The organism is Rhizobium sp. A22-96 (genome assembly GCF_053521805.1).
Genome location: NZ_JBNWDQ010000006.1, coordinates 1 through 55,526, shown reverse-complemented (window position 1 = coordinate 55,526; position 55,526 = coordinate 1). Strand labels below are relative to the sequence as shown.

Sequence of the window (55,526 nt, the reverse complement as noted above, 5' to 3'; positions counted from 1 at the left end):
CAACAAGAAGCTTGGCGACCATCCGCTGCAGGTAAAGTTCACCCAGAAGGAGACCGTGCTCGGCATCGGCATTCCGAAAGGTGAAACTGCTCTCAAGGGATGGCTTGACCAATGGGTAAAGACGAACTTCGACAACAAGGTGTTGCGCGATATCTATCGCAAGTACCACAATGCCGAACTGCCCGATGATCTGACATCGCGCTGAGCGCGAAATACAATGCCAGCCGGAGGTTATTCCGGCTGGTTTCCGTCCCGAGGCAGTTTTAGGTGCTTCATGCTTCCTCGGCGAAACACGCTGCTGTCGACGGACTGGTGTCTATCCTTGCTCGGGGAGACACTGAAGGCCTTCTTGTAGGTGCGCGAGAAGACCTCAAGCGAGGAGAAGCCGCAGGCAACCGCGATCTGCGTGATGGTCAGCTCGGTCTGCTGAACCAGCTGGTGAGCCCGCTCCATACGCAGCATGTGATAGATCTGCGTCATGCCAGAGCCGAGCTGCTGTTGGAATAGGCGCTGCAGATGTCTTTCCGAAACGCCGACCATCGCAGCAATTTTCGGACAGGGCAGGGGCTCGTCAATCGTCGAGGCCATGATGTGGCGTGCGCGGGTCACGGGATCGCGCGCCACGGTCCCCTGGTCGCGGTTGTCTGATGTCTGTTGACGGTCGTGGCCCTCTCGCTTCTGCAGCAACAGGTGTTGGGCGACCTCGTTTGCAAGTTCCTGACCGGCGGTGCGGGCAATGAGGGCGGTCATCATGTCGAGGGTCGCGCTCGCGCCCGCCGAAATGGGCCGGCGCGCGGAAAGGCTGTAGAGCGTATCGGTCACATTGACGTCGGGATAGCGCTCCCGCATGCCTTCGATGTTGTACCAGTGTACGGGCGCCCGATGGTCCTCCATCAGGCCGGCGGCGGCCAGTATTTCGCTTCCGGTCTCGATTGCGCCGACCTCGGCGCCCGCCCGCTCGACCCAGCGCAGCCACTTCTGCAGCCGATGGTCCGATGCCGCTTCGCGTGCGTCGAAGCTTGCCAGTACCAGCACAACATCGAAACGCTCGGTCGTGCCGAGGGGATAGTCGACGGCACTCTGGATCCCGTTGCTGGCCGCAACCGCGAAGCCATCGGTCGACAGTGTGTTCCAGCTAAAGATCCTACGACGGGCAAGCCAGTTGGCGATGAACAGCGGCTCGATCGCCATCGCCAGCGCAAGATAGGAAAACCCCGGAGCAAGTACGAGGCCGAAGCGATGACCTCTCGGATTTTCGAACGACGACATGGAGAGCCTTTTGATTTTTTCGGACGCATAATGTCCAAAATCGTCTGGTTGCTTCGGATGTGATAATCGATTGAGCTGGGCGGCCTATAACATACTAAAATTGCTATCGATTTCTGGCAAGGCCGAATGGCGTCGCTTTTTGGAATATGGCGGATAATGTCAATCGCAGAGCTCTTTTGGATCATAGCATCCTTCTGTGGCGGGTCCTTCCCGGGCCGCATCGTTGAACAGGAGGGTAGGCATGACCATAGCGCAATTGACCTGGGACTATAGCGATCCGCGGACGGGCACGTCGATGCCGGCTTCGTTCTTCTTCGATCAGGGTGTGTTTGACGAAGAGAAGGCGAAGATCTTCATGAACTGTTGGCACGTCGTTGGCCACATCAACGAATTCGCCAATCCCGGCGATTTCGTCGTGCAGGACATCTTCGAACAGAGCGTCGTTGTGATGGCCGGCAAGGGCGGTGAAATCAGTGCGTTTCACAATGTCTGTCGGCATCGCGGCAACCGGCTGATCGATGAGCGGCGCGGCAACAGGCCGGGCGTGATCCGCTGCATGTATCATTCGTGGTGCTATAATCAGGACGGTAGCCTGCGCGGCGCGCCGCGCACCGAGAATCTCGAGGACTTCAACAAGAAGGACTGGGGCCTCCGGCATGTACGGTTCGAAATCTTCGCGAACTTCGTCTTCATCACGCTCGACGAGAACGCTCCCGCCGTCGCTGAAATTGCCAGCGGAGCGGAGGCCGAGATGCGTCGGTTTCTTCCCGATCTCGACAATCTCGAACTAGCCTCGGAATCGGACGTCATTGTCGACGCGAACTGGAAGGTCATTCAGGAAAACTCGATCGAGGGCTATCATTTCGACCTCTCGGGACCGGTTCACAAGGATCTGGCGGCACTGATCAATTTCGAGGGTTATGCGTTGACGCCTTACGGGCAATGGTGGACCTATATCGGCCCTCCCAACAAGGGCGCCAAGGAAGCCTATGGCGTGCAGCTCGAAGGCTCGACCTGGCAGACGGACTGGTTCTTCAACATAGGGATCTTTCCCAACACGACCTTCTACAGTTTTCCGTACACGGATATGGTCGGCACCTTCATCATGATCCCGCTTGGGCCCGAAAAATCCCTGCTTCGCTTTGGCTATTACAAGCCGAAAGGTCGTCCAATGCCGCCGGTGACGGAAGCGGCGATCGAGTGGATGAACACACAGCTCGGCCCCGAAGATATCGAACTGAACATCACCAACCAGAAGGGGCTGCATTCCCTCGGCTTCGGTTCGGGCAAGTATCTGATCGATCCCGCACGCCCCAATCAGAGCGAGAACTTGGTACATCATTTCCATACGCTTTGCTACAAGGCGATCCGGGAATGAGCGGACGCGCCGACATGCCGTGGGACTATGTCATCGCCGGTGCCGGCTCCGCCGGTTGTGTGCTGGCGGCACGCCTGACGGAGGATCCGGCATGCCGGGTTCTCCTCCTCGAGGCCGGCCCCGAAGACCGGTCCGTATGGCTCAGAATGCCTGCGGGCATGTCGCGCGTGGTCTGGGGAGACCGCTATAGCTGGGCGTTTACCTCAGCACCCGAGCCGCATCTGGAAAACCGGCGGCTCGGGCATCCCCGTGGCAAGGTTCTGGGTGGCTCATCCTCGATCAACGGCATGGTCTGGTTGCGCGGTCATCCACGCGACTTTGATGGCTGGGCGCAGCTTGGTGCGCGCGGCTGGAGCTATGAGGACGTGCTTCCCTATTTCTGCAGGGCGGAAACCGCTCCTGGCGCGGATGATCGCATTCGCGGCAAGGGTGGCCCCATCAGGATCACGCGTGGCGACGTCGAGGGATCGCCGCTTGCCAGTGCCTTTATCGCAGCCGGCGTCGAGGCGGGCTATCCAAGGACCAGCGATTTCAACGGCCGCCAGCAGGAGGGCTTCGGCGCGGTCGAGCGCAGCACCTGGCGTGGCCGCCGCTGGAGCGCCGCGCATGCCTATCTCAATCCCGCACGCAGTCGGCCCAACCTGACGGTGATCACAGGCGCGCATGTGCTGGGGATCGACATCGAAGGGCAGCGTGCGAAGGGAATCCGCTATGCGAAGGCCGGGCGCGAGCATCTTGCCGCAGCGGGCGAAGTGATCCTCTGCGGCGGCGCCATCGGTTCGCCGCATATGCTGCAGCTATCGGGCATCGGCTCGCCCAAGCATCTGGAAAGCGCTGGCATCAAGGTGCGCCACGCCCTGCCCGGTGTCGGCGAGAACCTGAATGATCATCCCGATCTTGTCATCCAGCATACCTGCAAGCAGCCGGTTTCCCTCTATCCTGTCACGCGCGCGCCACGCAGCTGGCTTGCTGGCGCCGAATGGATGCTGAAAGGCTCAGGCCCGGCGGCGACCAACCATTTCGAGGCAGGCGGGTTCGTGACGAGCCGACGCGAGCTGGACCAGCCGGATATTCAGTTCACCTTCATGCCGCTGGCGGTGGTGCCCGGCGGAACAGACGTGCTAGCCAAACATGCCTTCCAGGTCCATATCGACCTGATGCGGCCGCGCAGTCGTGGACATGTGCGCGCGACCAGCAGCGACCCGTTTCAGGCACCGGAGATCCTGTTCAACTATCTGGACGACCCGCAGGATCTCACCGATCTTCGCGCCGGCGTTCATTTGTTGCGCGACGTGCTTTCACAGCCGGCGCTTGCTCCCTTCGCCGGTGAAGAGCTTTTTCCCGGCCCGGCTGTACGGACTGACGAGGAGATCGATTGCTGGATCCGGCAAACGCTGGAGACCTGCTATCATCCCGTCGGCACCTGCCGGATGGGAGCGGCGGACGATCCGGGCGCCGTCGTCGATCCGGAATGCCGCATTCGCGGGCTTGAAGGCCTGCGCGTCGTGGATGCCTCGATCATGCCGGCGATCGTCAGCGCCAACACCAATGCTTCGACCATCATGATCGCTGAAAAGGCTGCGGATATCATCCGTGGCCGCACGCCATTACGTTCCACTCCAAATGCAAATGAAAATCTCACACGGAGGACCAACGCATGAACGCCATAGAGACCCTTTCGACCCGTGCCTCGGGCGTGATGCCGGATGAGGACGCCATGAACACGATGCGGTGCGATCTTGCCGCAGCCTTCCGCTGGTTCGCCCGGTTGGGGATGCACGAAGCCGTCGCCAATCATTTCAGTGTCGCCGTCGAGCCAAGCGGGCGATACTTCCTGATGAACCCGCGCGGCCGGCATTTCTCACGGATACGGGCCTCCGACCTCATCCTGCTCGACACTGAGGACGCCTCGACGCTCGACCGGCCGGACGCGCCCGATCCCACCGCGTGGCATATCCATGGCCGGATCCATGCCCGCTGTCCTCATGCCCGCTGCGTGATGCACCTGCACCCGCGCTATGCGACGGCGCTTGCCTCGCTCGCCGACAGCCGCATGCCGCCGATCGACCAGAACACCATGCGCTTCTTCGGGCGGCTCGTCATCGACGAGGGCTTTGGCGGGATGGGTCTTTCGACCGACGAAGGCGATCGTTTGGCTGCCGCGCTCGGCAGCGGCAATGTGCTGCTGATGGGCAATCACGGCGTGCTGGTCGCCGCCGATACAGTCGCTGCGGCGCTGGACGAAATGTATTATTTCGAACGTGCCTGCGAGACACTGATGATCGCCTATGCGTCGGGTCGCCCATTGCGGATCGTATCCGACAATGTCGCGGCGGTCACACAGCAGCAATGGGCTGACTATGGTCAATTCGCGATCGACCATCTGTCCGAGGTACGGGCGATCCTTGATGCTGAGGAGCCGGAATATCGCAGCTGAAGGCGGGACCTGTTGCCCGTTCGTGAAGAAAGATCTCTTAGATGCCAAATACCGGAAGATTGGTCATCGTCGGCGCGGGCCAGGCGGCCTTTGCGGCTGCCGCAAAATTGCGGGCTTTGAAAGATGATCGTCCGATCACCATTATCGGTGCTGAGGACGTCTTGCCCTACCAGCGGCCGCCGCTGTCAAAGAAATATCTTCTCGGCGACATGAGCTTCGATCGGCTGCTGTTCCGTCCCGAGCAGTGGTATGCCGACAACAGGGTCGAATTTCACCTCTCGACCTGGGTAGAGGAGATCAGGCGCGAGCGAAAGCAGGTTCTGCTGCATGACGGGGCGGTTCTCGACTACGGAACTCTGCTGCTTGCAACCGGATCGACACCCCGGCAGCTCCCGGCGGCGATCGGCGGGACACTGAAGGGCGTCCATGTCATGCGCGACAAGCGCGATGCCGACCATCTGGCCGAGGCGATGCTGCCCGGTCGTCGCGTGCTGATTATCGGTGGCGGCTATATTGGGCTCGAAGCGGCTGCTGTTGCCCGTCATCGCGGAATGGAGGTCACCGTGATCGAGATGGCCGACCGTATTTTGCAACGGACGGCGGCAAAGGAAACGGCCGATATCATACGTGCCATTCATCAAGCGCATGACGTTGTCATCAGGGAGAAGACCGGCCTCGATCATCTGATCGGCAGGGACGGCCAGGTCACCGCCGCCAGGCTCTCCGATGGCACGGTGGTCGATATTGATTGCGTCATCGTTGGCATTGGCGTTGCTCCAAATGATCAACTCGCCGATGTTGCGGGTCTGGAGGTCAAGAACGGCATCGTCGTGGATGAGTTCGGCCGGACGTCCGATCCATCTATATTCGCGGCCGGCGATTGCTCCTCGTTTCCCTGGCAGGATGGACGCATTCGCTTCGAGTCGGTGCAGAATGCTGTCGACCAGGCCGAGGCCATAGCCTTGGTCATTGCTGGCGGCGATACTGCCTACAGGCCGAAACCGTGGTTCTGGTCAGATCAGTATGATGTGAAGCTGCAGATCGCCGGCTTCAATCTTGGCTATGATCAGACTCTTCTTCGGACGGACGGTCGCAAGGGCACGCATTCCGTCTGGTATTTCAAGTCAGGCGCATTCGTATCCGTCGACGCGATCAACGACGCGACCGCCTACATAGTCGGCCGGAAGATGCTCGAACTGGGGATCAATCCCGACAAGGGCGTGCTGGCCGACCCAGCCAGCGATCTGAAGCAGCTGCTAAGGACCTGAGAGACCGATGACAGACAATCCAGTAAGGCGGTTGGCTGATATTGGGTAGGTACATCTTGATTTGATTTCACCACGCGTCGAATCTTGGCAGCGTGGGGAAGCGAGTTCCTAGATCCCTGATCCGTCGAGCTGCTCTGCGTCTTCACCTTCCCACGGTGAGGGCATTGCGGTGCGGTTGAGATTGGCCGAAGGCATCGGCATCCAACACTTCAATTCCGGCTCGGCGTATTCGAAGAGGCGGCCGGGCGAGGAATCAGAGGCGCGCCAGCCTTCTGCGCCGAACTGATCGCCATTCGACCAGTAGGCGAGATCAACTGCGGCCGGCCCCTGTTCGGTCGAGCGGATCGTGACGAGGATCCTGCTGCCGTCTTTCGGTGCACTCGCCATATGGCGCCAACGGTCTGGTTCATCCATCATGTTTCCTCCTGCCTTGCTACAGGCTGCGAGTGTTGCCTCGCCATTGAAAGCGGTCAACTCAAACTTTGCACAACTCATCCGCTTTCGTGCGGCGGTCCGGCGGCCCGCCCTTCGGTGGACGGCCGGCATGTCCGCGCTCGCTATTTCACTGTGGCAGCGCTCGCGTCATGCATCCCTGTTGGGCTCGACCCTGACCACCAGCAAGGCAAATAGAAGTCCGCCGCACAGGATGACAAGCGACCAGCCGAAGGCATCGCCATTGCGCGCGTAGAAAGTATCCCCGGACCCTAGCGACACTGCGTCGACAAGGTTGCCCTGGCCTTTTGTGGAGGCGGTCTCGGCTATGATCCTGCCTTTGCTATCGCTTAACGTCAGCAAACCGTGACTGGCCGCACGCGCGATCGCGAAGCCGTTTTCCACACCCCGTACGATCGCCATCTTGCCATGCAGTTTTCCATCTGCGTTGAAATCCCACGCCGGCACCAGCAATAGGCCAATGTGCCGGCTGCCATAGGTTCGAAGGAACTGGGGGAAATCCATGTCCTTGCAAATCGCGATGCCGACGCGATCGACGCTCACCAACTCCTCGCCGGGGATATATTCACCTTCCAATCCTGGAATAAGGTAGTGCTTGTCATAGGCCAACGGTGACAGAGCGGGCCGGGTCAACTCCGCGGTATTGGAACGTTGCCCATTGCCAAGCGGCCGGTCTATTCCGGCGACGATTTTCGTGTTCAATTTCACGGAAAGCTGCGCAAATTCCGGCGTCGGCAGGAACATCTTTTCCGGCGTGACGATGTAGGCCGGCCTTTTGCTCGCGACCTGTTCGATATTCTGGCGGAAATCCGCGACAATCGCGTCGTTGCGATCCGGCTGATCGCTTGCGACGCCGGCGAATTCGTCGTTGCTCAGGAGCGCGATGCGAATGGTTTCGCCGCCCGGCTGAGCCAGCCGCCAGAATCCAAACAGAAGAGCGGCAAGAACCGGCAGAATCCATGCCGAAGCAGCAAAATAATCAGTCGGCCGCCGGATCTGCGTTGCAATGCCGGCGGGTATGATAGCCGCGAGAAAGCTGAGGCTGCTCACGCCCGCAAGCGATGCGACCTGCAGCAAAGGCAGGACATCCACCAACGTATAGCCAAGCGCGCCGAAGCTGCCGTTCGGCGAGATGTAGGAGTACAAAAGTTCAATAGCCCCCGTCATGGCTGCATAGGCAAAAACGGCAACGGTCGGACTTCGTGGATACAAGGCCCACATGAAAAGGACCGACAGTGCGAAAAACAGGGCCTGTAGCGCTATAATCCAATAAATCATGGGGATGACGCCGCCATAGAAATACAGCGGGCCAGCCTCGGCCATCAGCCCGACCAGATAAGACAGCGCGAACGTATTCAGAGCTCGCTTTTCACCCAGGACATGGACGAAAAGCGGTATCGGACCTAGCAAAACGAGAAAGCCCAGATGGCCTGTATCGCGGCTCACCGCAAGGACAGCGCCGGAAATCAGTGCAGCAACCACACCTCTCATTTTCATCGGTTAGTCCTTGTTGATGAGCCTGGCGACGGCCCGCAGGCACATGTCGGTGAAGTCTTCACGAGAAAGATTGAAGCGGCCGGAGCGATGCATCCCGATCAGCCCTTGCAACAGGCCCCAGGAGAATATGGCGATCTCAAGCGCATCGCCCGGGCGTACCAGGCCGCGCTGCTGACCGTCTGCCAGACGAGTCGAAAAGGCTCCAACCACTGGAGAGCGTCCCCCGACGAAGTCCTGAGGATAGACACGCTCGGCGCGTGTCTTGAGCACGAAAGCGGCATCGAAGAGCGCCGGTGAATCGAGAGCGAGGTCTATGAATGCGCGGGTGACGGCGTCAATCCAGCCGCGGAAATCCACATCCTGAATTTGCTCGACGCGTGCTTGCCACTGGGAAAGAGCGTGGTCGCCAAGCGCATGCAGCAGGTCTGCCTTATCCTGAAAATGCCGGTAGACCGCCATGGGCGTTATTCCCGCCCGTTTACCCACGGCACGCAAACTGAGCTTGTCCAGGCCGACGGCCTGCAATTCATCGAGTGCGCAATTCAGGATGACGATGCGAGTGCTCATGTATACGGTGTATACATGATGCAACTCATCGTCAAGAATCGAAACTGGTCGTTTGGTTGGAGGCGAACAGTGTCGTTGATTTCTGTAGGTTAGGGATGGAATTGCGAATTCTGCGGTCCCTTCAGGAGGCAGCTCCCATCGACTGGAAACGCCCCGATTCCGTCGGAGCGACTAGGTATGCGCGACCAAGAGCTCCTCGGCGTTATTAGGTGGCCTGAGCCCATCTTTTCGGTGTGCAAAATAACGATTGGCGAGCTCGTCGCCTGACACATGCTGAGCGCGCCGGAAACCCGCCTTGTGTGCAAGGGCAAGAATGTCTTCGGGCGTGTAGAACGATCGAAAGGGGGTGTCGCTCGCCGTTGCGGCGCGGACTGCCATTTCGAGGCCTGGCCGAACGGCCGGATCGGCCAGCTCCGTGGGGACGAGAAACGTCATCGCGAAGGTAGAGCCGGGCGGCAATCCGGCTGCCTGCCGGAGGGTCAACTCATTCGCTGCGTGGGTCAGGTACATGCTCACACCTGTGGATACGACAAGCGTCGCCTTCGTCGGGTCGAATCCTGCAGTCATCAGACTATCCCACCACGACCGTCCCTGCTCGAAATCGACAGGCACAAAATGCAGCCAGTCGGGAACGGGAAACCCAAGTTCGGTCAAGCGGTTTTGTTTCCATTGCTGTGTTCCGGGCTGGTCGATCTCGAAGACATTAAGCAAAGCGCCGATTTCGGGGTTGCGCTGAGCAAAGCTATCAAGACCGGCGCCGAGAATGATATATTGGCTCACGCCTTGCTTTGCCTGGTCGATTGCCAGTTCCTCTATGAACCGTGCCCGCGCCACGATCGATGCTCGAAACGGACGCGTAAAACCAGGGTCCATATCTCCGCGCTTGAGCCAGTCCGGTCCCGGGTTCAGCAGCTTCAATCCCAGCTCATCCTCCAGCACATGTGGTGGCGGATCGATTGCCATGTGCAAGGCGCGCCAAAGCGCGGTGCGGGCGGCGGTCTCGTCAGGTCGGACATCTCTGGAAAACGGCATCAAGAACTCCAAGATAGGCGGACGGCACACGGGATTTGCCGCATGCAATTCCGCAGTCATCGGTACGAGGCTTCACCAAAGGTCTGCAAAAGGGCTTGGAGCAGGCCGGCGAGTTGATCCAGCTTGTCTCGATCCAGGCCCTGCAGCAGTCGGACCTCATTGGCGATATGAGGTGCGAACAGTGCTTCGACCGTCGCAAGGCCTTGCTGGGTCAATCGAACCTGCACGATCCGGCGATCTAGTGCGTCGGGAATGCGTTCGACTAAATTCCTTCTTTCCAGCCGATTGATGCGTTTGGTGATGGCGCCAGAGGTGACCATCAAGGATTTGACAAGCTGCGTCGGTGTCAGCCCATAGGGTGCGCCAGACCGGCGCAGCGTGAACAGCACGTCCACTTCGCTCGTATCCAGATTGTACTGGCGGAAGAAGCTCTGAAGTTCGTTCTCGAGCAGATCGGAAAGCCGTTGCACCCGGCCGATCACCCCCACGGGCCAATTATCAACGTCCGACCGTTCTCGGCTCCACGCCAATTGCACGGCATGTATGGTGTCACTCATCAAGGTCTCGCTGGGCTGTTTGCTAGATTTAATATACTGGTATCTTACCAGGAAGATATATTTGTGTAAACCAGCACCTTCTCTCTACCCAGCAATGTCTTGTGCATCGGCGGCATGTTGGCGTCAGACGGGTCGGTTCAGGTGAACATCATCAAGGGCAATTGTCGATCGTGTTCGGCGTACCTGCGCGCTCTGCCAGGTCACCAAAGATTGCTGGCATTCTTGCCTAGCCTATAGGCTCGGCGTCGCTTTGGCCGGGCACAATATCCATTGACCAGACTTCGCGCGTCAAAGTCGATTGCGCTTCCGGAATTGTCATGCCCTCCAACACGGAAACCATCATCTCGGCCAGCCGGACACCGTATTGCTTTAAGTCGATGCGGAAGCTTGTCAGCGGCGGGGTCAGGTAGCGGCAGACCGGATTTTCGCGAAACCCGATGACGGCGAGATCCCTGCCGGGTTGCAGGCCTGCTTCCCCCAGGCGCTGATAGAGGCCCATCGCCATGGTTTCCTGAATCAGCACCACCGCGGTGGGGCGGACGTCCATCGCCAGAAGAGCGGATCCCAATTCGTAGCCGCCGGAAATCCGGTCGTGCAGGCGCAAGACCAAGGCGTCCTCGAAATCGATCCCTGCCTCGTCAAGACCGCGCCGGAAACCTTCGAGGAAAACATAGTTGTTGTTGGTTTCCTGCGCCGTCAGTCCAAGCGCTATCCGCCGATGGCCATGATCAATCAGCCGCCTTACAGCCCTCAGGGCGACACCGGCAAAGTCCAGATCCAGAGCTGCGTAATCCCCCGGCGTCTCGCTGCTTCCGAGCGCGACGAAAGGCACATGCCATTTTTTCATATAGTCGATGCGTGGGTCGAAGCGCTGAACGTTGGAAATGATGAAGCCGTCGGCAAGTTTCCGATCCACCGCGCGATAGAGAAACTGGTTTTCGTCCTGGTCGGAGGCGCAGGGCAGAATGATCAGGTCCAGTCCGGCATCGGCAAGAGCGCTTTGCAGGCCCTCGCTGAGCGCCATGAAAAACGTCTCGCCGGCAGTCGAACGGCCAATGTCGGTGCGCATCGTCAGGGCAATGGCTTTCGTCGATCCGCTGCGCAGGCTTCGCCCGGACTGATTTGGCCGATAGCCCAACTGTTCGGCGGCATCGAGGATCTTTTTCCGGGTCTTGGCGCTCACTTCACTGCGGTCGTTCATCGCCCGTGAGACCGTGCTGATGGCCATGCCAAGATGGGCTGCAAGTTCCCGAATGCCGACGTTGGTTGGTTTCTTCATGAGGCTCAATTCGTCGATAGCAAAGTGTCCCTTACTTGACAGCGACCTTGAGGCATGGCAATGCCGGAAACGTTTCCGGGAATCATTTGAAGGGATCAACCGGAAGCTCGGAGAGGTGAAGGCATCCTTCGGTGTTGGAGCGAATGGATCTCTAGGAGGAGAGAATGGCTGTTTCCGAACAGGTTGTTATCGGCAAGCTGACGCGGCGTTTGCTGCCGATTTTGATTTTTGCTTATTTTATTGCAATTCTTGACCGCGCGAATGTCGGCGTGGCGGCGCTGACGATGAACCAGGATCTTGGTCTGTCGACCGCCGCATTCGGCTTTGCCGCCGGCGTGTTCTTCGTGCCCTACGTCTTGCTGGAAATTCCGTCCAATCTGGCACTGGAGCGCTTTGGTGCCCGCTGGTGGATCGCCAGGATCATGTTGACCTGGGGATTGCTTTCCAGCGCTCATGCCTTGGTCTGGAGCGCGGGCAGCCTTTACGTGTTGCGGGCCTTGCTTGGCGCTGCCGAAGCCGGTTTCTTTCCGGGCGTTGTCTTCTATCTGACGCTTTGGTATCCCTCGGCCTATCGCGGCCGTATCATCAGCCTGTTCATGGCTGGGATTCCAATTGCCTTGGTGATCGGCACGCCGGTATCGACCTTGCTTTTGCAGATGGACGGAATTTTGGGACTGCATGGCTGGCAATGGATGTATCTTCTTGAGGGTGTTCCAGCCGTGTTGTTGGCCGTGTGCATCCCGTTCATTCTTCCGAGCAACCCTTCGGAAGCAAAGTTCCTCGATGCTGCTGAACGGACATGGCTGGTGGAGCGGCTGACCAAGGAGGAACGGGAGCGGTCTGCGCTGAGTGCAAGCGGTCATGGCAAGCAGCTCCTGAAAGCCTTGCTCAGCCCGCAGGTCTTGCTTTTCTGCCTGATGTACTACGGCCTCACAAACCTCAACGGCGCGGTCAGCACCTTTCTGCCGTTGATCCTCAAGGGATTCGGTCTCAGCCAGTTGCAGACCGGCTTCGTCGCGGCCATTCCCTATTTGTTTGGCCTTGCAGGAATGCTGTTGCTCGGCCGCCTTGCCGACCTGCCGGGCAAGCGCCGCATGGCGAACTATTGTGCCTTGACCATTTCCATTATCGGCCTGGTCGGGGCCGGGAGTGCCGGTGATCCGACGGTGAAACTCATTTTTCTCTGCGTTGCCGCTTTCGGTGTCTTCGGCGCCATGCCGGTTTTCTGGGGCCTGCCCACAGCGATCCTCAGCGGTGCGGCGGCGGCCGGTGGCATTGCACTCATCAATGCGCTTGGCAATTTGTCGAGCGTCGTCAACCCCTGGGTCATTGGAACCATCCGCGACTCGACGGGCGATTTCAACGGCGGCCTTTATTGGTTGGCGCTGATGGCCGCCATGTCGATCGTTGTTCTTACCATCATCACCGTCCTGTTTGGGCGGAACAGGTCCAACTCCGCAGTCGAGGTCCGATAATGCTGATAACGGAAATCCGTCTTAGAAAATTGGCCGGCACCTTGCCGACACAGGCCGATCTTTGGGAGGAACGCCTTGTTCGTCCCGTCGATATCTATCCCGAATACCGGACGAGGAATGACTTCGAAGGTGGAGTGCAGACCGCCGACGGATTCAAAATCGTCACCTATTTCGTCGAAGTCCATACGGACGAAGGCGTTACCGGCCTGGCCGGCCCTATTCCTGAAGGGGTGGCATTCATTATTGCCAAGAGCCTGCGGCGATTGCTGGTCGGTCAAGATGCGATCGCCGGCGAACGCCTTTGGGACCAGATGCACCGCTTCATGGTGCAGGGCCGACAGGGCGACGCCATGCTGGCGATTTCAGCCATCGACTGCGCGCTTTGGGACTTGCGCGGAAAATGGCTGAACCAGCCGGTCTATCGTCTGCTCGGCGGACCGACGCAGACGAAGATTCCAGCCTATGCCTCGATGCTCGGCTTTGCGGTTCTCGATCCGGGCCGGGTTCGCGAGCGTGCGATTGAATACAAGGAAATGGGCTATCGGGCTCAGAAATGGTTCTTTCGCCATGGGCCGATGAGCGGCGCCGAAGGCTTGAAGAAAAACGTCGAGCTGGTGCGGACACTCCGCGAAGCGGTCGGCGAGGACTATGATCTGATGTTCGACTGCTGGCAGGCCATGGATGTCGGCTATGTCGTCGATCTTGCCGATCGGATCGAACAATATAGGCCTCGTTGGCTTGAAGAATGCGTCATGCCCGATCGGATCGACAGCTATCGCAAGATTCGGGAGCGCATTCGTATCCCGCTGTCCGGCGCCGAACATGAATATACGCGCTGGGGGTTCAAACGCTTCATCGACTCGGAAGCGCTCGACGTTATTCAGCCGGATATTTATTGGTGCGGTGGATTGACGGAAACACTGAAGATCGCGGCCTACGCGTCGGTCCACGATCTCGTGACCATTCCGCACGGCCATTCAAGTTTTGCCACAGCGCATTTTTCGGCGGTGCAATCGCCGATCCACACGCCCTATCAGGAGTATCTGGTCAAGTGGAATGCCGTGCACCAGCATTTCCTCGTTGATCCCCTCGATGTCATTGACGGCATGATCGAAGTGCCGGATCGACCCGGGCTGGCGATGGAAATCGACACGAGCAAGATCGAAATGGAAGAAGTCGTTTTCGCGTAATTGGGAAGCAATCAGTATCCTTCCGACGCCACTAAGTCTCTCCGCGGCTCGTGCAGCATTCTGTTGCTGCACGAGCCGGGCAATATGCGATGCCGGGAAGCGCGTGCTTCGTCTTTGAATTGATACTATGTGCAGAGTACGCGGCGGCAGTCGTCATCCGCGCGATGGCTGCGACGGGGGGCGAAAACCCAACCAGATTATTCGAGACCGTAGGCAGGCTCCAGAGCCCAGGCATAAGACGGATTTGAGCAGAAAAACATCAAACATGTCAGGCATTGCCGGCGCTCCTTGCAACAGCCCGCCGAAGCCAGACGGAGATCTGGCGCTCGGCTTGAACCTCGCCATGCCGGCGAGCGGCGTCGCGACCTCGACTCCAGGCCTCGATGGCGGCGTCTTCGGCACCAAGAGCAAGTTCGCAGCGGCCGAGTTGCGCCCATGCGGCAGCGTAGTCTGAATTCTGACGGACAGCCTCGCGCAGGTGCGGAAGCGCGCCGTTTGCATCACTGGCATCGAGCAGACTTTTACCCAGAGCAAAGCGCAGGAGCGGGCCGTCATCGCCGCTTTCGAGCCGCGCCAGAAGCGTTTGGATTATCGCGGTCATGGAATCAGGCCACCGCCCTATCGGAATGCCTGGAGAGATGAGAACTCTGGATATTAATGGCGTTTAAAGGGGAAACGAGCGGCGACGACATATCGAGTTCCCGTATTGTCGGGTTCATTCAGATGGTTTATTTAGCAAGTTCTTGCTTGGAAAATATCTTTGGAAAGTAATATGTCAAGCCAAAGCTTGGAAAAACAAAGGGGTGCTGCTGGAGAGCGCGTGCTGCTGGAGATCAAGATGCGCGGCCCTCAGACGTCGGCGCAGCTGGGACAGCGTCTCGGCACTACCGGCGAGAACGCGCGCCAGCTGCTGCTCAAGCTCGGTGATGATGGCCTCGTGACGGCCGAAACCATCTCGGCCGGCGTCGGGCGGCCAAAGCAGCTCTGGCATCTTACCGAAGCCGCCAGATCCCGCTTTCCCGACACCCATGCGGAGCTCACCCTCGGATTGATCAAAGGCATTCGTGCTGCCTTCGGCGAAGCCGGGCTGGAAAAGCTGATTACGGCGCGCGAGCTGGAAACGGAAAAAGCCTATGTCGACGCTTTGGCCACAGCGGGGAGTATCGAAGACCGCCTTGCCGGACTGACCGATATCAGGTCTCGCGAAGGATACATGGCAGAGTGGTCTATAGCGCCTGACGGCGATGGTTGGCTGCTGGTGGAGAACCATTGTCCCATATGCGCCGCAGCGCAGGTGTGCCAGGGGTTTTGCCGAACCGAACTGGCCATCTTCCAAAAAGTCATGGGCGAAGATGTATCGATCCAGCGCGACGAACATATTCTGGCGGGAGCTCGCCGCTGCGCCTACCGCATCCGTCGCATTTTGCAGTGACGCGGATTGCCGCGGCGCCAATGCGCCGCGGCAATCTGAAATCAGCGAGGCATGATGCCCGGCTGATCGGCGGGGAACTTCGCAATGTCGGCTAGGCTGACATTGAGGTGCTGCGCCACAAGCGCCGGTGGCGTGTGGGTGAGCCAGGATGACAGACCCACTTCCTGATATTCAGCCACCTTGAAGACGGCGACGAATTGCAGGTCCGTCTTGCCGGTATTCTCGATGATGTGGCCCTGACTCTTCTTCACATATCCGATGTCGCCCGGCCGGAAGTCGGCGGTCTGGCTGCGCGGGCCGGCATCGAACACGGTCATGCGTCCTTCACCCTTGATCCAGTATTGCCATTCGTCCGCATTCGGATGCCAGTGCATCTCGCGTACGGCTCCGGGCTTGATCGTCTCGATCGCTGCGGCAATGGTCTTGGAGACCTTGAATGTATTGCTGTCGGCAAGCTGGATGGTGCCTGATGCATTCTGTTTCAACGGTGCCGAAGCGGTCAGCTTGTAGGTGAAGGGGTAGGGCGGCAGGCCGGCGGAAGCAACGGCCTCCTGATCGGCCGAAAGCGGGCCCGGTTCCTTGCCCTGGAAGATCCACAGATCCTGCAGCGGAATGTTCTTGAATGCGTCCTGCGGGACGCCGAAATTCTTGGCAAGCAGTTCCGGCGGCGTGTGAGCCAGCCAATCGGTCAGAAGCAGCGTGCCGTATTCGGATTGGTCGCCCTGGTCGAAGACGATCACGAATTCGCAGCCATCCGGTCCGAGCCCCTGCAGCGAATGCGGGAAGCCGGCCGGGAAATACCAGAGATCGCCTTCTTCCACATCCTGCACATAAGCACGCCCCTGGGTGTCGAGGACGGTGATGCGGCAGCGCCCGTTGGTCATGATCGCCCATTCGGCGGCGCGGTGCCAATGCATCTCACGGACACCGCCCGGGCCGAGGCGCATGTTGACGCCGGAGACGGCTTCGGAGATCGCGAAATCCGACTTTGTGACCTGGCGCGCCCAGCCACCGTTCTGGATACGCTTGGCGGCGTTGTTGAAGGATGCCCAGAAGAGCTGCATGTCGCCGATATCTGTTGCCGGCGGGCTCTGGAAAGAGGGGAACTGCTCGGCGAGCGCCGGGTTCTTCGGACCGGGGTCGGAAAGGCCGGCGGGATTGGCATTGATAGCCCCTTCAGCCGGCTGATCGGGATTGCCGAAACTGGCCGCCTGGGCAGCACCAGCCGCCAGCGCGGCACCCCCCATGGCTCCGAGGGCAAGAACCGAGCGTCTCGATAGAGAATCCATTGCTGTTACTCCTTTCATGTGGATGGGTGTGCTGGGCCGCTGAAGCCTGGGCCAAGGTCTCTGAGGACGAGCGGCCGATGGCGGTTAGGACTTCACTCGTCGATGACCCGGACGCCAATGCAAATGCGAGAGGGCGCCCTGCAATCCAGGCGAATGAGGTCGTGTCTCAACGGTGTTTGCGAGGTGGATAGACGTCGAGCCAACGATACCGGCCACAAGAAGAGCTACGACGGCATGCGTCGCTTCAAGTCTGGACATCGTCTCCTCCTGTCGCTGAATCTGATGACTGGAGGCTACAACCGCAGAGGCAATCGCACATCTATACCTAGGTCTAGTAGTATTCGGCAAAAGGTATATGTCTATCCGCGAATGCACTGTATCGACCGTCCCGGCTCCGCCCTCGGGCTAGCCCCGAGGCCGCGGAGTGCGATCGGCAGACGAGTGATTGCAAGGGCTGGATGAGCCGAAGAGGGCAGATGGCCTAGGGTTATCTTTCGGCCGTCAATGACCGAGCGCGGACTCAAGGCAATCGATGAGCCTTGCGATATCGACAGGCTTGCCGAGGAAGGCGAGGGCGCCGCCGTTCATGGCTTTCTTTCGCGTCCGTTCATCCTTGTAGGAGGTAACGAAGATCATCGGCGGCCGGTCCGAATGCCTGTTCAATTCCGTCTGCAGCTCGATCCCGCTAAGGCCGGGCATCTTCACATCGACGAGCATGCAGTCGATTGCCGAGCGCGGTTCGAAGGCGAGAAACTCCTCGGCCGACGCAAACAGGCGGCTGTCGTAACCACAGGATTTCACCAGATCATCCATGGCTTCCCGGATGGCGTGGTCGTCATCGACGATGGCTATGGTCGGTGTCGGAGGCAACGAAGCGACCCTTTCTGGCTGCTTTTCGGCGCTTATAGTGATCTTTATGCTCTGAAGCTCACTTGAAAGATATCATACTAAGAGACAGGTGGGCTTATGCTTTCGCCCAGCACTTCGGCCTTGCGGACCAGCTCGGCGACCGAGCGTGCCTCCATCTTGCGCATGACATTGCCGCGGTGCAGTTTCACCGTGACCTCGCTGATGCCGAGCTCGTAGGCGATCTGCTTGTTCATCAGCCCCATCACAACGGCCTTCATGACCTCGCGCTCGCGCGGGGTGAGGTGATCCGCAAGCGAAACAATGGCTTCGTTCTGCGCATGCTGGCGCCGGCGCTGCGTGTCGCGTTCCATCGCCGCCGCCACGGCATCCAGAATATCCTGGTCCTTGAACGGCTTGGTTAGAAAGTCGACGGCGCCGGCCTTCATCGCCCGCACGGTCATCGGTATGTCCCCAAACCCGGTCATGAACACGATCGGCATCTTGCTGCCAAGGCGCTCCAGCTGTGCCTGAAAATCCAGCCCGTTGAGGCCGGGCAGGCGGACATCGAGAACGATGCAGCCCGGGCGGTCGAAGTTCGTCACGTCCATCAGCGCCGCGGCACTCTCGAATGCCTGCGCCTCGAACTTCATCGAGCGAAAGAGATCCAAGAGGGCCTCGCGCATCGACAGATCGTCGTCGACGATGAAGACCACTGGCTTGGGCGGCTCCTTTTGCATTTTGCGCTGATCAGGCATGCTCCGCCTCCGGCTTTATCGGCAGGTGCATTTCGAAGAGCGCACCGCCTTCGGAATGATTGGTTCCATCGAGCCTTCCGCCGCGGCCCTCCAGCGTGCTGCGGCAAATCGAAAGGCCCATGCCCATGCCGGTCGCCTTGGTGGTGAAGAACGGCGCGAACAACCTGTCCTTCGCATCGGCGCCAATGCCGGGGCCTGTATCGCGCACCGCGATGCAGACATGCTCGATATCAGGCTGATCCATCTTTATCCTGATACTCCGCTCGGAGCACCCGGCCTCATCCATTGCCTGAATGGCATTCGTCATGAGATTGATCAGCACCTGCTGCAATTCGATTTTCACGGTCGATACGGTGGGGATATGCGGGCTGTAGTCGACCAGCACGGCCGTCTTGCTCTGCTGAAGCTCGTGCTCCATCAAGGCGACCGTCTCATCGATCAGACTGCCGAGATCAACACTCTCCAGATCGTTGTTCGGCGAAGAAAGTACACGGCGCGCATTGTGGATCAGCTCGCTTGCCCGCTGGCTGTCGCGGATCATTCTTTCGGCCGACCGCCGCACGGCGGGGAGATCCGGCGGTTCGCGATCGAGCCATCGCAGCAATGTCTGCGCGTTGATGACAATCGCGCCGAGCGGCTGATTGAGTTCGTGGGCAAGTGACGCCGACATCGCGCCGGCCATTGCGGCTCTCGAAGCCTTCGTCAGCTCCGCCTGGGCCTCGGCCCGGGCCTTCAGAGCCAATTCACGCTGGGTGATATCGACCATGCTGACGACGACGCGGCCGAAGGCGGCAGGATCCTCCGGGAGGCTGACGCTGAGCAGCACGAGCTTTTCTTCGCCGTCGTCGGTTTGCACCTCGACCTTGTCTTCGAAAGTTCGGTCGCCATCCATGATCGCCTGCAGCATATCAAGGAACTTTTCCTGGCCGGCAATAAGAGCCCGCTGTGGGATGCCCATGCCGGAGGAATTTGGACCCAGCAATTCGCGGGCGGCTTGGTTTGCCGCTACCGCCTTGATGAGGCTGCCACAGTGGTCGACCAGGGCCGGGTTAACACGCGCATAAGCCTTGATGTCGATAACGCCCTGCGCCCTGACATCCATCAGATAACTTCGCAGCTTTGAATAATCGCGCTCCCAGAGCGCGACGCGCGTGCGATCGAAAATCGAGCGATATCTTGCCTCGCTTTCCGACAGGGCGGAATGGGTTGAAAGCAAGTTGAGCCGTGCGGTTTCCGTTTTGAGGAGTAGCAGGGTCGTCACGGACAATGCGGCCAGCGCGCCGAACAGACGGAGTGTCTCCTGAAGGTTTGCTTCCTGGCCATGCGTCATGGCGTAAGAGAGAAAAGTCAGGGCGGCACATCCTGCCGCGATGACAAGCAGACCGATGCGGGTCATCGATTGAGCGGCAAGGAGCATGCTGACAACGTAGAGAACCGCGATAGCACCCTCGATATCGGTATAGGTATCGATGCAGAAGATAACGGCCGCAAGCGTGACGGCAACCACGCCGAAGGCAAGGTTATGGCCCTGGCCTGGATCGCGGGCACGAAGCAATATCGACGCTATGGACATTCTTCCCTCAGCCTGTTCGACCGCAAGCTTATCCTCTTATGAACACCACTTAACCTGTACATAGGTGTGGTGCGGCTAGGTGGGGGCGACGATGACGTTGAGGGCAGGTTATCGCCTAGCCGGATAGCTTTCAATCCACGGCCTGAGGCTTATACCGTCGAGCCGGCCGGTTTGGGGTGCTCATTTCCGGTTTCCCTTGGCGGCGATCTCAGGCCGGATGGCTGCGGGAGCTGGTGCGAACGAAACATGGCCGCTGCTTTGGAACTGGACCCAGTAGCCCAAGGCCATGAAGACGGCGCCGCCGATCAGATTGCCGAGCGTGACCCAGATCAGGTTGTGAGCAGCGCCGGCAAGGGTGATGTTGGCCGGATGGTCGCCCATCAGGGCCATGGCGAAGGTGAACATGTTTGCGACGGAGTGCTCGTATCCGGCGGCGACGAAAATCGTGATCGGCCAGAAGATCAGCATGATCTTTGCGGCCGCATTGTCGGTTCGCCCCGCCATCCAGATCGCCAGGCAGACCAGCCAGTTGCACAGAATGCCGCGCGCGAGAAGCGCAAGCGAACCCGCCGACATCTTTGCGGAGACGACGGAAAAGAATTCCTGGCTCCCGTCGCCCAGCAGCACGCCGCCGCCCGCCATATGAAACAGTCCGGCAAGGACCACCGCGCCGATCAGATTACCGATCCAGGCGGCACACCAGACGAGCAGCATGTCCGAGAGATGCGCGCGCCGCGTCAGAACAGCAAGCGGCATGTACATGGCCGTTCCGGTAAAGAGTTCGGAACCGGCGAACACGACGATCGTCAGGGCGGATGAGAAGACCGCACCCATGATGAGATGCGCCCAGGCCGCATCCGCGTGCGCGCCGGCGGTAAACATAAGGATATCGCCAAAGCCGATATAGGCACCCGCCATTGCTGCTCCGATTAGGAAAGCGAATAGCTGCGTGCGCACGATGACGGCCTTGTGTTCGCCGGACTCGGCGAAGTTGATGATGGAATCCTGGTACATACGAGATCCTCGCTTAATCACCAGATCGAACCCGGACCGGCGCTGGCTGATGACGAAATGCTAGTCGCATGCGTGACCGCGCTGAATGATACTTTGGTCTAGGTGGTTCTCTTGGCCGCGGTACTGTAGGACGGTAGCGGATGCGCACTTTGCGTTTGTTTACATGATGATCAAATAAGGATATTATTTATCCTTGATCAATGTATGCCAACCGCAGGCCTTTGGTGTGTATTTATGATTTTGAAAAGCCAAGTCGAATGGGCGCTTCATTGCTGCGCCATTCTTGCAGGCCTGCCAGAGGGCCGTTATCTCTCCACCAAGGCGCTGGCAGAATTTCACGGGCTCCCCAAGGAATATCTTTCGAAGGCACTGCAGGGTCTGTCGCAGGCCGGGCTTGTCGATACCGCCCTTGGTCCTTCCGGCGGTTACAGGCTGGCGAAACCGCCTGCAGATCTCACCTTTCTTGATATTGTAGAGGCTGTCGAAGGCCGGCAAAGAACCTTCGTCTGCACCAATATTCGTGCCAATAACCCCTGTCGCCCGAAGGATTATTGCGAAAGCAGCCCCTGCGCGGTCGCGCGCATCATGTGGGCGGCCGACGAAGCCTGGCGCGAGAAATTACGCGGCGTCAAATTGTCCGACCTTGTCGGCATCCTGTCGCAGGAAATCCCGCCGGAGCTCTGGAAAAGCTCCTTTGAATGGGTGCTAGAGCGCGCCGGATGAAATCGTCGTGAAAGCAGCCTGCTCCTTGGGTTCACCCATGGGAACACAGACGAGGCTTTGCGCCGGCATTGCCAATGATACGCCGTCCGTCCGGCAATGCTCGTAGATGAGGTCGATGATCTCGTTTTGGGCCGACATGCGGCTTGCCGCGCTCGCGACGCGGAATAGCAGCTCGACCTCGATGGCAATCGCGTCTATGGTCTTGAGCGCGACGGCCGGCGGCGGGTTCATGACGATCCTTTCACTGTGCTGCAAAACGGCGATCATGAGCTCTTCGACGAGCCGCGGCTTGTGAGCGGCGGAAACTCGCATCGTCAGCGATATCTGGTGCGATTCATCCGGGCGGCTGCGGTTGGTAACACCCTGTTTCGCCAGGACGCCGTTCGGCAGTACGACGACGTTATTTCCGCCCGAGAGCAGGTTGGTGGAGCGCCAGTTGGTTTCAACGACGCGCCCTTCGGTGCCATCGGCAAGCTGGATCCAGTCGCCGATCACATAGGCGCGGCCCAGTGCAAGCGCGATCCCGGAAAAGACATCGGCCAGCGTGTTCTGCAGCGCAAGGCCGATAAGGACGACGACCACGCCCGAGGTGGCAATCAGCGGCCCCACGGGTGCGCCGAAGACGAAACCGATGACCGATAATGTGGCGCCGAGATAGACGATGCCGACGATCAGGTCCTGCAGGAGATGGGCTTCATGCGGACGGCGATTGAGAGTGAGATAGATGTGGACGAAGCCGATCACCGTCCAGGCAAGATGCAGCCACCAGAGCACCCTGGCAGATTTGGCAAGCAGGATGCCTGCACCCTGGAGTTCACCGTCGTCGAGATGATAGGGCGAAATGCCGGCAAGCCAGAGCACGAGTGTCATGCCGGCGAAAAACAGGATCTGCGCGACAAGGCGCGCGGTCGGGTGCCGGCGCCCCTGAATATGCCAAATGAGAATGCCGGCGAGCCCGAGAAGATTGATGAGGACGAGCGGCAGGGAATGATCTTCACCAAACATGATGGGGCTCACCGACGATGATTTCCAAAAGGCTGGGAGGGACGGGTGCCTCAGGCACCCATCTCGCAGCCGGTTATTTCTTGATCGGGAAGGTCAGTTCCTTCTGGCTGCTGTCGACGACGAAGACGGCCAGCAGTTTCGCCGGCTTGGTCTTGCTGGCATTTTCGCTGACGCCATGGCGATCGCCGGGCATTTCGGAGAAATTCTCACCGGCCTTGTAGACTTTCACCGGACCATCATTGACTTGGCTGCGGATCGCCCCTTCGAGGACGGTTGCATAGATGAAGGCGGAGCTTGGATGCGTATGGCCTTCGGAAAAGCCACCCGGGCCGTATTCGACGAGAATGCCCTTGATGCTCTTGCCGGGAACGTTCGGCAGCTCGTGCTGGTAAACCAGCGTGACTTTCGCGTCCTTCTCCCCGGCATCATGGGCAACGGCGGTGGTGGACAGAAGAGCGGCCAGGGTGAGGCCGAGAATTGACTTCAGCATATCGAATTCCTTTCCTGAGAGTGTGAGGCGGCACGGCGCCTGACGATTTATCGGCAGGGGTCATTTACGGGCAGAAGTTGCGAACCATTGCTCGAAGGTGATGCGGCCGAGGCGCGGATTGTTGTCGGAAACAAGCGAGCCGTCTTCCAGCCTGGCGCCGAAATAACGGGCTTCCGGATCGGCCTCGACCTTGCTTGTATCGCCCATCGCCTTGAGATAGCGGGCAACGAGCTCATTCAGCCGCACACGTTCCGGACCCGAGATTTCAACAATGCCGTTGATGGCAGCCGAGTTCGCAACGACGGTCATGTTGTCGGCGACATCGTCGGACGCGATCGGCTGCACAAAGGCCGGCGACAGACGTACCGTATCCCCGATTGTGCCAGACTGAGCGATGCCGCTGAGGAATTCCATGAACTGCGTCGAATGGACGATCGTATAGGGAATGCCGGATTCCCGGATGATCTTCTCCTGGGCGACCTTGGCGCGCATATAGCCGCTTTCGGGCAGGCGATCGACGCCGATGATGGAAAGGGCGATGTGATGCTTCACACCCGCCGCCTTTTCCGCTGCCGCCAGATTGCGGCCAGACGTCTCGAAGAATTCGAGCACCGCCTTGTCCTCGAAGGATGGCGAGTTTGCCAGGTCCATGACGACGGAGGCGCCACTCAATGCCTCGGTTAGGCCCTCACCGGTGATAGTGTTGACGCCGGTGTTGGGGGCTGCGGCGATGACTTCATGGCCTTGCTTGCGAAGGCGTTCGGCCGTCTTTGAGCCGATCAGGCCCGTTCCGCCGATGATGACGATTTTCATGAGCTTCTCCATTCGCGGCACCTTGGGTGCCGCATTGTTCATTTATTTCGGGTGGTTGTGGTTTGCGGCGGCCCCATGGGAGCCGCGTCGTATGAGCCGCGCCGACCGCGAAGGCTTCGCGCCCGGCTCGGCCCCGGCCATCAAGGTCTTAGTAGTCCCAGAAGACCGGCACCCAACGAAAGTGGTCGCCATCGACCGCCACATGGCCGACGGAGGGGAACGGCATGTGGGTGGCCACCAAAAGCTCGCCGGTCTCCGCCAATTCCCGCAGGAGGCGAACGCGGACGCGCGCTGCTTCTTCCGGATCGTGTTCGAAGCCATTGTGCCAGTCGGGATGCTCGAATCCGACCGCGAACACGGCGTCGCCGGCGAACATCAGCCGGTCTTTGCCTGATGCGACGCGGACCACGCTATGCCCGGGTGTGTGGCCGCCGGTCCGGGAGACGATGACACCAGGCGCTACCTCGTGCTTGTCGTCGAACAATCGCAGCTGGTTCTGATACTCTTCCCGGAACCGCTTGGCGGTCGCTCGAAGCGCATCCGGGAAACCGGGTGGCATCGACACATGCGTGAAATCGGGCGCCTCCCAGAACTTGATCTCGGCGGCGGCCACATGGATGCGCAGATCCGGGCGCAGCCGCTGCTTCACGCCGTCGACGAGCAAGCCGCCGACGTGATCCATATGCATGTGGGTCAGCACCACATCGGTCACGGATCCAAGGTCTATGCCGGCGGCTTCCAGTCGCTTGATCAATTGCCCGGCGCGCGGCAGGTTCAACTCCGGGTCCAAACCCAAGCCTGCGTCGATGAGGATGGTCTGCTTGCCGGTGCGCACCACGACCACATTCAGCGCCCAGTCGAAAGCGTCCGGCGGCAGAAACATGTCGTTCAGCCAGCCTGCGTGTTCGGCCGGATCGGCATTGTAGCCCAGCATCTTTGTCGGCAATGGCAGTACGCCGTCGCTTACCACAAGCACGTCGATTTCGCCGACCTTCACCGCGTAGCGCGAGGGAACCAGCTCTTCGGGGGCTGATTTAATGGGATGGGAAGTGTTTTGTACGGTCATGACTGTCTCCTGTTGATTATGGTCTTTGAACCGGTCAGGCCGGTTCTGCCGTTGATGACGATGTTTACTGGGCGTTCCGCAGCCGGTCGTGCCGTTGCGTGTCGGTCAAGGAGCCTTTCGGGCGAAAGGCTCAGTTGAGGCCGGCCCTATCGAGGCCGTATGCCTTGTCGGCGGAGCCGGGCACGGATTTGAAAGCAATGCTGGAGCGGTTCCACGCGTTGATGACCATGATTGCGAAGGTGAGGTCGGAGATTTCCTTCTCGGAAAGCTGACCGCGCACGCGCTCGTAGAGTTCATCGGGAATGCCGCCCTCATGCAGTTTCGTGACGGCTTCCGTCCAGGCGAGAGCAGCCCGTTCCCGGGGCACGAAGAGATTGGATTCCCGCCAGATGGCGATGTGGTAGAGCCGGAGCTCGCTCTCGCCATGGATCTTGGCTTCCTTGACATGCATGTCGAGACAGAAGGCGCAGCCATTGATCTGCGATGCGCGGATCTGCACGAGATCATGGATCTTCTGCTCGATGGCGCTGTCTTTCAGGGCCATGCTGAGTTCAGAGAGTTTCCGAAAGAGTTCCGGGGATTGCTGTGCGTAGTTCAAGCGCTGTGTCATCGTCACCTCCGTTATTAAGGATATTTTCTGTCCTTATGGATAAAATATATCCTTAATAGCTGGACAGTAAACCCCTGCCGGACTAAGCTCCGGACATAAGGCTTATGCTGAAAAGTATGGGACGGTCGGAAATGGATATCGTATGCGCGCTGCAGACCTTCATGAGAGTGGTCGAAACCGGCTCGTTTTCCGCAGCCGCCGCCGACCTCAGGCGGACGCAGCCGGCGGTCTCCCGTCAGGTCTCGGCACTGGAGGCGCACCTCAACACGCGTCTCCTGCATCGCACGACGACTGCGCTTGCGTTGACGGCCGAGGGCGAGCAGATCATCCCGATGGCGCAGAAGATCATAGAGGCCGTTGAGGCACTCACCGAGACGACCTGTCGTGAGGGCACAGCCGCCGCAGGCAAGGTGCGGCTCGCTCTGCCCACGCCGCTAGGGCTTTATGTCAGCGACCGCCTGGGGATTTTGCTTGAACGCCATCGCGGACTATCCGTCGAATTGATCTTTCGCGACGAACCGTCCGATTTGGTGGGGGAGGGCATTGATCTGGAGGTTCGCCTCGGGCTGGTGGCCGACTGTAGTCTCATGTGCCGCAGGATCGGCTGGACCACCGCCTTTCTCGTCGCATCGCCCGCATATCTGCGGGGACGAAGGGCGCCTGAAACGCCTGAGGAAGTCAGCACCCACGACTGCATCTGTTACAGCCGCGCAGGCGATGCCCGGTCCTGGTCTTTCTCCAATGGAGCAGAGGATGTGGCGGTTCGCATCGCGCCACGTCTGGTCGCCAGCAATTCGATAGCGGTCCATCGTGCCGTGCTTGCCGGAAACGGGCTTGCCGTGCTCTCCCACATTCTGGTCGGACCTGACATCGCGGAAGGTAGGCTGGTGAACGTCATGCCCGATTTTCCGCCGAGCCGTTTTGCGATCAGTGTCGTCTATCCGTCGCGCCGAAACCTGCCGATGCGGATCAGGACGGTTCTCGATTTTCTGATCGAGATCGTCGGCGAGGATCCGTTGATGACGCCGATATCGTCTCATTGATTACGCTGAAGGCGCTGCAGGAAACGACATCCTCAGGCAGGCGCCCTTGGTGGCGACATCGACCACGGCGATGGAGCCATCATGGAGCTGCATGATTTCCCGAACCAGATTGAGCCCCAGTCCGGCCCCCCGGCCCTCGGAGCCCAGGCGATTGAAAGGTTCGAAGATTTGCTCGCGTTCGCTCCAGGGAATGCCCTTGCCCTCGTCACATACCTCAACGAAGCCGCTCTTGCCGACGCGAACCGTGATCGTTCCCTGACGTCCTCCATGATCGATGGCGTTTTGAACCAGATTGGTCAGCGCCCGTTCCAGCGACGTCTGGTCGCCCGTTACCAGCACCTCGTCGCATTCCGGTTCGAAGGCCACATCGTAACCGGCATCCAGCGCCAAGGGGCCAAGGTCGAACAGCACCTGCTTGGCCATGGCGGTCAGGTTCACCGGCAGGAAATCGTTTCGCTTCTGATCCAGACGCTGGAGATCCAGCAGCTGTCCGGCAAGTGTTGTCAGCCGCGCCGCATCTTCCAGCAGGTCGCGCTTGTCCTGACCGGCGGGGAGGGCTGCAACGCGTGCGTTCAGGATAGCGATCGGCGTGCGCAGTTCATGGGCCGCCTGGGCCAGAAAATGCTGATGTCGTTCATATCCCGCATCGAGGCGGGACAGTGTGTCATTGACCGCGCTGACGAGCGGACCGATCTCAGCGGGAACATCGTTCACCTCCAGTTGGGCGCCACGTTTGTCGAACTCGATGTGGGCCGCCTGCGCTACGGTCCGGCCAAGACCAGCCAGCGCCCGGCGAACCACCAGCGGAGTGGCAAGCGAGGTCGCCAGTGCCATCAGCACGATAATGGGCAGCATCACCAGGACAAAGCCGCCTGAAATACCCTTTGCAAGTCTTTGCACGGACATCTGCCCTTTCGTACCCGTCAGGATCTGGACCCTGCCGGCAGGGCTTTCCACCCATTTGATCACCGCATCGGGTTTTCCGGCCAATTCCGGCCGGTCGCTCAGCCGGGCATCGCTGAATTGGTCAAGCACGGCGAGCACGGGCAAATAGGCCTTGGGAATGTTGCCCTCTTGCAGGCGATGCCCCTGAGTGTCGCGGACCGTGAACCACAAATCTGGCGCCTTGGCGCGCAGATGAGCGAGCTCCGGCGTCTCTCGCAGCGCCAATCCTCCCGTCGGGTCTCGCTCCGTAGCATCAGCCAGAACATCGAGGCTGCCGCCTTCATACTCGTCGAGAAGATAACCGGTGCTCCAGATCGCCGCTATAACCAACAGCAGGACGACGGCGATCATGCCTGCCTGTAGCGTCACCAGCCTGCTGACGAGCAGCCATTTCAGCGAGCGTGGCCGCATCATGCAGTCTCGCGCAGGAGATAGCCGACGCCGCGAATGCCGCTGATGGTGATACCGGCCTTCGCGTCGGCAAGTTTGCGACGAACGCGAGAGATATGCGTATCGAGAGCGTTTGACTCGATTTCGTCGTTCATGCCGAAAACGGCCTCCATCAGCGTCTCGCGTAGCACCATGCGCCCCATGCGCCGCATCAGTGCTTCAAGCACCAGCAGTTCGCGGCGCGGCATGCGCAGATGGACACCTTCGACATGGGCCTCGCGATGGGCGAAATCGAACGACATGCGGCCAAGGTTGACGATGTCGGGTTGCAAATGAACCGGTCGACGCAAGATTGCCCGCAAGCGTGCCAGAAGCTCTTCGAACGCAAAGGGTTTGCCGAGGTAATCGTCCGCGCCGCTGTTAAGGCCAGCGATCCGGTCGATCAGGTCGCCCTTCGCCGTGAGGACCAAAACGGGCACTACATCGCCTTCGGCGCGCAGCAGCTTGACCAGCGAAAGGCCATCCCCGTCAGGCAGCCGGCGGTCCAGCACCACGACATCGTAAATATCGTTGTGGAGCGCGGCTTCCGCCTCCGATAGGCTTGCCACGTCGTCCACGACCATGCCGTGTCGTACAAATCCGTTGCGCAGGACCAGGGCCATGGGCCGCTCGTCCTCGACCAAAAGCACGCGCATTCGATAAACTCCATCCCCCGCCCATATCGATAGGGCGCGCGGAACTTAGTATCGCTACATTGCGATAACCTTGCAAAGACCGTTGCGGACCTGGGCTGCTCGTCCTCGAGCCACGTAAGCCGCTATCTTCCGAGGTACTCCGGCATGACAGGTTTTCTCAATCTGGGTGTGTGAGACCTCGCTTCCTCATCTTGGAAGGAAGCACCAATGCCCAGTAACCTCAACGGCTTCGCCGCTGATCGATATTTCGCAATTGAGAGTGGCTGTCATGCTGCTCACTGACGCCGCCTCGTTCTTTCTTGCCTGGCTTCGCAATCCCCGTGCCATCTCAGCCGTAGCCCCTTCGGGTTCTCGCGTATCAGCCTTGATGACGCAAGGCATTGGACCCGCCACAGGTGCGGTCATGGAACTAGGCCCGGGTACGGGAGCCTTCACCTATTCACTTCTCGAACGCGGCGTTCGCGAAGATGACCTCACGCTGGTCGAGCTGAGTGCTGATTTCGCGAGGCTCCTGCAAAAACGCTTTCCCAGGGCGCGCGTGCTCTGTCTGGACGCGACGCGGATTGGCGAGATGGAACTGTTGGAAGGCGCTCCCTTCGGTGCGGTGGTCAGCGGGCTGGGCTTTCGTGCCATGCGGGTACGGGAGATCCGCGCCATTCTCGGCGGCGCTTTCAAGAATCTCAGACCGGGCGGAGCATTTCATCAGATCACCTATGGCCCTCGCTGTCCGGTGCCGGACCAGGTGCTGGATCATTTAAACCTTAGAGACGTGCGGATCGGCCGAACTGTCTGGAACCTGCCGCCAGCCTCCGTCTACCGGATCTCCAGGGCCGGCGATTGCAAAGTCCTGAACGGTTCCGGATCGGTGGGATCGAAGCTCGCATGACGGCGCAGGAACTTGTGGCGCAAGCGCCTGGTACGATCACAGTATTCATCAACTTCGGGCTTGGGGGAATTTTCTGTCTCGCCGTCGTGGAAAAGTTTGTCCCGCTTTTCCCATCCTACATCCTTTTGATGCTCCTCGGCTTGATGGCGCCCGATCCCCTCACGCTTGCCTTCTCCATTGCGGCAATGACAGCCGGTTCGGTCACAGGTGGGCTTGGCTGGTATACAGTCGGCTGGATGTTCGGACCGCAGAGGGTTCGTCGTACAGTCGCCAACTATGGTGGATACATACTGCTGCGGCTCTCGTTCTATGACGGGTTGACGGACAGCTATCGCCGCAACCATTTCTGGGTGACGTTGTCTGGCCAGATCATCCCTGCAGTCAGGATCTATATGGCCTTGCCGGCCGGTGCCCTGCGGCTCGATCCCAAAACTTTCCTGGCGGCGACATCGCTTGGCTGTTTGATCTGGAACGGGTCCTTTCTGTGCCTCGGCTATGGCCTGCGCTACAGCGGAAGAGACGTTGTCCAGAGCGGCTTCTGGGTCCTCATAACGATTATTGCTGCCGAAGGAGCACTGCTAATCGCCGTACGGCTGCGCAAGAGAGTGACGAAAGGTTAAGCAGCGCGGCTTCTCCAAGTCATGAAGCCGAAAATAGATTTCGATTTTTGAGCTGGTGCGCTAGAGACGGGTATTGTCGACTCGATCTACGACATATGCGTAAGTCGTGCACCTCGCGAGCGGGGGTCGGTTGCCCTAGAACTCTGCGAGACCGCGATGTCCAAGAGAATTTCAGTCCGGTTCTGGCGTTGGATGATCGCACTGCTGGCGCTATCAGGCATCGTCATCTCATACGCGGCCATCATACCGGCAGCCCATGTCTCACGATTACGATTGACGACCAATTTCCTGAGCTATTTTACGATCCAAGCGAATATTCTGCTCGTTATTGCACTGCTGTCGGCTGAAATCACGCCGTCATCGGGGATCGGACGATGGGCCAAACGTTCAGCCACGAAAACCGCACTCCTCATTTATGTCGGCGTCGCGGGCTGCGTCTATGTATGGGTGCTGCAGGACGTTTGGCATCCACGCGGGTGGCAATTGTGGGGGGACCAGATACTTCATTATTGGATCCCGTTACTCACCGCGCTGGATTGGATTTTCCTTGTTGAACGCGGCAGGCTTTCCTGGCGCGATGCGATCTGGTGGCTGCTGTTTCCCGCGCTCTACTCAATATACTCGCTGATCCATGGTCATCTCTCGGGATTTTATCCCTACCCCTTTTTGGAGGTGAGCGACATTGGCCTAAACGCCGTTCTGATCAACATGACGATCTTGGGCGTAATATTCCTGGCTCTTGGCGGGATTTTCATCGCCCTTGATCGCGTGGCTGCCAGGTTTTACTCGCGACAAACTTGATAGCAGTCGTGTGCGGGGCAGGAACGGCTCATTTTCCGGTTCCTTGATATGAAACCCGCTTCAAGCTGCCTGCCTGCGAATTCTCAGTTCGCATGCCAGGGCGAAGGCGGCGGTCAGGATCGACAGGCTTTCTCCGCTGGCGAGCCGGTTGTTCGAGTTGCTGAGAATGGTCAAGCTGAAAAAGAAGAGAATCAGAAAATAGGCATACATGGCGTGCCTTGGGATGATCCCCCTGTTTGCCACCCGCCAGACGCTGGCGCAAAAGCAGGCCAGCATCGCGGCCAAAACCACCGCGCCGAATATCCCATGCCGGATGAGGATTTCGAGGTAGCCATTGTGCATGAAAGTATATCCGACATTTGGATAGCGAGTATGCGGCCAGCGTGTGAGCCATTCTGTTCCCCAGCCGAAAATCGGCGCGGCGGAGAACAATTCCCACGCGTTTGACCAGAGCTGCAGGCGCTCGCTCATGGCAAGCGGCGTACTGCCGCTCTCGATGGAGCGCGAGACGGCCTGGCCAATTGGCTCGGTCGTGCCGGCATCCTTGAACATGGCGAGAGCGGCGGAGACTGTCGCTCCGGCTGTGTGGTCGATATTGTCCCGGACCGCATAGGCACCTGCGGCGAGCAAAGCGAGCGAGGCAAGGACGAGCGGCACAGCCAGTCGCTGTTTCAGGCTGCGAAGTGCCAGAAATGCCAGGATCGGCAATACCGGAAGGAGCGAAAGCCAGACCCCTTTCGATTTTGCCCCATAGATGCCAATCAGGCAGAGTAGGCAGATGAGCGGGGACAGAACGGAAGCATAGAGGCGCATCGTGCGCCTGTCGGCTCCCTCGGTCAGGTAATAGAGCAGCCAGAACACGGCGCCTATAAAAATCATACCGCAGCAAACCGCGCCGTGTATTTGATTGTGCTGGATCAACGGAATGACCGTCTTGCCCGCGGCGACCTCAGTAATCCGCGCACCCCATAAGAGGACGATGAGCGCGAAACCGAAGTAGACAGCGATGAGCCTCTCGAGGTGAGGCCAGCATAGAAACAGCGCATAAGCGAGAGACGGGAAAACGAGCGGCATCAGGAACAGCAGATCGCGATCGCCGACCGGATGATCGCTTTCCAGCGCGAACTGAAGAGAAAATCGCAGCAGCGCATAGGTGCCCCAGGCCAGGCAGAGCCACCCTCGCCAGTCGATTGATGGCCTTGATGAGGAGCGCAGATAGGAAATGAGCGACAAAATCAGGAGCAAGACGCCAGCATAACGATAGGCGTAACTTTCAATCAGCGAGGCAGACATGACGACGAGCCAGAGTCCACCAATGATGAAGGCCCATTGCCGATCCAAAATCGGGGCTGCACCGAAAGAATGGGTTTGGTCGTTCATCTTTGTCTCTGCCCCGCACGAATTATTCGCTACATTGCATCGTGCCATCAATCTTTCAGCACCGATTCCGGCCTTGTTAGCTGACGATCTTGAAGTGACGCTGAATTTCATTGTGTTTTCAAATCGGTAATTGTGCTCATTTCCTGCGAACCGAGAGACTGATTTTTCATCGTCTTCGGCAAGCCGCGAATGTGCCATGCGGGAAACGCTGAAAAAGTTGCGCTGCCGAAGCCTCGGTCACACCGCACGATACCGACAAGGCTAAGATCTCCGAACTCGAAGAAAAGGATGTCGAGCGTTGTGATGCTGACATCTTTCTTGGCCATCCTGGCGGTGCCGCCCACACACCATTGCTATCTTTGATGCAGCAGGGGCCATTTATTCCATGGTGCACTGGACAAATACTAAATAAGACTTACTATAAGACATCTACCGATTCCGTATATATACCAAAAGTTTGTTTTCTAATGTTTCTATCATGTATACTTAAGTAAATCAGTTTAAGTTTATTTGATATATGTTGTAATTATACATCTGCCGCACCTTCCCCTGCCTGATTTAGCGGCTGCGACCGAAGTATTGGATTCCGTCGCGAGATTTTCCGTCCCTATCCTGTGCGTGGGGGCCCATGGGCTTCCAATCATAGGGAACAGCCAAATCAACGAATGCAGCGGGTCAACGCTGGTGTCGCTCTGATTTGGCAAAGCGATTGGAGAAAAAATGAATATCAAGAGCCTTCTTCTCGGCTCCGCTGCTGCGTTGGCAGTAGTATCCGGTGCGCACGCAGCTGATGCCGTTGTCGCTGCTGAGCCGGAGCCGTTGGAATATGTTCGCATCTGCGACGCTTACGGTGCCGGCTACTTTTTCATCCCGGGCACTGAAACCTGCCTCAAGATCGGCGGCAAGGTTCGTACCGAAGGTCAGTGGTACACTCCTTACAACCCCAATGCACGCCTGGGCACGCTTTGGCACACCCGTGCTGAACTGCGTCTCGAAACGGCTACGGACACCGAATACGGTGCTCTGAAGACCAATACCGAACTGCGTTGGGACTGGAACGACGGCGGTTCGACCTCTACCAACCTGCTGCATGCCAGCATCAGCCTCGGTGGCTTCACCGTTGGTAAGGAAGACTCGCAGTTCAACGTATTCACCGGTTACGCCGGCGACGTCATCAACGACGACGTGGTCTATGACGGCCCGTATGAACTGAACCAGATCACCTACAACTACGATGCAGGCAATGGCTTCACGGCTGTGATCTCGCTTGAAGATACCAACTCCGGTTCGGGCGCTACCGGCTCGAATGGCGAAGACAGCTCTGACCACTATGCTCCTGACGTTGTCGCCGGTGCCGGCTTCAAGTCTGGTGCATGGGGCTTCAAGGTGGTCGGCGGTTACGACTCGATCGTCGAAGAAGGTGCTATCAAGGCTCGTGTTGACGCTGACTTCGGTGTCTTCTCGGCCTTCCTGATGGGCGGCTACAACACCGATGGCAGCAAGCTGAACAAGTATGCCGGCGCAAACGGTGCTGGCGATGCAGCTGACATCGGCTGGGGTGACTGGGCAGTTTGGGGTGGCGCAAGCGTTCCGATCAACGACAAGCTGAAGTGGAACTTCCAGCTTGCCTACACCGACTCCAAGATCTTTGCCGCGACCACGAACGTCAAGTGGAACCCGGTCAAGAACCTGCTCATCGAACCGGAAGTCTCCTACACCAATTGGGATTCGATCAACGAAAGCCAATGGGCCGGTATCCTTCGCTTCGAACGCAGCTTCTAATCTGATCTGAAATTGACCTCCGATCAGAAAAGAGAAGAAGGCCTGGTTTCCCTCCAGGCCTTCTTTTCATGTCGGCCTGAATCATACCTGCAAAGATCGTGCATCATATGCGGAGCAGCACAGGCTAAAGAGAGGCAATGGGCAGCAAGCTTCACCTATCCAGCCAGCGCTGCCGATATAACACCTTGGGGTTATATCAAGCGGCCACCCCCTCGGTCATGTTTTCTTCATAAATAAGAAAAAGCAGCGGGCGGAGACCTGCGCGGGAATGGCTGATTTATCTGCACTGCGCAGTTTCCGAGAAGATAAACAAGAACTCTTCGCGGAGGCGGAACATGAACAACACTGTGAAACTTGACCGGACGCTCGGGCTTTGGTCCGTCGTGCTCTTTGGCCTGGCCTACATGACGCCGATGATCGTCTTCGGCACCTTCGGGGCGCTTGCAACGGCAAGCCAGGGAACGACGGCAATGGCCTATCTCGTGGCCGCCGGAGCAATCCTTCTGACAGCCATCAGCTATGGCGTCATGGCACGCGTCTATCCCGTCGCCGGGTCGGCTTATACCTATGCCCGCCGGTCGATCAATCCGAACATCGGATTCCTTGTCGGCTGGGCCGTCCTGCTCGATTATTTCTTTCTGCCGATGGTCATATGGCTCATCGGCGCCGCCTATCTGACATCCGCGTTTCCGAGCATTCCAGGCTGGATCTGGATCGTCGGCTTCATCGCGGTAACGACAATCGTCAATGTCGTCGGCATCGCCTTTGCCAACCGCGTCAATTTCATCCTGATGGTGGTGCAGCTCGCGGTTCTCGCGGCGTTCGTTTTCCTGGCGGCGCGATATGTTATTGCCTTGAACGGTCCCGGCGGTCTTGCTTCCGTCACGCCCTTCTTCAAGCCGGATGTGCCTTTCTCGGCATCTGTCGCCGGCGCTGCGATCGCTGCTTATTCCTTCCTCGGTTTTGATGCAGTCTCGACGCTGACGGAGGAAACAAAGGATGCCAAGCGCACGATGCCGAGGGCGATCCTGATCACGGCGCTTGCCGGCGGCCTGATCTTCATTGCCTCGGCCTATGTCACGCAGCTTGCCCATCCCGGTTTCGATTTTGTTTCCGCCGATGCAGCGGCCAATGAAATCGCAAAGACGATCGGCGGCGATCTGTTCGTCACGATCTTCCTCGCCACGCTGGTTGTCGCGCAGTTCACCTCCGGTCTTGCCGCCCAGGCGAGCGTCGGTCGTCTGCTCTATGCCATGGGGCGCGACAAGGTGCTGCCATCGGCCTTCTTCGGCAGCCTGCATCCGAAGTGGCATACGCCGCTGCTCAACCTTATCCTTGTCGGCATTGTCGGCCTGCTCGCATTGACCATGGACGTCACCACGTCCACCTCCTTCATCAATTTCGGCGCATTCCTGGCCTTTACGGCGGTCAACATCTCGGTCATCGCTCTCTATCTGAAGAACAATGCCGAGGTTAAGCCGCTCGGAGCCCTGATTGGCCTCGTCATCCCGGCGGTAGCGGCTGTCTGCGATCTCTTCCTTCTCTGGAACCTCGACAAGGATGCCAAGATTCTCGGTCTCGTCTGGCTGGTGATCGGTATCGCCTATCTTGCCTATCTCACTCGTGCCTTCCAGACGGCTCCTCCGGAAATGGATTTTGCGGAGTAGGGTGCTGGACGAAAAGGAGGCTCGGCCTGTGGCCGGGCCTCACGCCAGAAACAGGCGGAACAACTCGGCCTGGCTTGAGATATTCAGCTTTGCGTAAACCTGCCGGCGATGCACCTTGACCGTATTCGGGGAGAGGGAAAGAACCGCCGCAAGCGAGAGGGTGGAATGTCCTTTGAGGATCAGCGTGACGATCTCCAATTCGCGCTTGGTGAGAGCAGGGTGCTCGATCTTCGAGGCCGCCGGTGCGGTCTTGCTGTCGAGGGAGAGGCTGGGAACGTGAAACCAATGCCGTTCTCCCAGCGCACAAATAACCGGTGCGGCGGCTCTCAGCCGGACCAGATCCTCGCCGGAAAACAACGGCGCGATACCGGTTCTGGACAAGGAGAGCACGCCGACAAAATTGCTCTCGAGCTTGAGCACGAAACCGATCTCATCGACGATCTCGGTTGTCGCGTAGTGCAGCCGGAAATACTCGGTCTGCCTGAAGTCGTCGGGAGCAAGGTCACGCATCACGATCATGCGTTCGCTGTTATCGTTGCAGATGGCATCGTAGAACGGGTCGAGCACGAACGCCCCGGCCAGATAACGATCGACAATGACAGATCGTTTGGCGACGATCTTTTCATTGTAGAGATCGAAGGCGTGTCCGTCCGGAGAGTAGAGAAAGCCGTTCATCATCTGGAACGGCGCCAGAAGCCGCAATGTGACGGCCAGGGCATCGGGAAACACGTGCGAGCCGATGGAACTTGCTGCAGTACCAAGACTGGTGTTCCAAACGTCGAAAGGTGGCGTCTGGGTGTTCGATGTCGCAGCCGAACTCATCAAAAAGCAGACCTTTCCTTGCATTCTCTTTGTCGGACATCGCAACCACATCAGTAGCACGCGCGCTTTACCCGCGAAATGCAATAGGCCCGAAAGAACGGAAACCGATCTCGTGAACAAGCCTCAGGGAAATCTTTCCACTACTCATCCACTCGACCTTCCCGCGACCGAAATCGCAAGCGGTATCCGCTCGGGGCAGTTCACTTCGGAAGCCGTCGTCGCGGAGTCAATTCGCCGGGCAAAATCTGCCAACGCGACGCTGAATGCATTCACCGTGATCCGCGAGGAGCAAGCACTTGCTTCGGCTCGCAAGGCGGACCGGATTCTATCCGAAGGCGGGACGGTTGGCTCTCTTCACGGCGTACCCTTCGCGGCAAAGGACCTGACGCCGACGAAAGGGGATTTGACCACACTGGGGTCCTGGACATCGGGTGATTGGATACCGGAGAAAAGCGCGCTTTGCATCCGCCGGCTCGAAGACGCCGGAGCAATCCTGATCGGCAAGACGGCAACCCCGGAATTCGCCTATGCAAGCTTCACGCATAGTCCGCGATGGGGTGCCACCCGCAATCCCTGGGATCTCGAAAGAACGCCCGGCGGTTCCTCCGGCGGTTCGGCGGCGGCGGTGGCAACCGGCGCCGTGCCATTTGCCGAGGGCACCGATATGGGTGGATCGGTTCGCATTCCCGCCGCCTTCTGCGGCGTCGTCGGGCTGAAGCCAAGCCTTGGCCGCATTCCGATGACGATCCTGCCGAGCGTTTTCGACAATATCTCGCATTTTGGACCCTTGGCACGAACGGTCGGTGATGCCGTTGCCTTCATGGAGGCTGCGAGCGGCCCCAGCGATGAAGACATCATGTCGCTGCCCCTGAGTTTCTCGGGGGAAGCCGCGCGAAAGGGGAGTTTGGAAGGCAGGCGTTTCGCCTTCTCGATCGATCTTGGATATTACGAGATCCAACCCGAAGTCGCGGCCGTGATGCGCGAGGCGATCGGGAGAATTCGTGAGCTGGGCGCTGTCGTCGATGAGGTACCGATGCATTGGACCCGCGCCGTCAACGACCAATGGTTCGACGTGTGGTGCGTGTTCATGTCTTCATTCTTCGGCGAACGCCTGATCCAATACAGACACCAGATGGATCCCGTCGTCGTTTCGATAATCGAGCGTGGCCTTGCCGCCAATGCGACGGACTACAAGCGCGTGGAACTGCTCCGCACCTCCATGTGGCGAGACATGGCAACGATTTTCGAGACCTATGACGCCTTGCTGTGCCCGACCTGCGCGATCACCGCTCCATCAGTGCGGGAGAACGACGACGATTATGTCGCGACATTGCCGAACGGCAAGTTTGCGGGCCTCGATATGACCTGTCCCTTCAACCTGCTGCCGCAGCTCCCCGCTCTGTCGCTGCCGGCCGGACATGCGTCGAACGGCTTGCCGGTGGGGCTTCAGATCATCGGCCGGCGTTTTGCCGACGAACAGGTCTTGTCATTTGCTGCGGCAATGGAATCCTCGTTGTTGCTGGCATGATCATCTCATGTAGGAGCGAAGTGTCGGGGATTTCAGGAGATAGCTCAGGCCGTCTTGCGTGATAGCTCTTCGCGATCCCGAATATATGGCATTGTTTCGGGGAAGGGCATGGCCTTCCCGAAAAGATAGCCCTGTCCGATGTCACATCCCTCACGCAGGAAGTACATCAATTGCCCATGTTCTTCGATGCCTTCCACGGTGGTTTTCACATCCAGGCCGCGACTCATGATCAGCAGCGCCTGCACGATCTTTTCATGCCGGTCATCATGTTCCCGTGCTGATCTGACAAAGCTCTTGTCGATCTTTATCTTGTCGAACTGGTAGCGCGCCAACTGCGCGAGGCTCGAATAGCCTGTGCCGAAGTCATCCAGCGCGATCTGAATGCCCGCACTGTGAAGATCGTCGATAATCGATGCCGCAAGATCCGGATCCCTGATCAAGGCATTTTCGGTGATCTCAACCTCGAGCCGGGATGATGGCAGGCCCGTATCCTCGAGGATCTTGAGAATCCGGGATGCGAGAAGCCGATCATCCATCTGAATGGCGGAGACATTGAAGGAAAGCGATATGTGCTGGGGCCACGACTTGGCATCATTGCACGCGGTGTGGAGAAGCTGCTGAAACAAGGGCGTCATCAAGCCGGTTTCTTCGGCAATGGGAATGAACAGCGCCGGCGAGATGCTCGTGCCATCATCTACAATCCATCGGGCAAGCGCCTCGAACCCGCAGACCTGTCCTGACCGCAGGTCGATCAAAGGCTGATAATATGGTTTGATGCGGCATTCCGTGACGGCCTGCCGAAGTTCTCCTTCAAGCTTTGCCCGTGCGGTGACCTTGAGCTGCATATCCTCTGAAAATCGAAGGGCAATGTTGGTGCCGACGCTTTTGGCCTCATAGAGCGCGATGTCTGAGCGATGGCAGACTTCCTGCAGCAAATCCCCTTGCTGCGGCCAGCGAGCATAGCCGACGCTCGCTCCGACCTGGCACGATATCGCCCCCACCTGGATGGGGTGGCTAATGGCGTGAATGAGGAGCTTTGCGAATTTTTCGTCCTTCTCTGAGATCAGCCCTCTGGTCACAACGATGAATTCATCACCGCCGAGACGGAAGACGCTCGATTCATCGGCGAGCGCAGACAGCCTTTTCGACACTTCCTGCAGAAGCTTGTCGCCTCCCTGGTGACCGACCAGATCGTTGACTTTCTTGAACCCGTCCAGGTCGATGGAAAAAATCGTTGCGGTTGGTTCCTGATCGTCTTCCTCTGCATTCACCGCCTTCACGATCTCGAATTTCTCGAACGCATATCTGTTCGGCAGGCGCGTGAGATGATCGTGCGTGGCAATCCAGTGCGCCCGCTTTCCACGCTCTTCCTGCCGCAGCATTTCCTTGCGGAGGTCAAGAATTCGCAGGCACGAATAGATAAAACTCGCTCCGCCCACAATCGTAAATGACAGAAACAGGACGTCAGTGGCGTTGTCACCGAGTGCCCTGAGGCCGCCGAAGATGTTTCGATGCCAAAAGAAACCGATGATCCACAACAATGTCGAGCCGGAAACGAGGGCAACAAGTTGCCTCCCAGCTTTACTCCTCAAGAATTCCGGCATGCTCTCCCCCAAGCATATCTCCCTTGACGATATCTTTATGTGCCGATCTATGCGGCCTTTGTTTCCATAACGGATCGATCTATTTCAGAGAGGATTGATGTCTCAACAATTGCCCGCGATTGAAGTTGCAAAACAAGGGGCCTGTTGCGCTAGCGTAAAGCGGGGGCTTCCTAAGTTCAGCCATACTCATTTCACCTTGACGTATGTCTGATTAAATTTTTGCAAATCACCCCGAATTACTTGCTTGGAGTGAGCAATAGGTGCGTTTGATTTGTCGCTCTATGGGGCAGTGATAAATGCGAACTGGAAAGCGAGGGCGCTACATGTTCAGCCGGTCGCTTAGGAAGTCGATGAACGCTCTGAGTTGCTTCGGCATCTGTCTTGCGCTGGCATGATACAGGTAGAAACCGCCGAACGAGGGCGTCCAATCGGGAAGAAGCTGCACCAATCGACCAGCTTCAATCTGCTCTCTTGCCTCAAGGTCCAGCAAGTAGGCAAGGCCCAGCCCTTGCTCTGCTGCCTTCAGCATCATCGCGGTATCATTGGCGATTAACGGGCCGTCAACATCGATCTCGAGAACATCGCTGCCCTTCTCGAATTCCCAGCGATAGATGTTCATCGCACCGGGCCAGCGGAAGCGGATGCAAGGGAACCGGTGCAGGTCCTGAGGACTTTCTGGTCTTCCCATCCGGTCGATAAGCTCCGGGCTTGCGACCACCACGGAAGCCCTTCGTCCGCCCATCCGTACCGCCACCATGTCCTTTTCAAGGGTTTCGCCAAGGCGAATACCGGCGTCGAACCGCCCGGCAACAATGTCCGAGAAGGTGTCCTGGATGGTGATGTCGAGTGTCACGGCGGGATGGGCCTGGTGAAACGCCTCCAGATGAGGCCCCAGCAGATACATGGCGGCGACGCGTGAGAGATTGAGCCGCAGTGAGCCGGCCACCTCGGCGTTTTCGGCCATCAGTTCGGCGACTGCCTGGTCAAAGCCGGCAAAGAGCGGCACGATTTTGTCCAGCAGCGCTTGTCCCTGCTCGGTCAGGCCAACACTCCGGGTCGTGCGATTGAACAGCCGCACACCCAGCCGGGCCTCGAACTCACGAATCCGCTGGCTCAAGGCGGATGGCGAAATAGCCAGTGTTCTTGCCGCGGCCGAGAAATTGCCGCGTTCTGCGATGGCGACGAACGCCTTGAGGTCGGCAAACTCGCTGCCCCGCATTATGCATTATTCCCTTCAAAGTAATATCACATAATAGAGTATTCTCTTCTCAAATCCAGTGAGCGATCTTCCTCTTCAGTTGATGTCATGGACAGCATAGGGAGAGTGGAATGCAAATTCTTGTCGTCGGAGGGGCGGGGACCATTGGGCGTCCACTCTGCGCGGAGCTGGCGGTGCGGCATCGGGTGATGATCGCCGGCCGCTCAGGTGGGGACGTAGCGGTCGATATCACGTCGGCTGACAGCATTGAGCGGATGTATCGGACGATGGGGCCCATAGACGCCTGCATCTGCGTTGCGGCATCGGGCACGTTGGATCGTTTCTCCGACCTGACTGAACAAGCCTTGCTTGAGAACATGCGCGGGAAGTTCTTCGGCCAGATTAATCTGGTGCTGATCGGCCAGCGCTACCTCGCGGACAATGGCTCGTTTACGTTGACCAGCGGCATATTCGCCGATCAGGCTTGGCCAGGCGTTACCGGTGGCGCGGTTATCAGTGGCGGGCTGCATAGTTTCGTCCTGTCGGCGGCAATCGAGTTGCCGCGCGGCCTGCGCATCAATGCCGTCAGTCCGACGATGGTTGCCGACTCGATCGAAAATTTCGGTCATCTGTTTCCGGGAATGAAATTGGTGCCGATGGATCGGCTGATGCGGGCCTATGTCCATTGCGTGGAGGGTAGCGGCACGGGTGGAATCGTCAAGGCATATGGATGATGCGCGGGCATCTGCGCCGACATGATCTCTGCCCAGTGTGATGGTTCAAGCCTGTCTATCGGGAAGCGACCCTGGTCGCTTTGTGTCTCGTTCGATGCCGCTCCGGTGCAGACTGCCGCCGAGATGGGCGACGCCGAGTGTGGCGAAGGGAATGACCAAATCGGCATTGGCGATGGTGGCGGGCCGATGCGCAACGATCACGCGGGTCATCTGCAGGTCGCGCAAGGCTGCCACGATGGCCGCCTCGGTGGTCTCGTCGAGATGGCTCGTCGCTTCATCCAGAAACAGGATTCGTGGCCGACGATAGAGCGCCCGAGCCAGGACGACGCGTTGCATCTGGCCGCCCGATAGGCTGCTGCCCATATCGCCGACAAGGCTCTCGAGGCCCATGGGCATTCGCTGGATATCCTGCAGGATCGCAGCGCGTGACGCACACTCATCGATCCAGCCCCGATCGGGATTGGGATCGAAGCCGCAGATATTATCGGCGATCGAGCCTGCGAACAGGCCATCATGCTGGAGTACACCAGCGATCTGATGCCGATATGCGGTGCCCCCTATCGCGCGGATATCGATGCCGTCGATAGACACGCGCCCCTCCGTGGGCGCCAGCAAACCCATCAGCACTTTCAGCAGGGTTGTCTTGCCGCAACCGGAGGGGCCGGTTATCGCCACGCTCTGGCCCGATGGTATATCCAGATCGGCGCCACGCAGGATCCACGGCTCGTTTTCGCCATAACGAGTGGACAGATCCTCGGCCCGAAGCGCTGCACCCCAAAGGTCGGGCTTGTCGTGGATCGCCGGCGCGGCGAAACCGCTGCCTTCTTCCTCCTGCTCCGCCAGCACGATATCGGCCAGCCGATCGGTCTGCACGTTGAGCATCCGGAGCTGGAACCATGACGCGATCAGGCTTCCGACGCGGGTGGCGAACTGATCCTTGTAGGACAGGAATGCCACCAGCATGCCGACAGTCATCTTGTTGGTCATGACCATTTGCGCCGCCAGGATGATCATGACCAGCCGATCAGCGCCGAAGAGCAGTTCATTGGCCCGGCCGAAGATCAGATCCAGACGCTGCAGGCGCAGCTTGGCATTGATGCTGTCCACCAGATAATTCAGCCAGACAGAGCGGCGGCGATCGCGCAAGCCAAGTAGCTTAACGCTGGCCATTCCACGCACGGTCTCGATGAAATGCGTCTGCTGCTTGGCATCATAGACGATCGCCTGTTCCGTGCTTTGACGATATGGCTGGTAGCGAAGCAGCCGCAGACAAGCGTTCAGGGCGGTGGCGATCATCGCTACCCAGCCAAGCCATCCGCCATAGATGAACATCATCGCCACCATGCCGATGGACATGAGCCCATCCAGCACCGCCTGAACCAGATCGGTGGTCAGCGCCTTCTGGATCGTGGCGAGCGAGCCGAAGCGCGAGATGATATCGCCGATATGCCGTTTCTCGAAGAAATCCAGCGGCAAGCGGGTCAGATGATCGAACAACCCGGTATTCCATTGCAGATTGATCGTGGTGCTCACGAGCATGATCGCCCAGGTGCGCGCCGCGCTGATGACCAGCTGCAGGACGAGGAACACGGCAAGGCCGACCCCCACGGTCAGCAGCAGGTCATAATCGGCCGACACGATGACTTCATCGATGATGATTTGCGAGCCGATCGGCATCAAAAGAGCGATAAGCTCAATTCCCAGCGAGAGGAGCAGGATGCTGACGAGAGACGAACCGGCGCCCGTGATATTGCGGAACAGATGCCGCAGCTTCAGATCGTGTCGTTCATCCGCGCGAACGAAGCGTTCGTTCGGCAAGGCTTCGAGCGCCACGCCGGTAAACTCGCGCGAAGCCTCCTCCATCGAAATCACCCGGCGCCCGACCGCCGGGTCATGGATCGTGATCTTGCCATGTCCGACACTTTGCAGCACCACGAAATGATTGAGGCCCCAATGGAGAATGGAGGGCCGGCGCAGCTTGCGAAGGTCTGCCAACTCCAGCCGCAGGGGCCGCGTCGAGAGCCCCATTGCGTCTGCCAGCTTGATCAGATCGCGCAGCGTTGCACCCTTCAAGGACACGGCATTGCGCCGCCGCATGGTTCCGAGGTCAATCGCATGGCCATGGAAACCCAGGATCATGGCCAGGCAGGCCACGCCGCACTCGGCCGCCTCGGCCTGCAGGATGATGGGTAGGCGGCGGCTGAAACCGAATTGCAGCACACGGTCGAGCTTCATGGCGCTGCCTGCTTGGGTACGCCGGTGACCACACCAATGCTGCTGCGAGCGCGATAAAGTGGATCGAGCGCCCATTCGTAAATGCGACGGCTATCAAGTGCGATGTCTGCTCCCACTTCCATGCCGACCTCCAGCGGCTTTTGATTCCCGTCGACGATGACATATGGCAAGTCGGGTTCGACCACGACGCGGTATTGGCCGCCCTGACCGGAAGAGCTGCCGGGCGAGGGCGCTTGTCCTCCGGCTGCCAAGGACGATCCGGTTTCGGCTACGGAAATGGCTTGAACGGGCGCGCGTGTGATTTCCTTGACGCGGCCTTCGTAGAGACCGAAGCGCTGGAAAGGGAAGGCCGCAAAACGCAGAAGGACCGGGGCTCCCTCCTTGATGAAACCTATCGAGGAACTGTCGACATAGAGATCCGCCTGCAGCGCCTGGCCATTGGGCAGGAGCGTGACCAGCACAGCGCCGGCACCGACCGGCTGCCCCACATGCGCGCGCACGGCCGTCAGCACGCCGTCGGCAGGTGCCAGAACCTGGATCGCCTGCTTGGCCTGGACCTCGGCGATTTGCTGATCGAGCTGCGAGATCGCGCGATCGAGCCCGCTTACATCCTTTTCCAGATTGTCGTCGAACAAAGACAGCTGCGCGGTGACATCAGCGATTTTGCCTTCCAGCGTCAGATATGTCTGTTCGAACTGCGCATGCTGGCCAAGGGCCTCGGCATAGATGAATGCCTGGGACTGGAAGGAGGCGTCGGTAACGATACGGCGGTTGGCTGCATCGCTCAATCGATCCATGGACGCCTTCATCAGCGGCAAGGATTGCTCATCGGCGGCCAATTGCGCCGCAAGATTCTTATGCTGCAAATTAAGATTGGCAAGCTGGTCCTTCAGTCCCTGTTTCTGCACCGTCGCCATCGATTTTCGCAACGACAGTTCTCGCTGCAACGCCACCTTCTGGTCCGTCAGGGCGGCAATGACACGCTCCTGTGTCGGGCCAGCGGTTGAGGTTGCCTCCAGATTGATTGCATAAAGGAACTGGCCAGCGCGCACCTTCTGCCCTTCCGTCGCGGCCATTCCATCGATCACGCCCGCTGCCGGACTTGCGATCGTAATCAAGCCCGCGCGAGGCATCACTACCCCGCTGGCATAGACGCGGCGCGTGTAGCTGCCCATGATCGAAAATGTCAGGCAAGCCGCCAGCAACACCAGGCTGGTGATCGCAACGAGGCGAACGGACAGAGGGTAAACGACCTGCACCTGGCCAAGCCAGGCATCCTGTTTGGCTTGCAGCACTTCGCGACGAAACAATGTGGACATGGGGCTGGTCCTGCTAAGTCGTCTGTTAAACCACTCACGTCGTTGGCGATGTCCTCGATCCCGGTGGTCACCCATTATTTTGGGGCCTAATCCGTGAGAGGCACATCACACTGACAAGCCGGCATCAGAATTTGCGCGCCAGCTTGCATGTCAGAGACAAAATTCCGGGATGATGTGGTGCCTGCTTAGACTCCGACGCCCTTGTACTGATCGGATCAGTGCAAGGGCGCCATCTTCCGTGCCATGGGCCGTTTGGGTCCATGGTTATTCGTTATTCCCGCAAGGTCGACCAATCGACCAAGCCTTTCGCGTCAGAGAAGGCCGCCGAGCAGACCGCCCACGACCGGGAGGGATCCAACGATGCCGCCAACCGTACCAACGATGCCATTCACAGCGCCTTCGGCACTCCCAAGCACGGTGCCAAGAACGCCACCAGGGTTACCAAGAAGGCCGTTCACATCCTTTTCTATTGAACCGAGGAGTCCATCGAGCAAGCCGCCGCCCGCCACATGATCGAGTTCACCGTCCAGGAGCTCACGGATACCGGCATTGTCCAAGCTGCTATCAAGTACAGACATGACTAACTCCATTTTCCTGTTTTGAAGGGGTGCGCCACCCCTCAACGCTGGCACGATGCCTCATCAAAAACACGGAATCAACGACATTTTCGAACATGATAATGTTATCATGTAAGATTCATATCAGGCTATGAAACCGCGTAGCAACTGAAGTTATATCGTTTTTCAAATGTGTTATAATTTGAATTTTCTGCAATGAAAACAGATATATAAACAAATACTTCGCAAGTATTGCGCGCAGGAACATCTCTGGCAGACAGATTCGTTTGAAAAAGTTGCCATGGTTCCGGCAAGCCCTTACGGCCGATATTCGGCGCGGTCCGTTCGTCGGTTGCTGGCTGCGTTCAAGGACGGTGCCGGGGAACATGTCAGAGAGAGAATGGTACGACGAAAATCACTGCGCCAAGACGAGGCTGGCTGCAAGTTCGAGCTGACTATCGGTGCCGCTCGTCAACTCCTCGCGCGTGACCGGGATAAGTCTGTCGGGCGTTATTCCAACACCTTCGAATTGACGCCCGTCAGGAAAATATTCGCGTTTCGTCGATACTCTGAACGACATTCCAAATTCCGGGAAGCGCACGAAATAAGGCTGCCCGGTCGATCCATATGTCGACTCTCCAAGCACAAGGCCTCGTCCGCCATCCTGGAAGCGCAAGACGAAATCCTCACATGCGGAAGCACATCCGCCGTCAACAAGCAGGGCTATATTTCCGCTCCAGGCATTTGCGAGTGGCGCAGTTACATTTGGACCGTATCGCATCATCAGGGTGGGCAACGCCGGAATGGTGCCGTTAAAGGAGTGCGAAGCGTCGTTCATGGCGATCGTCATGGGGGTGGCGACTTGAGTGCCCCGGTAGGGCTTCGTCATGATGGCCGAAAGCAGGTTTCCGGGTGTGCTGCCTCCACCATTATCACGCAGATCGAGGAGTATAGCATGGGTATCCCCTGCATTGTGAATGGCAGAAATCGCGTCCTGCTCATACCTTGGATTTGCAAAGCTGGGGATGCGGATCACCACCAAGCCGTCTGTGCGTCGGATTGTTTCGACTTCCGTCGAAGGCATCAGCCCTCGTTCCGGTCCTGCAAGCGGCGCGGTCAAATCGACAGGCACTTGCCGGCCGTCGTCCATGCCGATCGTGAAATGCCTCGGAAACAGAAATGGCCGGCGCCAGGTTGCCCGATCAAGCGCAGCTTGGCTGGATTGGCCAATATGGTCATGGATCGGCTTGAGCCACTCATCGACAGCTTTGTGGTCAATCGTAGCAACCGCGTCGCCAGGCGCTAACTCAGGCATTCTTGATCGCATGATGGTCCACCGACTGTCGATCCGCTTTATGCTGAACGGTGCTGACTCTTGTTGGGATAGCACTTTGTCTTCGAAGAATGTGTGGCCGTTTTGCAGGCTTGCGAAGAAGCGCATGGTAGCCAGGGAAAAGGCGTTCCGGTTTTCGGCTCCGATCGCCTCCCCAAGGTAGGCGCGGTAACGCGCCTCGAAGTCATAACCAGCGGGCAATCCCTCCGCATGAGCGAAATAGCGCTTGATCACATGGTAGGCGGTGGAAGCAATATGGGCACGATCTGTTACATCAGGATCGCGAGGCCTACCAGCATCGGTGTTTTTGGTCATCGCTACAGCCGCTGGCTTGAATGGCAACCCGGATTGAAGCATTGCCGCGCCAAAAGGCGGGGGAATAGCGATCGTAGCTTCATCATGCTTCCATAATCCGCGATTGAGATTGGCGATATGTCCTGTCTTCGGAATGCAAGTACTTCACTTTCAGATAGCCGATGCAAGCGATGCCCCGACGATTCCCGCTACGTGCGAAACGGCCGAATCTGCGAGGCTTGGCCGGGTAAACCCATGTAATTCGTGAAATATGGCCTGAAACCAGGGCCTGCCCCCGTGATATAAACCGACATCTCAACGAGACGATGTCTGCCCGCCGCCATGGCGTGTCAAAGCCGCTGATCACGATAAGTTGTTGTTTTCGCTGCTGAGAGGGTAGGGGTGTTACCTGCCGCCTGTTTGTAGTCCGCCTATCCGGAGTCGGGTTCATGGCGAATTAGAAGGTTGAAATAAGCCATGGGTACCGCGGCCTTCTTGCAAGTTTCACGTTCAAATTGTAGCTCTTTATCGTTCGGGGTCACTTTCTTGGACGCAGACATCGTTGAGGCCCGACGATCATGGCGCGTCTCACAAGATAGAACGGGGGATAAAATGGGATTTTCTGAATCTGTTCGGACAGTACTGAAATTGAAGTACGTTACGTTTTCCGGCAGGGCTTCCCGCTCGGAATTTTGGTGGTTCCAGCTATTTTATTTGCTGGTGATTCTCGCATTCGGTCTGGTCGCAGGAGTGCTGATCGGCACTACTTTCGATCGACAGGCTGGCCCTTCTCCGCTTGTCATCGCTATCGGAGTTCTCGGCGGGTTGTTTGCGCTCGCGATGTTCTTGCCGCAGATTTCTGTTCAAGTCCGCCGCTTCCATGACCGCAACATTTCCGGTTGGTGGCTTCTTGGCCTGTATATCTTGAACATAATTCCTTACATCGGCTTCATCTCAAGCATCGCACTCCTGGTTATCACCATGCTTAAGGGCACTGATGGTCCGAACAAGTTCGGCGCGGATCCATTGCGTCCGGATGCAACGGCGGCGGTGTTTGCCTGAGGCATGTTGATCCGCAGCATCGGCCTGCTGGTGCTGGGCCTGTTCTTAGCCCTGTCAACTCAACTCCACCCGGCATGGTCGCAGGGCAATGGTGTTGAGCGTGACGGAAAGAACGATCGCCTAACCAGCGAGGTCGGTGCCGCGTACGCTGCACAATGCTCACAGTACGGCTTGCGCTGCACGCTTGTTTATGGCGATGCGGCGCGAACGCCCGAAACAGCAGCGAGAGCGGCGCCATCGTCGAGCGAGCCGCTATTTAACCCGCGAGACCCGATCTTAAACGGGCCGGTGGCCATTGTCGTGGTGCTGCTCGCGTTCGCGACAATCATAGGCCTATGGATGCGCTTCGGAGGCGGTGGCATGTTGCTGGCGCCAGCGCCACGGGAAATGAAGCGACGCGAGGGAGAGGTGCCCGAAAGCTGGGGCTCGCCCGCGCGCGAAATGGAAGAGCGGCCGAACGATTTCCTGCAGAGGATCGCGGCCATGCGGGATCGGCGGCAGGCGCTTGTTCTGCTGTTGAGGCATTGCCTCCTTCACGCCGCCGATGCAACGGGAACGCGGCTTTTTCGCTACGATACGGAACGCGCCGTTCTGGGGCGTCTGCCGGTGAATATGGCGGGGCGCGACCGGCTTGAAAACCTGCTGATCGAGGCGGAGCTTGTCCACTATGGCGGTCGCGATCTGGTGGAGAGCCAGTTCACCGATCTCCTTGCCATAGCGCGCGGATTTCTTTCTAACGGCAGAGTGGCCAATGCGTAAAATTGGTCCCTTGCTGTTTCTCGGGCTGCTTCTCGCGCTGGCAGCACTGGCATTATTCGGATCACCGCGAGACGGTGATTACGATCGCTCGCCACTTGGCAACAAGGGACTTCAGCTATGGCTGCAATCCAACGGAATAGCCGTTGTCCGATCCGATGATCATGTCACCCGGTCGCGTTCGGAAATCTCGCTGCGCATCCTGTCTTTGCCGACGTCTCAGGACGGTACCGCCGAAAGTCAGAGCGACGACGAGAAAACCGATGGCCATCTGAAGCCCTGGATCTACGAGGCAAAGCTCTATGATTTGCCGACGCTGGTTATATTGCCAAAATGGCGTGCCAGCGTGTCGAAGGACGGCATTGCGCGGGAATCCGGGCTGCTGCCTCCTGCCGATCTTCATAGCGGACTTGCGAAAATCTATCTTCCGGATCTGCGACTGAAGCGGCTTGGGCCGGAATTCGAGGAGGCGCAGTTACAGCTGCCGTCGGATCAACCTGAGAAAATAGCCTTGTACCGGGCGCAATTGTTCGACCGGTCCAAGTTGCCCGGCCATTGCACTGAGCTTGCAGGCACGCCATCTGGCGCCTTGCTTCTGCGTTGCGATAACGGCTTCGTAGTTTATCTGTTGTCGGATCCGGACCTGCTGAACAACCATGGGCTCGCACTTGCCGACAACGCGGCCTTTGCTGTCTCGTTGATCAAGAACCTGCGTGGTGCCGGTGAGGCGCGGCCGGTTTTTCTCGATACGAAAGGTCAGGCACTCGAAGGCGAGAAACCTGTCGATGAGGGAAAGACCTATGAGCGCTCCGCAACCGATCTGAAGCGCTTTTTCGCCTATCCCCTGTCGGTCATCTGGGGGACGATCCTGCTTGTCGTCGTCATATGCTTCTGGCGGGGAGCCTATCGGTTCGGGCCGCCTATGACCGACGGATCCTCTCATATCGAAATATCGAAAACCGCCGCCATCGAAGCGATGGCGCGGCTGCTGCGCCTCTCCGGCAATGACGGCCGCATGGCGGCGCAATTCGTGCAGCATCTGCTGGCCGACAAGGCGATGCTGCTCTTTGGAGCAGGGGCCGGCAATCAGCCGGGGATCGAGCGGATGTTCCAGCGCCTGGCGCGCCGCGACGAAAATTTGGCGCATGCATTGCGTTCCACGGCGCAGGCGCTCATCGAGCGAGGGCATGCCATGACGCGGTCGGAGCTGCATCGCAATCTCGAAACATTCAGAAAGTTGCTAGGGAGTGCAGATCTTGGATCTAGGTGAGTTTCGCAATCTGATTGCCGCCGTTCGTGGCGAAATCGGCAAGGCCGTCCAGGGGCAGGACACCCTTATCGACCTTGTATTGATCTCGATCTTTGCCCGTGGGCACTGCCTTGTCGAAGGTCCGCCCGGCACGGCGAAAACTCTGCTTGCCCGCGCTGTTTCGGCGGCCATGGAGCTGGAATACCGCCGTATCCAGTTCACGCCCGACCTGATGCCCGGCGACGTGCTCGGCATCAATCTCTTCAATTTCCAGACAAATCAGTTCCATCTGACCAAGGGTCCGGTTTTCACCGACATCCTGCTCGCCGATGAAATCAACCGCGCGCCTCCAAAGACGCAGTCGGCCCTTTTGCAGGCGATGAATGAGCGGGTGATAACGATCGACGGTACCGACTACTCCCTCGGGTCGGATTTCTTCGTGCTTGCCACGCAAAATCCGATCGAGCAGCATGGCACCTACCCATTGCCTGAGGCGCAGCTCGATCGCTTTCTCTTCAAGCTGGTCGTTGACTTTCCGGAACGCGCCATCGAAATCGCCATCCTGTCCAAACATGCGAACCAGGCTCTGAAATCGGACGTACGCAATGCCGGTATTCAGCCACTCATCTCGAGCGCGACCCTTGCCGCAGGACGAGCGCTGATCGATCAGATCCATCTGGACACCACGATTTTGACCTATGTGGTCGACCTCGTGCGCGCTACTCGCTCGGACCCCGATATTCTGCATGGCGCATCGACGCGTGCCGCAGATGCTCTTGCGGCGGCGGTCAGAGTGCGGGCGGCATTTGAAGGCCGAGATTACGGACTGCCCGATGACGTTCAGGCCCTGCTGGTGCCGGCGTTGCGCCACCGTATCGTGCTGTCGCCTGCGGCCGAAATCGATGGCCGCACGGCCGATGAAGTCTTGAGAAATATCAGAAACCGCGTGGATGCACCTCGTTAAATGCGGCCATCATCCTACCTGACCGCACTCATCTTGATCTTGACTGCAGTGACCCTCGTCATCTGCGCGTGGCGGGCTGACATGAGCCTGCCGCTGATCTGGGCGTGGGTGGCTGTCGCCGCATTGACCGTCGGCGATCTGGCATTGTCGGCGCCATCGAGCCGCATGAAGATCGAGGTCGACCTGCCGCCGCAGGGCTTTGTCGGCCATACAGCGCAGCTCACGGTTGACATACAGCCGCACAGAGGATTGCTGCCTCTCGGAATTGAGGCGCGTCTGGATCTCGCTCCGGAACTTGGGTCAGCTGAGAACGCATTGCCTGAGGTCACCCTGGACACCGGACGCAAGCAAGCGAAAACTTCCACTGGCCTCCACCTCACGCGGCGAGGGCAATACAGGATACATAGGCTCTGGCTGAAATGGCCATCGCGACTGAAACTGCTGGACATCATCGCTTCGATGCCAATCGAAAGGGATATCGCCGTCCTGCCCGATATCTCGCCGGTTTTGTCGGGCGCGATACAGGCCCAGATCCTGCCACTCGAAAACGGCCAGAAGGATCTGCGGCTGAGAGGTGAAGGATCTGAATTTCATCAGCTGCGCGAATTTGCGACCGGCATGGATTCGCGCAGCATCGATTGGAAGCGATCCGCCCGAATGCGCAGCCTGGTCGTGCGCGAGATGAGGGCCGAGCGAAACCATCAGATCATATTGTGCGTCGATTCCGGACGGTTGATGGCCGAACGGCTCGCTGGAGTGCCGAAGCTCGATCGTGCCATCAACGCGGCGCTCGCCATGTGCTGGGCCGCGGGACTGGCGGGCGACCTGGTGGGATTCTACAGCTTCGACAGCCGGCCGCGCCTCTTCGTGCCGGCTTTGCCTGGGCGATCCGCGTTTCCGCGTCTGCAGACCGTTTGCGCGCAGCTGCGTTATGAAACTCAGGAGACCAATCATACGCTCGGGCTGACGCATCTGTCCGGTCGGCTGAAACGGCGTTCGTTGATCGTGATATTCTCCGATTTCGTCGACAGCATCACGGCGGAGTTGATGATCGAGAACATGCAGGTTCTGGCCCGGCATCATTTCATCGTCTATGTCGCCTTGCGCGATCCCATGCTGGCCAAGTTCACCGAGCCGGAGGAGATGACGCTGGACACGGTCGCCCGCTCCGTGGCCGCGCGGCAGATTCTGCAGGAGAGGCGCGCCGTATTGGAGAAGCTGGCGCGCCTGGGTGTTCTGTGCCTCGATAGCACACCGGAAGCGCTGACTTCGGACCTCGTGGCGCGCTATATAGAAATCAAATCTCGTGAGATGATATGATGGATATCAGCATCGATGGAACGAAAGATGTGGCAACGGCGGTAAACGCCGGTGTGGCACAGGCCGACACGCTTCGTTCCGCGCGATTTCGGATGGAGCGCGAGGCACATTGGCGTCGTCTGGACGAGTTCGTGACACGCGCCGAAAAGGGTGGTGCCGCCGCCTTGAGTTACGATGAAGTCCGCGATCTTGCCGCCGGCTACAGGCAGGCGATGAATTCCCTGAGCGTCGCGCGCGACATTTCTCTAGACCGTGCCCTGATCGCCTATCTCGAAAGTCTGTGCGCCCGTGCGTATCTGGTCGTCTATGCGCCGCAGGAAAGCCTCGGCGGATTGACGACCCGGCTGCTGACGCATGGCATTCCGCAGGCTGTCCGTCGCTCGGCCCTGCCTCTGTTCATAGGCTTTCTGGCCCTGATCCTGGGAGCTGCGGCCGGCTACAAACTCTACACGAACGACTCCAGCTGGCTTTATACGTTCGTGCCCCCGGAATTGGCCGACCAACGGACGCCGGATGCATCAGCCGATTATCTGCGCTCGACCATCTATGGCGACGAGCAGCATGCCAGCGACAAGTTGGCTGCGTTTTCGACCTTCCTGTTTTCGCACAATACCTCGATCGTGATCCTGATCTTTACACTCGGTATTTTCCTCTCGGTGCCAAGCTTCGTGCTCACCTTCTATAATGGTCTGATGCTGGGCGCGTTCTACGCGATGTTCGCTCAAAAGGGGTTGGGTTACGATGTGTTCGCGTGGCTTTCGATCCACGGCGTGACCGAGCTTGCCGCCATCGCCATTGCCTGTGCGGGCGGCGCAAGGCTCGGCCTAGCCGTCCTGTTGCCGGGATCGCGGAGTCGCAGGGAGGCGTTGCGCCATCAGGCACATGATGCGGTCAAGCTCGCCATTCTGGCGGCGCTGATGCTGATCGTGGCAGCTTTTATCGAGGGATTTCTCCGCCAGCTCATACAGGACCCGACCCTGCGCCTGGTCATTGGCTGGGGGATGGGCGTCTTCTGGGTGAGCTGGCTGTTATTCGCAGGCCGCGAAAGCAAAACTGAGCGTGAGCCTGTGCGATGAGCGAATATCCGCAAGGCACAACGCGAATGGAGCAGTTCATCCCGCCGGAGGGCGTGCCGATCAGCTTCGCCATCGCATCGCTCGGAACCCGCCTCGGCGCCCAATGCCTCGACCTCATCTTCACTTTTCTGCTGGTGCTCGTTTGCGCGGTGGCCCTGGCCTTCGGCGGCTTTCTGCCTCCTGAAGCCGCGGTAACACTGGTCATCCTGTTGGCGTTCCTGATACGCACTCCCTACTACATCCTCTCGGAACTTGTCTGGAATGGCCGTACGCTCGGGAAAAGGATAACGGGCATTCGCGTCGTCAACGTCAATGGGCGGCGTCTCACCCCACACCAGGTCACAGCCAGAAACCTCATGAAAGAGGTGGAGATTTTCACTCCCCTGACCTTGGCTCTTGCCATCGGTTCAATGTCGGTCTGGGAAGGCGGCGTGACGAGCGCCTGGATCCTGACGGTCCTGATTGTGCCGCTGGCCAATAAGCGCAGGCAGCGGCTGGGTGACATGATTGCCGGCACTTTGGTAGTCGACAATCCACGCTCGGTGCTGTTGTCCGATCTCGTCATATCGGCGCCAATGATCCTGCCGGCGCAGGTGGCGTTCGATTTCCTTCCCGAGCATCTCGATGTCTACGGGAAATACGAGCTGCAGACGCTGGAAGATGTGCTGCGTGACCCGACCAAAAGTTCGGGCAGCGAAGAAATCACGGAGATCGTGCGAACCATTGTCAGGAAAATCAAATTTCCAGATGCCGTCAAGACCGGCCAGGAAATGCTTTTTCTGACGGCCTTCTATCGCGCACAACGCGAACATCTGGAAACGTTGAGGCTTTTCGGTACTCGCCGGGAAAACAAGTTTCATCAGGCCGAAAAAACGGTTGGCGGAACCGGGCTCGATATTCGACTATGATTATATCTTCTTCGCTATCACGAAAACCTGCTTTGAGCTGACTGTGTTCCGCTCGACAGTTTTGCGAAGACGAATGTGCAGGCCGAAGGAAGATATCTTGCCGTCCTTCGGCCTGACATATTTTAGCCTTGCGCCGTCGCTCTTGCCGGGATGACGGCATTGAGGACTACCGACACGACAATATTGGCGGCAAGTGCCAGGAGGCCGGTATAGACGGTGAAGCTGGTGTCGCCGAGTGTGATCGCATGCAACGGCTTCCAGCCGGCATCCCAGACGAGATAGGTGCCGCCGAAGAAGCCGACGACCCAGCCGGCCAGCAGTGCCGGTGCCCGGAACC

52 protein-coding genes and 1 pseudogene (1 of these 53 running past the window's edge) are annotated in these 55,526 nt (G+C 58.6%); 24 read left to right on the top strand and 29 right to left on the bottom strand.

Going from position 1 to position 55,526, the window contains the following annotated elements:
* Positions 1-205: the 3' portion of a transporter substrate-binding domain-containing protein gene (locus ACQZ6F_RS25000; RefSeq protein ID WP_449094455.1), read on the top strand. The gene continues 590 nt to the left of window position 1, outside the view; only the last 205 of its 795 coding nucleotides appear in the window; its start codon lies beyond the left edge, outside the window; it ends in the stop codon at positions 203-205.
* Between the two features lie 26 nt (positions 206-231).
* On the opposite strand, the gene ACQZ6F_RS24995 is transcribed toward ACQZ6F_RS25000, so the two are convergent.
* Positions 232-1,269, bottom strand: a complete 1,038-nt coding sequence (locus ACQZ6F_RS24995) for a GlxA family transcriptional regulator (protein ID WP_449094454.1) — start codon at positions 1,267-1,269, stop codon at positions 232-234.
* A gap of 241 nt (positions 1,270-1,510) precedes the next feature.
* On the opposite strand from ACQZ6F_RS24995, the gene ACQZ6F_RS24990 reads away from it, so the two are divergent.
* From ACQZ6F_RS24990 to ACQZ6F_RS24975, 4 genes are read left to right on the top strand one after another with little or no spacing between them, the layout of a single operon-like run.
* On the top strand, positions 1,511-2,647 hold the full coding sequence (locus ACQZ6F_RS24990; RefSeq protein WP_449094453.1) for an aromatic ring-hydroxylating oxygenase subunit alpha: 1,137 nt from the start codon (positions 1,511-1,513) through the stop codon (positions 2,645-2,647).
* Positions 2,644-4,308: a choline dehydrogenase gene (locus ACQZ6F_RS24985; protein WP_449094452.1), complete on the top strand. Its 1,665-nt coding sequence runs from the start codon at positions 2,644-2,646 to the stop codon at positions 4,306-4,308. The genes ACQZ6F_RS24990 and ACQZ6F_RS24985 overlap by 4 nt, the downstream gene beginning before the upstream one ends.
* 38 nt (positions 4,309-4,346) lie before the next feature.
* Positions 4,347-5,084 (top strand): class II aldolase and adducin N-terminal domain-containing protein, encoded by a 738-nt coding sequence (locus ACQZ6F_RS24980; RefSeq protein ID WP_449094794.1) that lies wholly within the window; start codon positions 4,347-4,349, stop codon positions 5,082-5,084.
* Positions 5,085-5,125: 41 nt separating this feature from the next.
* Positions 5,126-6,352, top strand: a complete 1,227-nt coding sequence (locus ACQZ6F_RS24975; RefSeq protein WP_449094451.1) for an NAD(P)/FAD-dependent oxidoreductase — start codon at positions 5,126-5,128, stop codon at positions 6,350-6,352.
* Positions 6,353-6,460: 108 nt separating this feature from the next.
* On the opposite strand, the gene ACQZ6F_RS24970 is transcribed toward ACQZ6F_RS24975, so the two are convergent.
* From ACQZ6F_RS24970 to ACQZ6F_RS24945, 6 genes are all read right to left on the bottom strand, one after another.
* On the bottom strand, positions 6,461-6,766 hold the full coding sequence (locus ACQZ6F_RS24970) for a hypothetical protein (protein ID WP_068391515.1): 306 nt from the start codon (positions 6,764-6,766) through the stop codon (positions 6,461-6,463).
* 168 nt (positions 6,767-6,934) lie between these two features.
* Positions 6,935-8,302 (bottom strand): hypothetical protein, encoded by a 1,368-nt coding sequence (locus tag ACQZ6F_RS24965; protein WP_449094450.1) that lies wholly within the window; start codon positions 8,300-8,302, stop codon positions 6,935-6,937.
* 3 nt (positions 8,303-8,305) lie between these two features.
* Positions 8,306-8,869, bottom strand: a complete 564-nt coding sequence (locus ACQZ6F_RS24960) for a TetR/AcrR family transcriptional regulator (RefSeq protein ID WP_449094449.1) — start codon at positions 8,867-8,869, stop codon at positions 8,306-8,308.
* Positions 8,870-9,040: 171 nt separating this feature from the next.
* Complete coding sequence (locus ACQZ6F_RS24955) at positions 9,041-9,961, bottom strand: class I SAM-dependent methyltransferase (protein ID WP_449094448.1); 921 nt, start codon at positions 9,959-9,961, stop codon at positions 9,041-9,043.
* The gene (locus tag ACQZ6F_RS24950) at positions 9,958-10,458 is read right to left on the bottom strand and encodes a MarR family winged helix-turn-helix transcriptional regulator (RefSeq protein WP_449094447.1); all 501 of its coding nucleotides are present in this window, start codon (positions 10,456-10,458) and stop codon (positions 9,958-9,960) included. The genes ACQZ6F_RS24955 and ACQZ6F_RS24950 overlap by 4 nt, the downstream gene beginning before the upstream one ends.
* A 226-nt stretch (positions 10,459-10,684) precedes the next feature.
* Positions 10,685-11,737, bottom strand: coding sequence for a LacI family DNA-binding transcriptional regulator (locus tag ACQZ6F_RS24945; RefSeq protein WP_449094446.1), 1,053 nt, complete (start codon positions 11,735-11,737; stop codon positions 10,685-10,687).
* A 164-nt stretch (positions 11,738-11,901) separates the two neighbouring features.
* On the opposite strand from ACQZ6F_RS24945, the gene ACQZ6F_RS24940 reads away from it, so the two are divergent.
* Together ACQZ6F_RS24940 and ACQZ6F_RS24935 are read left to right on the top strand one after the other, a co-directional pair.
* On the top strand, positions 11,902-13,212 hold the full coding sequence (locus ACQZ6F_RS24940; protein ID WP_449094445.1) for an MFS transporter: 1,311 nt from the start codon (positions 11,902-11,904) through the stop codon (positions 13,210-13,212).
* Positions 13,212-14,402: an enolase C-terminal domain-like protein gene (locus ACQZ6F_RS24935; RefSeq protein ID WP_449094444.1), complete on the top strand. Its 1,191-nt coding sequence runs from the start codon at positions 13,212-13,214 to the stop codon at positions 14,400-14,402. The genes ACQZ6F_RS24940 and ACQZ6F_RS24935 overlap by 1 nt, the downstream gene beginning before the upstream one ends.
* Positions 14,403-14,670: 268 nt before the next feature.
* On the opposite strand, the gene ACQZ6F_RS24930 is transcribed toward ACQZ6F_RS24935, so the two are convergent.
* Positions 14,671-15,003 carry a tetratricopeptide repeat protein gene (locus ACQZ6F_RS24930; RefSeq protein WP_449094443.1) on the bottom strand — a complete coding sequence of 111 codons (333 nt, stop codon included), beginning with the start codon at positions 15,001-15,003 and terminating at the stop codon, positions 14,671-14,673.
* 222 nt (positions 15,004-15,225) lie between these two features.
* Here ACQZ6F_RS24930 and ACQZ6F_RS24925 point away from each other — a divergent pair, with 222 nt between their 5' ends.
* The gene (locus ACQZ6F_RS24925; RefSeq protein WP_449094793.1) at positions 15,226-15,834 is read left to right on the top strand and encodes a helix-turn-helix transcriptional regulator; all 609 of its coding nucleotides are present in this window, start codon (positions 15,226-15,228) and stop codon (positions 15,832-15,834) included.
* 41 nt (positions 15,835-15,875) lie between these two features.
* Here the strand turns inward: ACQZ6F_RS24925 and ACQZ6F_RS24920 are convergent, their stop codons facing one another.
* From ACQZ6F_RS24920 to ACQZ6F_RS24900, 5 genes are all read right to left on the bottom strand, one after another.
* Positions 15,876-17,123, bottom strand: coding sequence for an oxalate decarboxylase family bicupin (locus ACQZ6F_RS24920; RefSeq protein ID WP_174074624.1), 1,248 nt, complete (start codon positions 17,121-17,123; stop codon positions 15,876-15,878).
* A 501-nt stretch (positions 17,124-17,624) separates the two neighbouring features.
* Positions 17,625-17,993, bottom strand: coding sequence for a response regulator transcription factor (locus ACQZ6F_RS24915; protein WP_077467281.1), 369 nt, complete (start codon positions 17,991-17,993; stop codon positions 17,625-17,627).
* A 77-nt stretch (positions 17,994-18,070) separates the two neighbouring features.
* On the bottom strand, positions 18,071-18,727 hold the full coding sequence (locus ACQZ6F_RS24910; protein WP_077467280.1) for a response regulator transcription factor: 657 nt from the start codon (positions 18,725-18,727) through the stop codon (positions 18,071-18,073).
* On the bottom strand, positions 18,720-20,300 hold the full coding sequence (locus ACQZ6F_RS24905; protein WP_449094442.1) for an ATP-binding protein: 1,581 nt from the start codon (positions 20,298-20,300) through the stop codon (positions 18,720-18,722). The genes ACQZ6F_RS24910 and ACQZ6F_RS24905 overlap by 8 nt, the downstream gene beginning before the upstream one ends.
* A gap of 180 nt (positions 20,301-20,480) precedes the next feature.
* Positions 20,481-21,314 carry a formate/nitrite transporter family protein gene (locus ACQZ6F_RS24900; RefSeq protein WP_174074620.1) on the bottom strand — a complete coding sequence of 278 codons (834 nt, stop codon included), beginning with the start codon at positions 21,312-21,314 and terminating at the stop codon, positions 20,481-20,483.
* A gap of 234 nt (positions 21,315-21,548) precedes the next feature.
* Between ACQZ6F_RS24900 and ACQZ6F_RS24895 the strand changes: the two genes are divergently transcribed.
* Positions 21,549-22,037 (top strand): RrF2 family transcriptional regulator, encoded by a 489-nt coding sequence (locus ACQZ6F_RS24895; RefSeq protein WP_068391423.1) that lies wholly within the window; start codon positions 21,549-21,551, stop codon positions 22,035-22,037.
* Here ACQZ6F_RS24895 and ACQZ6F_RS24890 read toward each other — a convergent pair.
* From ACQZ6F_RS24890 to ACQZ6F_RS24870, 5 genes are all read right to left on the bottom strand, one after another.
* Positions 22,020-23,042, bottom strand: a complete 1,023-nt coding sequence (locus ACQZ6F_RS24890) for a mechanosensitive ion channel family protein (protein WP_449094441.1) — start codon at positions 23,040-23,042, stop codon at positions 22,020-22,022. The two genes, ACQZ6F_RS24895 and ACQZ6F_RS24890, sit on opposite strands and share 18 nt — an antisense overlap.
* 73 nt (positions 23,043-23,115) lie before the next feature.
* On the bottom strand, positions 23,116-23,532 hold the full coding sequence (locus tag ACQZ6F_RS24885; protein WP_174074617.1) for a cupin domain-containing protein: 417 nt from the start codon (positions 23,530-23,532) through the stop codon (positions 23,116-23,118).
* A 60-nt stretch (positions 23,533-23,592) separates the two neighbouring features.
* The gene (locus tag ACQZ6F_RS24880) at positions 23,593-24,345 is read right to left on the bottom strand and encodes an SDR family oxidoreductase (protein WP_449094440.1); all 753 of its coding nucleotides are present in this window, start codon (positions 24,343-24,345) and stop codon (positions 23,593-23,595) included.
* Between the two features lie 148 nt (positions 24,346-24,493).
* Positions 24,494-25,411 (bottom strand): MBL fold metallo-hydrolase, encoded by a 918-nt coding sequence (locus tag ACQZ6F_RS24875; RefSeq protein WP_449094439.1) that lies wholly within the window; start codon positions 25,409-25,411, stop codon positions 24,494-24,496.
* A gap of 130 nt (positions 25,412-25,541) precedes the next feature.
* Positions 25,542-26,021, bottom strand: a complete 480-nt coding sequence (locus tag ACQZ6F_RS24870) for a carboxymuconolactone decarboxylase family protein (protein ID WP_034484416.1) — start codon at positions 26,019-26,021, stop codon at positions 25,542-25,544.
* A gap of 131 nt (positions 26,022-26,152) precedes the next feature.
* Between ACQZ6F_RS24870 and ACQZ6F_RS24865 the strand changes: the two genes are divergently transcribed.
* Positions 26,153-27,064, top strand: coding sequence for a LysR family transcriptional regulator (locus ACQZ6F_RS24865; protein WP_449094438.1), 912 nt, complete (start codon positions 26,153-26,155; stop codon positions 27,062-27,064).
* On the opposite strand, the gene ACQZ6F_RS24860 is transcribed toward ACQZ6F_RS24865, so the two are convergent.
* Both ACQZ6F_RS24860 and ACQZ6F_RS24855 read right to left on the bottom strand, forming a co-directional pair.
* Positions 27,065-28,420 (bottom strand): sensor histidine kinase, encoded by a 1,356-nt coding sequence (locus ACQZ6F_RS24860; protein WP_449094792.1) that lies wholly within the window; start codon positions 28,418-28,420, stop codon positions 27,065-27,067. It abuts the gene before it with no gap.
* Entirely contained in the window at positions 28,420-29,094 is a 675-nt protein-coding gene (locus ACQZ6F_RS24855) for a response regulator transcription factor (RefSeq protein WP_449094437.1), read from the bottom strand. The genes ACQZ6F_RS24860 and ACQZ6F_RS24855 overlap by 1 nt, the downstream gene beginning before the upstream one ends.
* Positions 29,095-29,362: 268 nt before the next feature.
* Between ACQZ6F_RS24855 and ACQZ6F_RS24850 the strand changes: the two genes are divergently transcribed.
* From ACQZ6F_RS24850 to ACQZ6F_RS24840, 3 genes are all read left to right on the top strand, one after another.
* Positions 29,363-29,980, top strand: a complete 618-nt coding sequence (locus ACQZ6F_RS24850; RefSeq protein ID WP_449094436.1) for a class I SAM-dependent methyltransferase — start codon at positions 29,363-29,365, stop codon at positions 29,978-29,980.
* Positions 29,977-30,600, top strand: coding sequence for a DedA family protein (locus ACQZ6F_RS24845; RefSeq protein ID WP_449094435.1), 624 nt, complete (start codon positions 29,977-29,979; stop codon positions 30,598-30,600). The genes ACQZ6F_RS24850 and ACQZ6F_RS24845 overlap by 4 nt, the downstream gene beginning before the upstream one ends.
* Before the next feature lie 156 nt (positions 30,601-30,756).
* Positions 30,757-31,401, top strand: coding sequence for a Pr6Pr family membrane protein (locus tag ACQZ6F_RS24840; protein ID WP_449094434.1), 645 nt, complete (start codon positions 30,757-30,759; stop codon positions 31,399-31,401).
* Positions 31,402-31,461: 60 nt separating this feature from the next.
* Here the strand turns inward: ACQZ6F_RS24840 and ACQZ6F_RS24835 are convergent, their stop codons facing one another.
* The gene (locus ACQZ6F_RS24835; RefSeq protein WP_449094433.1) at positions 31,462-32,979 is read right to left on the bottom strand and encodes an O-antigen ligase family protein; all 1,518 of its coding nucleotides are present in this window, start codon (positions 32,977-32,979) and stop codon (positions 31,462-31,464) included.
* A 522-nt stretch (positions 32,980-33,501) separates the two neighbouring features.
* Here ACQZ6F_RS24835 and ACQZ6F_RS24830 point away from each other — a divergent pair.
* Positions 33,502-34,563, top strand: coding sequence for a porin (locus tag ACQZ6F_RS24830; protein WP_449094432.1), 1,062 nt, complete (start codon positions 33,502-33,504; stop codon positions 34,561-34,563).
* 335 nt (positions 34,564-34,898) lie between these two features.
* A complete protein-coding gene (locus tag ACQZ6F_RS24825) occupies positions 34,899-36,230 on the top strand; it encodes an APC family permease (protein ID WP_449094431.1) in 1,332 nt (443 codons plus the stop codon).
* 39 nt (positions 36,231-36,269) lie between these two features.
* On the opposite strand, the gene ACQZ6F_RS24820 is transcribed toward ACQZ6F_RS24825, so the two are convergent.
* Positions 36,270-37,052: a helix-turn-helix transcriptional regulator gene (locus tag ACQZ6F_RS24820; RefSeq protein ID WP_449094430.1), complete on the bottom strand. Its 783-nt coding sequence runs from the start codon at positions 37,050-37,052 to the stop codon at positions 36,270-36,272.
* Positions 37,053-37,164: 112 nt separating this feature from the next.
* On the opposite strand from ACQZ6F_RS24820, the gene ACQZ6F_RS24815 reads away from it, so the two are divergent.
* Positions 37,165-38,580 carry an amidase gene (locus ACQZ6F_RS24815; RefSeq protein ID WP_449094429.1) on the top strand — a complete coding sequence of 472 codons (1,416 nt, stop codon included), beginning with the start codon at positions 37,165-37,167 and terminating at the stop codon, positions 38,578-38,580.
* A 44-nt stretch (positions 38,581-38,624) separates the two neighbouring features.
* Here ACQZ6F_RS24815 and ACQZ6F_RS24810 read toward each other — a convergent pair whose 3' ends face one another.
* Together ACQZ6F_RS24810 and ACQZ6F_RS24805 are read right to left on the bottom strand one after the other, a co-directional pair.
* Positions 38,625-40,184 carry a putative bifunctional diguanylate cyclase/phosphodiesterase gene (locus ACQZ6F_RS24810; RefSeq protein ID WP_449094428.1) on the bottom strand — a complete coding sequence of 520 codons (1,560 nt, stop codon included), beginning with the start codon at positions 40,182-40,184 and terminating at the stop codon, positions 38,625-38,627.
* Positions 40,185-40,503: 319 nt separating this feature from the next.
* A complete protein-coding gene (locus ACQZ6F_RS24805; RefSeq protein ID WP_449094427.1) occupies positions 40,504-41,403 on the bottom strand; it encodes a LysR family transcriptional regulator in 900 nt (299 codons plus the stop codon).
* A gap of 110 nt (positions 41,404-41,513) precedes the next feature.
* On the opposite strand from ACQZ6F_RS24805, the gene ACQZ6F_RS24800 reads away from it, so the two are divergent.
* Complete coding sequence (locus ACQZ6F_RS24800; RefSeq protein WP_449094426.1) at positions 41,514-42,116, top strand: short chain dehydrogenase; 603 nt, start codon at positions 41,514-41,516, stop codon at positions 42,114-42,116.
* A gap of 45 nt (positions 42,117-42,161) precedes the next feature.
* Here ACQZ6F_RS24800 and ACQZ6F_RS24795 read toward each other — a convergent pair whose 3' ends face one another.
* The 4 genes from ACQZ6F_RS24795 to ACQZ6F_RS24780 form a co-directional block, all read right to left on the bottom strand.
* Positions 42,162-44,351, bottom strand: coding sequence for a peptidase domain-containing ABC transporter (locus ACQZ6F_RS24795; protein ID WP_449094425.1), 2,190 nt, complete (start codon positions 44,349-44,351; stop codon positions 42,162-42,164).
* A complete protein-coding gene (locus tag ACQZ6F_RS24790) occupies positions 44,348-45,670 on the bottom strand; it encodes an HlyD family secretion protein (protein ID WP_449094424.1) in 1,323 nt (440 codons plus the stop codon). The genes ACQZ6F_RS24795 and ACQZ6F_RS24790 overlap by 4 nt, the downstream gene beginning before the upstream one ends.
* A 311-nt stretch (positions 45,671-45,981) precedes the next feature.
* Positions 45,982-46,248, bottom strand: a complete 267-nt coding sequence (locus ACQZ6F_RS24785; protein ID WP_077467260.1) for a hypothetical protein — start codon at positions 46,246-46,248, stop codon at positions 45,982-45,984.
* Between the two features lie 394 nt (positions 46,249-46,642).
* Positions 46,643-47,875, bottom strand: a complete 1,233-nt coding sequence (locus ACQZ6F_RS24780) for a S41 family peptidase (RefSeq protein WP_449094423.1) — start codon at positions 47,873-47,875, stop codon at positions 46,643-46,645.
* A 591-nt stretch (positions 47,876-48,466) separates the two neighbouring features.
* Between ACQZ6F_RS24780 and ACQZ6F_RS24775 the strand changes: the two genes are divergently transcribed.
* The 7 genes from ACQZ6F_RS24775 to ACQZ6F_RS24745 are packed head-to-tail and all read left to right on the top strand — an operon-like array spanning position 48,467 to position 55,189.
* Positions 48,467-48,916 (top strand): DUF805 domain-containing protein, encoded by a 450-nt coding sequence (locus tag ACQZ6F_RS24775; protein ID WP_449094422.1) that lies wholly within the window; start codon positions 48,467-48,469, stop codon positions 48,914-48,916.
* A gap of 3 nt (positions 48,917-48,919) precedes the next feature.
* Positions 48,920-49,675: a hypothetical protein gene (locus tag ACQZ6F_RS24770; RefSeq protein WP_449094421.1), complete on the top strand. Its 756-nt coding sequence runs from the start codon at positions 48,920-48,922 to the stop codon at positions 49,673-49,675.
* Complete coding sequence (locus ACQZ6F_RS24765; protein ID WP_449094420.1) at positions 49,668-50,942, top strand: hypothetical protein; 1,275 nt, start codon at positions 49,668-49,670, stop codon at positions 50,940-50,942. Before ACQZ6F_RS24770 ends, ACQZ6F_RS24765 begins: the two co-directional genes overlap by 8 nt.
* A complete protein-coding gene (locus ACQZ6F_RS24760; RefSeq protein ID WP_077467256.1) occupies positions 50,929-51,885 on the top strand; it encodes an AAA family ATPase in 957 nt (318 codons plus the stop codon). Before ACQZ6F_RS24765 ends, ACQZ6F_RS24760 begins: the two co-directional genes overlap by 14 nt.
* Positions 51,886-53,205 (top strand): DUF58 domain-containing protein, encoded by a 1,320-nt coding sequence (locus ACQZ6F_RS24755; RefSeq protein ID WP_449094419.1) that lies wholly within the window; start codon positions 51,886-51,888, stop codon positions 53,203-53,205.
* The gene (locus ACQZ6F_RS24750; protein WP_449094791.1) at positions 53,205-54,281 is read left to right on the top strand and encodes a stage II sporulation protein M; all 1,077 of its coding nucleotides are present in this window, start codon (positions 53,205-53,207) and stop codon (positions 54,279-54,281) included. The genes ACQZ6F_RS24755 and ACQZ6F_RS24750 overlap by 1 nt, the downstream gene beginning before the upstream one ends.
* Entirely contained in the window at positions 54,278-55,189 is a 912-nt protein-coding gene (locus ACQZ6F_RS24745; RefSeq protein WP_449094418.1) for an RDD family protein, read from the top strand. Before ACQZ6F_RS24750 ends, ACQZ6F_RS24745 begins: the two co-directional genes overlap by 4 nt.
* A gap of 122 nt (positions 55,190-55,311) precedes the next feature.
* Here the strand turns inward: ACQZ6F_RS24745 and ACQZ6F_RS24740 are convergent.
* Positions 55,312-55,526 (bottom strand): annotated as a pseudogene (locus tag ACQZ6F_RS24740) (sodium:solute symporter); the annotation flags it as partial.

Excerpts from the sequence above, each read along its gene's own strand:
- ACQZ6F_RS24995 (WP_449094454.1), bottom strand. The coding sequence starts at position 1,269 with ATGTCGTCGTTCGAAAATCCGAGAGGTCATCGCTTCGGCCTCGTACTT.
- ACQZ6F_RS24990 (WP_449094453.1), top strand. The coding sequence starts at position 1,511 with ATGACCATAGCGCAATTGACCTGGGACTATAGCGATCCGCGGACGGGC.
- ACQZ6F_RS24985 (WP_449094452.1), top strand. The coding sequence starts at position 2,644 with ATGAGCGGACGCGCCGACATGCCGTGGGACTATGTCATCGCCGGTGCC.
- ACQZ6F_RS24980 (WP_449094794.1), top strand. The coding sequence starts at position 4,347 with ATGCCGGATGAGGACGCCATGAACACGATGCGGTGCGATCTTGCCGCA.
- ACQZ6F_RS24975 (WP_449094451.1), top strand. The coding sequence starts at position 5,126 with ATGCCAAATACCGGAAGATTGGTCATCGTCGGCGCGGGCCAGGCGGCC.
- ACQZ6F_RS24970 (WP_068391515.1), bottom strand. The coding sequence starts at position 6,766 with ATGGATGAACCAGACCGTTGGCGCCATATGGCGAGTGCACCGAAAGAC.
- ACQZ6F_RS24965 (WP_449094450.1), bottom strand. The coding sequence starts at position 8,302 with ATGAAAATGAGAGGTGTGGTTGCTGCACTGATTTCCGGCGCTGTCCTT.
- ACQZ6F_RS24960 (WP_449094449.1), bottom strand. The coding sequence starts at position 8,869 with ATGAGCACTCGCATCGTCATCCTGAATTGCGCACTCGATGAATTGCAG.
- ACQZ6F_RS24955 (WP_449094448.1), bottom strand. The coding sequence starts at position 9,961 with ATGACTGCGGAATTGCATGCGGCAAATCCCGTGTGCCGTCCGCCTATC.
- ACQZ6F_RS24950 (WP_449094447.1), bottom strand. The coding sequence starts at position 10,458 with ATGAGTGACACCATACATGCCGTGCAATTGGCGTGGAGCCGAGAACGG.
- ACQZ6F_RS24945 (WP_449094446.1), bottom strand. The coding sequence starts at position 11,737 with ATGAAGAAACCAACCAACGTCGGCATTCGGGAACTTGCAGCCCATCTT.
- ACQZ6F_RS24940 (WP_449094445.1), top strand. The coding sequence starts at position 11,902 with ATGGCTGTTTCCGAACAGGTTGTTATCGGCAAGCTGACGCGGCGTTTG.
- ACQZ6F_RS24935 (WP_449094444.1), top strand. The coding sequence starts at position 13,212 with ATGCTGATAACGGAAATCCGTCTTAGAAAATTGGCCGGCACCTTGCCG.
- ACQZ6F_RS24930 (WP_449094443.1), bottom strand. The coding sequence starts at position 15,003 with ATGACCGCGATAATCCAAACGCTTCTGGCGCGGCTCGAAAGCGGCGAT.
- ACQZ6F_RS24920 (WP_174074624.1), bottom strand. The coding sequence starts at position 17,123 with ATGGATTCTCTATCGAGACGCTCGGTTCTTGCCCTCGGAGCCATGGGG.
- ACQZ6F_RS24910 (WP_077467280.1), bottom strand. The coding sequence starts at position 18,727 with ATGCCTGATCAGCGCAAAATGCAAAAGGAGCCGCCCAAGCCAGTGGTC.
- ACQZ6F_RS24905 (WP_449094442.1), bottom strand. The coding sequence starts at position 20,300 with ATGTCCATAGCGTCGATATTGCTTCGTGCCCGCGATCCAGGCCAGGGC.
- ACQZ6F_RS24900 (WP_174074620.1), bottom strand. The coding sequence starts at position 21,314 with ATGTACCAGGATTCCATCATCAACTTCGCCGAGTCCGGCGAACACAAG.
- ACQZ6F_RS24895 (WP_068391423.1), top strand. The coding sequence starts at position 21,549 with ATGATTTTGAAAAGCCAAGTCGAATGGGCGCTTCATTGCTGCGCCATT.
- ACQZ6F_RS24890 (WP_449094441.1), bottom strand. The coding sequence starts at position 23,042 with ATGTTTGGTGAAGATCATTCCCTGCCGCTCGTCCTCATCAATCTTCTC.
- ACQZ6F_RS24885 (WP_174074617.1), bottom strand. The coding sequence starts at position 23,532 with ATGCTGAAGTCAATTCTCGGCCTCACCCTGGCCGCTCTTCTGTCCACC.
- ACQZ6F_RS24880 (WP_449094440.1), bottom strand. The coding sequence starts at position 24,345 with ATGAAAATCGTCATCATCGGCGGAACGGGCCTGATCGGCTCAAAGACG.
- ACQZ6F_RS24875 (WP_449094439.1), bottom strand. The coding sequence starts at position 25,411 with ATGACCGTACAAAACACTTCCCATCCCATTAAATCAGCCCCCGAAGAG.
- ACQZ6F_RS24870 (WP_034484416.1), bottom strand. The coding sequence starts at position 26,021 with ATGACACAGCGCTTGAACTACGCACAGCAATCCCCGGAACTCTTTCGG.
- ACQZ6F_RS24865 (WP_449094438.1), top strand. The coding sequence starts at position 26,153 with ATGGATATCGTATGCGCGCTGCAGACCTTCATGAGAGTGGTCGAAACC.
- ACQZ6F_RS24860 (WP_449094792.1), bottom strand. The coding sequence starts at position 28,420 with ATGCGGCCACGCTCGCTGAAATGGCTGCTCGTCAGCAGGCTGGTGACG.
- ACQZ6F_RS24855 (WP_449094437.1), bottom strand. The coding sequence starts at position 29,094 with ATGCGCGTGCTTTTGGTCGAGGACGAGCGGCCCATGGCCCTGGTCCTG.
- ACQZ6F_RS24850 (WP_449094436.1), top strand. The coding sequence starts at position 29,363 with ATGCTGCTCACTGACGCCGCCTCGTTCTTTCTTGCCTGGCTTCGCAAT.
- ACQZ6F_RS24845 (WP_449094435.1), top strand. The coding sequence starts at position 29,977 with ATGACGGCGCAGGAACTTGTGGCGCAAGCGCCTGGTACGATCACAGTA.
- ACQZ6F_RS24840 (WP_449094434.1), top strand. The coding sequence starts at position 30,757 with ATGTCCAAGAGAATTTCAGTCCGGTTCTGGCGTTGGATGATCGCACTG.
- ACQZ6F_RS24835 (WP_449094433.1), bottom strand. The coding sequence starts at position 32,979 with ATGGCACATTCGCGGCTTGCCGAAGACGATGAAAAATCAGTCTCTCGG.
- ACQZ6F_RS24830 (WP_449094432.1), top strand. The coding sequence starts at position 33,502 with ATGAATATCAAGAGCCTTCTTCTCGGCTCCGCTGCTGCGTTGGCAGTA.
- ACQZ6F_RS24825 (WP_449094431.1), top strand. The coding sequence starts at position 34,899 with ATGAACAACACTGTGAAACTTGACCGGACGCTCGGGCTTTGGTCCGTC.
- ACQZ6F_RS24820 (WP_449094430.1), bottom strand. The coding sequence starts at position 37,052 with ATGAGTTCGGCTGCGACATCGAACACCCAGACGCCACCTTTCGACGTT.
- ACQZ6F_RS24810 (WP_449094428.1), bottom strand. The coding sequence starts at position 40,184 with ATGCCGGAATTCTTGAGGAGTAAAGCTGGGAGGCAACTTGTTGCCCTC.
- ACQZ6F_RS24805 (WP_449094427.1), bottom strand. The coding sequence starts at position 41,403 with ATGCGGGGCAGCGAGTTTGCCGACCTCAAGGCGTTCGTCGCCATCGCA.
- ACQZ6F_RS24800 (WP_449094426.1), top strand. The coding sequence starts at position 41,514 with ATGCAAATTCTTGTCGTCGGAGGGGCGGGGACCATTGGGCGTCCACTC.
- ACQZ6F_RS24795 (WP_449094425.1), bottom strand. The coding sequence starts at position 44,351 with ATGAAGCTCGACCGTGTGCTGCAATTCGGTTTCAGCCGCCGCCTACCC.
- ACQZ6F_RS24790 (WP_449094424.1), bottom strand. The coding sequence starts at position 45,670 with ATGTCCACATTGTTTCGTCGCGAAGTGCTGCAAGCCAAACAGGATGCC.
- ACQZ6F_RS24785 (WP_077467260.1), bottom strand. The coding sequence starts at position 46,248 with ATGTCTGTACTTGATAGCAGCTTGGACAATGCCGGTATCCGTGAGCTC.
- ACQZ6F_RS24780 (WP_449094423.1), bottom strand. The coding sequence starts at position 47,875 with ATGACCAAAAACACCGATGCTGGTAGGCCTCGCGATCCTGATGTAACA.
- ACQZ6F_RS24775 (WP_449094422.1), top strand. The coding sequence starts at position 48,467 with ATGGGATTTTCTGAATCTGTTCGGACAGTACTGAAATTGAAGTACGTT.
- ACQZ6F_RS24770 (WP_449094421.1), top strand. The coding sequence starts at position 48,920 with ATGTTGATCCGCAGCATCGGCCTGCTGGTGCTGGGCCTGTTCTTAGCC.
- ACQZ6F_RS24765 (WP_449094420.1), top strand. The coding sequence starts at position 49,668 with ATGCGTAAAATTGGTCCCTTGCTGTTTCTCGGGCTGCTTCTCGCGCTG.
- ACQZ6F_RS24755 (WP_449094419.1), top strand. The coding sequence starts at position 51,886 with ATGCGGCCATCATCCTACCTGACCGCACTCATCTTGATCTTGACTGCA.
- ACQZ6F_RS24750 (WP_449094791.1), top strand. The coding sequence starts at position 53,205 with ATGGATATCAGCATCGATGGAACGAAAGATGTGGCAACGGCGGTAAAC.
- ACQZ6F_RS24745 (WP_449094418.1), top strand. The coding sequence starts at position 54,278 with ATGAGCGAATATCCGCAAGGCACAACGCGAATGGAGCAGTTCATCCCG.